The organism is Amycolatopsis sp. NPDC031561, from assembly GCF_055580625.1.
The window spans coordinates 57,353-110,575 of sequence record NZ_JBVILA010000026.1 but is presented as its reverse complement, the minus strand read 5'-3'; the positions used below and the strand labels follow the sequence as shown (position 1 = coordinate 110,575).

The following is a 53,223-nucleotide window of genomic DNA, read 5'->3' as shown; positions in this document are numbered from 1 at the left end:
CGCTGACCTCGCACATCCCGTCGGAGCAGGCGGCGAGGTCACCGCCGTCGGCGGGTTTCGGCGGTTCGGGTGAGTCCGGACCGCAGCCCGCCACGAGAAGGAGTGCGGCGAGGGGCGCTACAAGGCGTCGAAGCATGCCGGGCAGGGTAGGGAGGCCCACCCGGGACGGGTCCCGGCCTCAGTCCTCGATCGCCCGGCGGAAGTGCTCGGCGAGGTCGAGCCCGGCGGCTTCTTCCCTGGTGTACCAAGTGAAGGCGTCGTGTTCCTCGGGATCGAGCACGACCTCGCCCGGTTCTTCTTCGGCGAGCGCGAACACCATGGCGTGGATCCGCATCGGCCTGCCCTCGACGTCGTCCCAGCTGTGGGTGCCGCGTTCGCCGGTGACCCGCACGGTCAGCCCGGTCTCCTCGGCGAACTCGCGGACCACGGTCTCCGCCTGCCGCTCGCCCGGCTCGACGGTGCCGCCCGGCAATTCCCAATGACCGCCGAGGAAAGAACCGGGCCGCCGCCGGATGAACAGGATCTTCCCGTCGCGGATGAGCCTGCCGTAGGCCAAGTACTTGTCCTTCACCCGCGCATCTTCCCGTATCCGTGTACCCGATTCGATCGAGGACAGAAACTGTCCGCAATGCTCTTTAGCGTAGGAGTCATGGAAAACACCGAGATCCGCCCCTTCCTCCTCGACGTCCCCCAGGAGCAGCTGGACGAACTGCACGCGAAGCTCGACAGCGCGCGCTGGCCGGCTCCGCTCCCCGGCGACGGCTGGGACACCGGGGTCCCGGTCGCCTGGCTGCGCGGACTCGCCGAATACTGGCGCGACGGCTACGACTGGCGCGCCGCCGAACGCGAGATCAACCGGTTCCCGCAGTTCACGACGGAGATCGACGGGCAGAACATCCACTTCCTGCACGTCCGCTCGCCCGAAGCCGGCGCGACACCGCTGATCCTCACGCACGGCTGGCCGGGTTCGGTGGTGGAGTTCCTGGACGTCATCGGCCCGCTCACGGACCCGAAGGCGCACGGCGGCGAGAGCCGGGACGCGTTCCATCTCGTGATCCCGTCGCTGCCCGGCTTCGGTTTCTCGGGCCCTGTCTCGGATTCCGGCTGGACGATGCCGCGGATCGGCCGGGCCTGGGCCGAGCTGATGCGCAGGCTCGGCTACGAACGCTACGGCGTGCAGGGCGGCGACCTCGGCGCTTCCGTGTCGCCGGAGGTGGGCCGGGTCGCGCCGGACAAGGTGATCGGAGTGCACGTCAACGGCGGGCTGACGCCGATGCCCCCGATGTCGTTGCCGGAAGAGGAACTCGCCTCGCTCACCGACATCGAACGCGATCGGATCAAGCGGATCGAGGCCTTCATGCAGGAGGAGTTCGGGTACATCTCGATCCAGTCGACGCGGCCACAGACCTTGGGCTACGGGCTGATCGACTCCCCGGTCGCGCAGCTGGCCTGGATCATGGACAAGTTCCGCGAGTGGACGCATCCGCGCCCGACGCTGCCGGAGGAGATCATCGGCAGGGACCGGTTGCTGACCAACGTCATGTTCACCTGGCTCACCGGCACGGCCGCTTCGTCCGCGTACGTCGGGTACGCGCAGGCGGAAACCTGGGGAGCGGTCGAGAAGAACTCCGGCGTGCCGACGGCGGCGCTGATCTTCGCGCACGACGTCGGGATCCGGCGGTACTCGGAGGACGCGCACACGATCGTGCGGTGGACCGACGTCGATCGCGGCGGGCACTTCGCGGCGCTGGAGGAGCCCGAGATCCTGGTCGCGGACGTGCGGGAGTTCTTCCGGTCGCTCAAATGACGATTACGGCCGCTTCCCCGAGGAAACGGCCGTAATCGTCCACTTCGGATTCCAGTCCGGTGACGGCGGACCGCGAAAGCGTGGCGAAGGGTTCGATGACGACCTTCGTCCGCTTCGCGCTCCGTTCGGCGTGCCAGGTTCCGGCGATCCGGCCGTCGACGAGCACGGTGGGCGCGATCATCCCGCCGCCGGAGTTGACGCGCTTCGCATCGGCCGGGTCGAGCAGCAGATCGCGGTCGCGGTAGCCCAGCAGATACGTGTCGAAGGCGCCGAGCAGGCGCGGGGGACACGGGGGAGCGGTCAGATCGGTCTCCGCGAGGGCGAAGCCACTGCCGGAGGGCACGAGATCCAGCGCGCCGAAAGCCTCGCGGCAGAGCCCGAGCGGGAACCCGGACCAGGCGCCGAAGTCCTCGGCCGTCGCGATGCCGTACGCGGTCAGGTACCGGCGGGCGAGTTCCGCCCGCGGGTCGTCCGGGGTGTCGTCCTCGGTGATCCACTCGTCGAGGAGCACGTACGTCGGTTCCGATCCGGCGTCCTGGCCCCGGCAGAGCAAACCGCGGTTGGCCGCGTACGCCAGGAGGTGGGCGGGCGCCTGGGATTTCGCGTCGAGCGCGATGCCTTCGGACGCCAAGCCGTCCAGGATCTCCCGGCGGGTGAGTGCCTTGCCCCGCAAGAGATCCTGGAGGTGTTTCAGCGCGCGCTCGCAGAGTTCGCCGGTGAGGCCCAGTTGCGTTCGGCGTCCCTGGCCGGACTGGGCGTTGCGCGGGCCGAACAGCCGGTTCAGCCAGCGGAGATCCGCCGCCGGGACCAGGTGGAGCGTCTTGCGCATCAGCCAGGTGCGCGCCACTTCGCGGGACGCGTCGACGTCCGGCGCGATCAGGCCCCGGCTGCGGGCCCGGACCGCGAGCCTGGCGGCGGGACTCGACTGCGCTTGGATGGCGGCGAGGGACCGGGTCACGGCGAGCAGGTCGCCGGCGGGGGAATCGAGCCGTTGCGCGCGGGCGCGGACGGCGCGGATGTCGTTGTCGGACAGCGTCACCCGCTGACGATCTCATGAGCGTGCGCCGGTTCTGTGTGCACGACCGCTTCCGCGAGCCGCGGCAGCACTTGGCGCAGGCGTCGCTCGACGTGATGGGCGAGGTGATACGCCTCGGTGACGGTGAGTTCCGCCCCGACCGAAACCGCCAGCTCCGCGCGCAGGCTGTGGCCGATCCAGCGCATCCGCAGATCCCTCGTGCCGAGGACGCCGGGCACCTCGGCGGCCGCGCGTTCGGCGCGATCGACGTCGGCGGGGTCGACGGCGTCCATCAGGCGGCGGAAGACCTCCCTGGCGGCGTCACGCAGGACGAACAGGATCGCGACCGTGATGGCGAGGCCGATGATCGGGTCGGCCAGCGGGAAACCGAAGGCGACCCCGATGGCGCCGAGCACGACCGCGAGTGACGTGAAGCCGTCCGTCCGCGCGTGCAGCCCGTCGGCGACCAGCGCGGCGGACCCGATCTCGCGGCCGACGGTGATCCGGTACCTGGCCACGAGTTCGTTGCCCGCGAAGCCGATGATCCCCGCCGCGGCGACCACCCACAGATGCCGGACCGGACGCGGGTCGAGCAGTCGCTCGATCGACTCGTACCCGGCGAGGAAGGCCGAGGCGGCGATGAGCAGGACGACGAGCACACCGGCGAGGTCTTCGGCCCGCCCGAGCCCGTAGGTGTAGCGGCGGGTGGCCGCGCGGCGGCCGAGCAGGAAGGCGATGCCGAGCGGGACCGCGGTCAGCGCGTCGGCGAAGTTGTGGATCGTGTCGCCGAGCAACGCCACCGAACCGGTGACCAGCACGAGCGCGAGCTGGGCGACGGCGGTGACGAACAGGGCGGCGAACGACCAGATCAGCGTCCGGACACCACGTTTGCTGGTCTCCAGCGCGGTGTCGACGCGGTCGGCGCTGTCGTGGCTGTGCGGGGTCAGCAGATGGCGGAGACGGCTCTTCCCCGGCTTGTGGCCATGACTGTGTCCGTGCCCGGTCATTTCCCCGCCTCACTGTCATGTTATCTGCGCAGTCATGCAGATACGCAGGTAGAAGGGTAACGGGTATCCTCCGGGGATGCACGAGTCGGTTCCGGATTTCGAGATGCCCACCGAGGAACAGGTCCACCTGGCCGCGGAGACGTTCCGGCTGCTCGCCGATCCGACTCGGATCAAGGTCCTCTGGGCGCTTCTGCAGGGCGAGTCCTCGGTCGCCTGTCTCGCGGAACTGGCGGGCGCGGCGCCGACGGCGGTCAGCCAGCATCTCGCGAAACTGCGGCTCGCCGGGCTGGTCAAGGGGCGTCGCGAGGGGACGTTCGTCTACTACTCGGCGGCCAACGACCACGTCCGCGGGCTGCTCGCGCAGGCGTTGTTCCACGCCGATCACATCGACCGCGACATCCCCGCGCTGCATTCGGCGGGGAAACCCCACCGGCCGGCGGCGCGCTGAATCCGGCTACGGTGGGGTCGTGACCCAGTCCTCGTACCCGGCCGCCCTGCGGTGGCTGTTGTTGTGCGTGGTGGCGCTGGGACTGGTCGGCATGCATCACGTCATCGCCGAGACCGGTCACGGCGCGGGGCACTCCGCCGTCGCGATGGCGGATCCCTGTTGCGAGGACACGCCTTCGCACGACGACGGTGGACACAGTGGACTGCACCTGTGTCTCGCGGTGCTCGCCGCGGCCGTGCTGATGATCGTCACCTGGCTGCTCGTCCGAAGTGGACGGACCAGGGTGACGTGGAGTTCGCGGCAGGGTGGCGGTTCGGCGCCTGGGCGTGATCCGCCGCGCTGGAGACCGGTTCTCCGGCGATTGTCCTTCCTCTGCGTGCTGCGGGTGTGACAGGCGAGCACGTCTCGCCCTGCCCGACACTTACTTTGAGGAAGAAACCATGACCAGCGGGAAACTGGTCGGGGCGGCGCTCGCCGCCCTGGCCTCCTTCGTCGTGCTCACCGGATGCGCCAGTTCCGACACCGCCTCCAATGGGCACGCCATGTCCACGATGAACGTGCCGAACCCGCAGCAGGCGGGGCACAACGAGGCCGACGTCGCCTTCGCGCAAGGGATGATCCCGCACCACGAACAGGCGCTCGCGATGGCGAAACTCGTCGACGGACGTACTCGCAACGCGAAGGTCGTCGATCTCGCCGCGAGGATCCAGAAGGCGCAGGACCCGGAGATCCAGCAGTTGAACGGATTGCTGAAAGGCTGGGGAGCGACGCCTTCGGGCGGGCACTCCGGGCACGGCATGATGGCCGATGACGATCTGGCGAAACTCGGCAAAGCCAAGGACGCAGCCTTCGACAAGCAGTGGCTGGAAATGATGGTCAAGCATCACGAGGGTGCGCTCGCGATGGCGAAGACCGCGCTGCAGCAGGGCAGCGACGTCGAGGTCAAAGCCTTGGCACAGAAGGTGATCGACGGTCAGCAGGCCGAGATCACCGAGATGCGGGCACTGCTCGGCTGAGTAAGACGGTGGCGCGGGTCAGCCGGCCCGCGCCACCGCCGCCCGGAAGTGCGCGCACTGGGTGAAATCCTCGTGCTCGCACCCGAGGGCACAGTCGATGATCGCGAGCGAAGCCTGCGCGGCCGCGATGCGTCGCGTGAGTTCTTCCTTGTGACGCCTGAGAACCTCGTCCCGCGCTCCGGGCTCCTGAAACATCTCGCGGATGCCGTCGAGGCTGAGTCCCGCCTCCTTCGAGCGCACGATGACCGCTATCCGGGACAAATCGGCGTCGTCATATCGACGCCTGTCGCCGTCCCGCGCGGGCTTGAGGAGGCCGACGGATTCCCAATGGCGCAGGACATGCGTCGCCAGGCCGAAGCGCTCCGCGACCTCGCCGACGCTCAAGGTGCTTGACTTCATGTCGTCATTAAGTCGGACGATCACGGCTATGTCCATGCTGCAGCGGCTCGATGCCGCCGATGCCCTGCCGGGAGCCGCCGAACTGCGGGCCCGGACCTACGAACTGCTCCGGCTCGAGCCCGGCTCCGCGGTGATCGACGTCGGCTGCGGCGCCGGACTGGCCGTGTCCGAGCTGTCTTCGCGAGGATTCCGCGCCGTCGGTGTCGACCTTTCTCCCGAGATGGTCGAGGAGGCTCGACGGCGGTCTCCTGAGGGGGACTTTCGGGTCGGAGACGCTTACGCGCTGCCCGTGGACGGCGGGTTCGCGGGATACCGGGCGGACAAGGTGTTCCACGAACTGGCGGAGCCGGAGCGCGCTCTCGCGGAGGCGCGGCGGGTTCTGGTTCCGGGTGGGCGGATCGTGCTGTCCGGGCACGACTGGGAGGCGCTGGTGATCGATTCCGTTCATCCGGCGCTGACCCGGGAGATCGTGCGGGCCCGTGCTTCGGCGATCGCCGCGCCCCGGGCGGCGCGTGGGTTTCGGAGGTTGCTCGTGGGGAGCGGGTTTCGCGAGGTTTCGGTGGAAGGGGTTGTCGGATTCCTTGGCGGGGAGGCTTTTGTTCGCGGTTTGGCGGAGGTGGCTGTTGGGATGGGGGCAGTTTCCTTTGAGGAGGGGGAGATTTGGTTGGGGAAGCAGGTTTCGGGTGGGGGTTTTGTTGCGGTGCCGCAGTTCTTGGCTTGTGGGGTGCTTTGAGGAGCCGTTGCTCGGTGCTTCCGGTTCCGGAATTGTCGGTGGCCGGTTGTAGGTTCTTGATCGTGGTTACTGCTGAAGCCTTTGTGGCTCCCTTGAAGGACATTCCTGATCCTCGCACGTTGGGTGATGAGGAGTGTGTGGCGTTGGCGCAGGCTGTGTCGGCTGATATCGCACGGTTGGATGCGGTGCGGTTTCGGGCGTTGGCTCAGTTGTCTCGGCATCGTGAGGGTGCGCGGAGTGTGGTGCAGGAGGTTGCTTTCGCGTTGTCTGTTGTGGACGGTCATGCGGGTGCGATGGTCGCCGCGGCGGAGGCGTTGACCACTCGGCTGCCCCGGACTCTGGGTTTGATGGACCAGGGGAAGGTGAGTGGTTTCGGGGCGATGAAAGTCGCGGCGGCGACGGCGTGGCTATCCGACGAGGACGCTCTCGCTGCCGATGCGTTGTTGGAGGATCGGTTGCCGGGGAAGAATTCGGATCAGATCCGGAAGGCTGCGGGTCATGCGGCGATCACGGTGGACCGTGAGGGTGCGGGCAGGCGTGCCGAGCGGCATCGCGGCGGGCGCCGGTTGACGATGCGGCACGGTGAGACGGGGGTGGCGTCGATCGAGGTCGAGGACGGCCCGGTGGAGAAGGTGACCGCCGCTTATATACGGATCGACCGGGAGGCTCGGGCACTCAAGACCGGGGACGAAACCCGCACTCTGGATCAGCTCCGTGCGGATGTGGCGCTCGATTTGCTGTTGGGTGGTCGGGGTGGCAAGGCCGAACGGGCGGAAGTGTTTCTGTACATGGATTTGTTCACGTATCTGGGGGTGAAGGATGATCCTGCGGAGCTGGCGGGGCATGGGCACATTCCTGCCTCGCTGGCGCGGGAGATCGCGGCTGGGTCGGAGACGGTGCTGCGGCGGATCATCACTGATCCGTTGTCCGGGCAGGTGCTGGATTTGGGTCGGGATCGGTATCGGCCGTCGGCGGGCCAGGGTGAGTTTGTTCGGGTGCGGGATCGTGAGTGCCGAAGACCGGGATGTCACCGTCCCGCGCAGGCCTGCGATCTCGACCACTCGGTGCCATGGGAGTTCGGCGGGCATACCGATGCCTCCGACCTCATCGACCTGTGCCGTCGTGATCACCGGCTGAAGGATGAGCCTGGGTGGATCTACCGGCTCGCGGCTGATGGCACCTTGACGATCACCACGCCTACTGGGCAGTCCTATGACAGTGCGCCGCCACCGCTGCACGAACCCCGCCCGGCTGACGAACCACCGCCGTTCTGAGCCGTCGCCGCGAAACGGCTATGCCTGAGGCTTGGGTAGAGGCTCCCTTCCGGCGGCGACCCGACTCGGCACCATTGCCGAAAAGTGGCTACGGCCTGGTGGAGTATGAGCCTCCGTGGGACCGCGTGGTGGTGACTGGCGGACGTGCCATTGGTCGGTGAACCGCCGCCGTTCCGGTCGTTTGCCGCTGAGTGGCTATGTCCTGCCCTAGTAGAGCCGTCAGTCGAAGCTCCGCAGTGGCGACTGGCATTGTCACAACCCGACGCCGCACCCTGGCGACCCGGCGCCATTGCCGAGAAACGGCTACGGCCTGGTCTTGGGTGCGAGCCTCCGCGGGCCGCGTAGTGGTGGCTGGCAACCGTCTTCGGTCGCCGTTCCGGGCCGTTGCCGCTGAGTGGCTACGGCTTGGCCATGAGCGGAGCCTTCCGCGCGAAGGTGTGGAGGCGACTGGCGTCGCCACGACCCGACGCCGCACCCAACCACCCTCAACAAAGCCATCGCCAAAAAACGACCACAAGCAGCGCGACCGACAGGGCGCAAACCTCACAAGCGGGTGCCGACCACCGACATGCCGAGCACCAGTTCGTTCGCCGGGTCGCAGCCGAGGAGGTCCTCGACCAGTTCGTCGCGAAGTGCCGCGGTGAAGGTGACGTTCAGCCCGAGTGCGGTCGCCAGCAGGTACACGGTCTGGCTGAGATGTCCGACGTCCATCAGCAGCACTCGATAAGTCCGGCTCACCGGGTACTTCCACTGGTTCCGTTCGATGACGCTGGTGTAGATCAGCAGCGCGCCGGCGTTCCCGGTCCAGTGCTGGTCGCCGGCGAGCGCGACGAGTTCGTCGTCGTCGATCTTGCCGTCCAGTGGGGTGAGCCCGTGCCGGAATCCGTCGTAGTGGTAGATCCCCCGATCCAGGCCCTCGACGTTCCTCGCGTAGACGTACACCTCCGTCGGATGCCTCGCTCCGCCCGACGGGCTCGTCTTGAAGACGTTGCCGGTGGCCGGGATGTCGGGATGCGTTTCCGGCCTTGTCGGCCGGGCTGCGGTAAGGAGCGCGCTCAAATCCCTTAGCCGCAAGGGTTCTTCGCCGAACTCGCGGGTGCTTCTGCGCTGGTTCAGCGCGTCGCCGAGCCCGATCGCGTTCAGTGGTTCCGGCGAGGGTTCGGGCAGCGATATCGCTTCGTACTCGCCCGATGGCCTCACCGGAGAAGGCGGAGGACTCGCCTTCGCCTTCTCCAGCAAGGTTCTCGCGGTCGTTTCGCTGGTCGTGAACTCGGTCTCACGCAAGGACCGGGTGCCGAAGTGAAACGCCCGCGCGGACGTTCCCCAAGGACCCCAATCCCGAAGGATCTCTTCTTCTCGCTGCTGACGGGAAGAACCTTTGACCACCAGCACGTCGTACCGGATCATCGCCCGCGCGATTCGCACGAGTCTTTCCCCGGTCTCGGGGTTTTCGCCCGCTTCGCGGATCGATTCCGGTTCTCGCCAAGAACTGAACCATCGCAGGACGCGTTCGGTTCCTTCGGCGAGTTTGAGCTGGCGGTGCCCCAGGTGGTCGTCCCAGACGACGTCACCATCGGACCAATAGAGCGTTCCGCAAGTGGAAACCCTTACCAGCATCGAATGTCTTGCGCCCCAGTCCCCAGTAATACTTACCGAATACGTCAGGTCATTCAGCGTCGCGAACGGAAAGGAGGCCCGCCGTTCGGCGGCGGCTCGAACCCGCCCCAGGTGCTCTGTGCCTTGTACTCGGCTTCAAGCTCGTACAAGAACTCGTCGTCGTCATCATCGTGCATGCGCCCGATCCTCTCCGTGAGCGGTTACTCCGGTCAAGTGAATATACCTACGCCAACAGAGTACCGGAGAGGAACGGCAAATTACGCCGAGTAATCAGCCAAGTGCTGTTTGAGTTCGTGCACCTCGGGGGACTCCGAAACGCCGAGATCGGTGTACAACCGCAAAGCGAACCGTCGATGACGTTCCGCATTCAGATGCTTACCGAGAATGTCGAAAGCAGTCGCCATCTCCTTGTGGGCGATGGGGAGCATGCTGCGATTCCCGGTCGATTCGAGCACTTCGACCGCGGTGGTGAACTGGCCGACCGCGAGTGCGGCGTCGCCGAGTTCGCGCGAATTGATCCCGAGCGCCAGAAAGCATTCCGCCTCGAGATCGGGCGATTCGTTCTCGTGTGCCAGTCTGAGTGCCTGGTCGAGTTCCGCGGCGGCTTCCGGATATCGCCTGTTCTCGGTGTGGATCAGCCCGATGCGGTGCCTGGCGCGGGCTTCGATGAGCACGCTGCCGTGGGCATGGGCGGTCTCGCGTACCCAGCCGAGGTGTTCGATCGCCTCGTCCGACTCGCCCTTGAGCCAGTGGGTGACGCCCGAATTGCCCCTCGCCCGGCACTGCATCCGGACGTCGCCGGTGGTCGAGGCCAGTTCGAACACCTCGTTGAACAGCCGGTTCGCTTCGGTGAACTCGTTGAGCCGCCACAGGGTCAGCGCGTACATGTGCAGGGCCTGGTACTCGAGGACCACGTTCCCGGTCACCCGCGCGGCGGACAGGGCGAGGGTCTCCAGCTCCCTGGCCTGGCGGTAATAGCCGCGGTTGTCGAAGTAACGCCACACCGCCGAGCAGAAGGGCACGAGGTCCGAGTAGTGCTGGTGGTTGTTCATCGCGACGGCCACCGGCAGGACGTTCTGCCACTGGGCGTCCATCCAGTGCGCGGCCTGGTCGTAGTCCGCGAAGGACTGTCCGAACTCGCTCTTCGGGACTTCGAGGCCGCCCGGCTCCTCTTCGGAATCCGGGTCGATGAAGTCCATCGCGGCCGCGACGGTGCTGCGGTAGTAGTCGAACAGCCGCCGCATCATCGCTTCACGCTGGTGTTCGGGTTCCTCCGCGAGCAGGAGTTCCCGGCCGTAGCTGCGGAGGAGGTCGTGCATCTCGTACCGGTCCATCGACGGCTGCCGCAGCAGGTTCACGTCGACGAGGCGTTCGGCGAGGCGGCGGGCCTCGCCGAGGTCCACTTCCGCCAAGGCCGCCGTCGAGTGGAGATCGAACGCGGCGCCGGGATGATGGCTCAACCGCCGGAACACCCGGCGTTCGGCTTCGGTCAAGTTCAGATAGGACACTCGGAACGCGCCCGCGACGTCGCGTTCCCCGGCGGTGAGCTCGCCGAACCGGTTCCGTTCGTCGCGCAGCTGCCGGGCGACGAAGTCGAGCGTCCAGGACGCTCGCGCCCGCAGCCGGCTCGCCGTGACGGCGAGCGCGAGCGGGAGATCGCCGCACAGGCTCGCGACCCTGTCGGCCGCGTCGGGGGATTCCCGCTTCAGCCGGGACGGCCCGACGATCCGGCCGAGCAGGTCCACCGCGTCCGCCCGGCTGAACGGCTCCAGGGAGAGCAGTTCGGCGCCGTCGAGGTCCGCGAGCCGGGTCCGGCTGGTGATCAGCACGCAACAGCTCGCCGAACCGGGCAGCAGCGGGCCGACCTGAGTGGCCCCGATGGCGTTGTCCAGCACCAGGAGCACGCGTTTGCCCGCGAGGCAGCTGCGGAACAACGCCGCGCGCTGCCCGGTCCCGGCGGGGATGTCCGAACCCTGGATGCCGAGCGACCGCAGCAGCGCCTCCAGCGCGGTCGCCGGGTCGACGGGATCACCCGCCGGCGAGAAGCCTTCGAGGTTCACGAAGAGCTGCCCGTCGGGGAACAGCGGGGCGAGCCGGTGCGCGGCGTGGACGGCCAGCGCGGTCTTGCCGACACCGGGCATGCCGTCGATCGCGATCAGCCTCGGCCCCGCCGAGGATTCGTCCTGGCCGATTTCGAGGACCGTCCGCAGTTCGGCCGCGCGACCGCCGAACGCGGGCAGGTCGGCGGGAAGCTGCGCGGGGCGGGGGAACAGCGCCTTCTGCGCGTTCGCGTCCTCGCGTCGCCCGCCGGTGTCCATTCCGGCCCGGAGCCCGCCGACGCCGTACCGGACGAGCGCGCCGTCTTCCACCAGCTCGGCGTCGGTGCGCAGGATCTGCTGGTGGAGCGCGCTCAGCTCGGCGCTCGGGTCGACGCCCAGTTCCTCGGCGAGCGCGGTCCTGGTCCGGTCGAAAGCGCGGAGCGCGTCGGCGCCGCGGCCCGCCCGGTAGAGCGCCAGCATGGTGAGGACCTGGAGGGTTTCCCGGGTGGGATGCCAGGCGGCGAGATCGAACGCCTCGCGGGCCGCCGCTTCGGTCTCGCCGAGCCGGAGCCTGGCGCCGATCAGGAGTTCACAGGCGGCGAGGCGTTCTTCGTCGAGCCGTCGAGCCGTCTGCTCGATGGCATCGCCCTCGAGACCGTCGAAGGCCGGGCCACGCCAGAGCGCGATCGCCTCCGCGAGTTTGACCGCGGCTTGGGAGAGCAGCCCGGCGGCCAGGAGTTCGGCGCCCTGGCGGTAGTCCGCTTCGAACCGGGCCGAGTCGAGCGAGGCGCTGCTGATCACGACACGGTAGGCGGAGCCGGTGGTGACCACCGCGGACCGCGCCACGCCGAGATCGTGCCGCAGTCGCGCGATCGCGTTGCTGACCTGGCGGACCGCGGTTTTCGGCGGCCTTTCCGGCCACATCGTGCCGATCAGGTACGACACCGGGACCAGCCTGCCCGCGTTGATCAGCAGGGAGGCGAGGAGGCGCTGTTCACGGCGTCCGCCCAGCCGGACGGGGACGCCGTCGACCTCGGCTTCGAGCGGGCCGAGTACGGAGAAACTGAGCTGGGATCGCTGGCCGGGGTGTCTCGGATCGCCGGCCGTCTCGGGCGATCCCGCCGATTCAGATAAACGATCGGCGGTCATATGCGACTATGTCGTCCGAGACCGTGAGCGTGCTCACGCACTACCTCCCAGTCCGTTCGCCAGGTGTCCGGCACCCTAACCCACTCCAGCCGGATCAGCGCGGGTTCGCCTTGCTGCATTCGGCCTAACAGGCGGGCGGGTTCCTGCTTCGAAACCGGTCTGATTCTACGCCCGGCAGCCCCTGAACTGCGCGGATACCAGCCAGTGGCGAGCCGATGTAATTCCGATGCAGGGCCTTGGAAAGCTGAAGACATCAGCTGGCGGATCGGCGCGACGGGGCAGCGCGCCGAACCGCGTAGGGGCTCCGCGGCGGTTGGCCTTCGTACTGGGGGTGGCCAACCGCCCTGGTAGCCCCCTTTTTGTGCTGTCCGGTGTGAGCCGGTGGTGCCGCGTTCAGCCTCTGACCAGGTGTGATCGGCCGCCATTCCGGGTATCAGCGGGGTGGAGGAGAGGAGTGCGCCCATGCGCCCGGTCTGGAGTGGTTCGCTTTCGCTCGGTCTGGTGACGGTCCCGGTCCGGCTGTACAGCGCGGTCGAGGACCACACGGTGCATTTCCGCCAGTTCCAGCGCGGCACCGAGGACCGCATCCGGTACCGCCGCGTGAACGAGCGCACCGGCAAGGAAGTCGACTACGACGACATCGTCAAGGGTTACGAGCTCGACAGTGGCGAGTACGTGGTCGTCGAATCCGACGAACTCGACGAGATCGCCCCAGGCCGGTCGAAGTCGCTCGACATCGAGAGCTTCGTCGAGCTGGACGCCATCGACCCGATGTTCTTCGACAAGACGTACTGGCTCGCGCCCGCGAAAGAGGAGTTCGAACGTCCGTACGCGCTGCTGCTCGAAGCGATGCGTTCGTCGGGCAGGGCCGGGATCGCGAAGTTCGTCATGCGCGGCCGCGAGTACCTGGCGCTCGTCCGGTCGGGTGCGGGTGTCATGGTGCTCAACACCCTGCACTTCGCCGCCGACCTGCGGGATCCCGCCGAACAGCTGCCGGACCTGCCCGCCAAGGCCAAGGCGCGCGGCAAAGAACTCGACATGGCCGTCAACCTGATCGACGCGATGAGCGACGACTGGCGGCCCGAGGAGTACCGCGACACCTACACCGATCGCGTGCGGAAGCTGATCAAGGCCAAGAAGAAGGGCAAGACCATCACGCCCGCCACCGAACCGGGTGAGCCGACGAAGGTCGTCGACCTGTTCGAGGCGCTTTCGAAGAGCGTGGAGAGCGGGAAGGCCAAGAAGAAGGACCTCTCCTCGTTGTCGAAGGCGGACCTGGACAAGCTGGCGCGGGAGCGCGACATCAAGGGACGCTCGAAGATGACGCGCGCCAAGCTGGAAAAGGCGCTCAAGGCTTCGTGAATCCCGCGAGTTCGCCCGCGATGGCCTCGATCAGCAGCCGGACGTCCTCGGCGGCCGTCGCGTGCAGCCCCTCCGAAACGATCAGCACGTCGGACGTCGTGGCGGAGACCGCGGAGTGCCCGCTCTGCCGGTTCGTCCACCGCCGAGCGTGGGCCTGACCGTCTTCGTCGGCGAAGATCACCTCGCCCGGGTTCGGATGCTCGACAGTGCCCGCGAAGGTCACGTATTTCTCGTCGCCCCGAGCGTGGCGCACTTCGAGCGAGCCGCTGATCTTCGCGACGTCGAGCACCGCGACCGGGATGGCGTAGGCGACCGAAATCGCGTTGCAGAGGTCGATCACCGGGTGGATCCGGGGGAGCACGCCCTCTTTCCGCAGCCGGCGCAGCAGGGACTCCGACGCGCAGCGGTACTGCGTCGGCTTCAGGCCCATCTTGGCGAACGCCCGGCGCCAGGCCTGGATCTCGGGGAACTCCGATTCCGGGCCGTCCGCGAGCCGTCGCGTCGCCCGCGCGATGAACTTGTCGAGGTCGACGGGCAGTTCCGGGGTGATACCGGTGGCCTGGAGTGTGCCGACGGCGAGGCCGGGGTGCTCGGCGCGGACGTCGGGATGGTGCTGGAGTCGCATACGAGACCTGTCTACTGGGTGGTGAACGCGAGTTTGGCGCCGAGCGCGGCGAAGGAACCGGCGAAGATCCGCCGCATCCAGGCGAGGACGCGCGGCCGGGAGATCACGTGGTGGCGCACGCCGGCGGCGAGGACGCCGTACAGGCTGAACACCACGAACGTCGCCAGCATGAACACCCCGCTCAGCAGCAGCATCCGGGGGACGGAACCGGGTTCGCCCGCCGGGACGAACTGGGGCAGGAACGCGAAGAAGAACAGCGTCAGCTTCGGGTTCAGGACGTTGATCAGCACGCCGGAGGTGATCGTCCGCAGCGCCGACTTGGACTCGGGATCGCCTTCGACGACGATCGCTTCCCGGTCCTTCAGCGTCGCCCACGCCATGTAGAGCAGGTAGGCCACTCCGAGGTATTTGATGATTTCGAACGCCACCGCGCTCGCGTGCAGCAGCGCCGCGAGGCCGGTGATCGCGGCGACCATGTGCGGGATGATCCCGAGGGTGCAGGCGGTCGCGGCGATGACGCTCGCGCGTCTCCCGCGGGCCAGCCCGGCGGACAAGGTGTAGACCACGCCGGTGCCGGGCGTGGCGACCACGACCAGCGTGGTGATCAGGAAGGCGATGCTCACGCCGACCACTCTGCGCGCCCTTTGGTCCGATGAACAGGACCAAAGCCGTGTCACTCCGCTGGACCAAAGGCTTGGGCGAGGCGGCCTGACGCCGTCACCGGATGGAGTGGCATGATGCACGCTCGCACGTCGACGAGGAAGGCCTTGGTTTGAGCGCGCGCACCTCCCAGGTGGACGATCTCCGGCTGGTGGCACAACCGAATGCCGTTTTGTGCTCCGAGCTCTTCGTCCGTCTCATCTTGTCGGATTGGTCCTTGCGGCCGTTGCTCGATCAGGCGAAGACCGCCGCCGCCAGACTGGTGGGCGCGCTCGTCGACGCGGCCGATCCGAAGGAGCCGCCGTTCCTGACGCTGAGATTGCGGCTGCGGTCGGACGTGCTGGTCATCGAGGTCGACCACGAGCTGGCCGGGCTCCCCGCGCCGACGCCCGCGCCCGGTGAGCGGACCGGCGTGGCGCCGGGCGAGACCGGTGGCGTGACCACCTGGTGCGAGCTGCCGCTGCCCGGTGGCCTGTCCGCCGGACAGGTGCAGTTGCCGCGGCGGGGCGACCGCCGGACCCTGGTGGACGAACCCGTTTCCGGTGAGCCCGTCGGCGCCGATCCCGAGGTCCTGGAACGGCTTTTGTCGCGGTTGAGCGGCTGGTCGGGCTGATCCTGGCGCACGGCGTGAGCGTGATCACCCGTCCGTGCGCATGACGAATCCCGATCTTGGGTTGTCCTTCCCTTGTACGGCGCACGATCCGGGCGCCACGGACGGAGGAGGACCCGATGTCGTTGGGCGACAAGATCAGCAACAAGGCCGAAGAGCTCGGCGGTAAGGCCAAGGAGACCGCCGGTGACGCCACCGGCAACGAGGACCTGCGCGCGGAAGGCCAGGCGGACCAGGCGAAGGCCGGTCTCAAGGGCGCCGTCGAAAACGTGAAGGACGCCGTCGGCGACGCCGCGGACAAGCTCCGCGACACGTTCAAGAAGTAGCGGACCCTTCCGGGCCGGGGCAGCGGATTTCCGCTCCCCGGCCCGTCTTCATCCGTGCAGGAGCACCGGCAGGCCGGTGAGCCGCGTGCCCTGGATGCCGCCGAGGAACGTCTGCCGGAGTTCGGCGTAGGGCACGGCGAGCCGGGCCCGGGGGAAGTCCGCGCGCAGGACCGTCGCCACCGCCCGCAGTTCGAGCTGCGCGAGCTGGGCGCCGACGCAGAAATGCGGACCCGCGCCGAAAGTCAGGTCCGGGCCCGGTTCCCTGGCCGGATCGGTGTTGATGCCCTGGATGTCGACGAGCACCGGGGCCCCGGCGGGAAGCCGGATCCCGGCGAGGTCGATCTCCGTGGTGGTGAACCGCCAGAGGGTGAACGGCGCGGGCGGATGCACCCGGAGGGTTTCGCGGACCAGGTGGCCCTCGGGGGTGGTGTCGCCGTCGAGGAGCCGCGCGATCAGGAAGCCGATCGACGCGTCGGTGGTCAGCTGCCCGGCGAAGATCAATCCGAACAGGTGATACCGCAGGTCGTTCTCGGACGTCCCGGGCGGGAGGTTGTCGCGCAGTTCCGTCGCGAGCCCGGTCCGGTTCGGCGTCAGTCCCGCGGCGGCGAGGTCCGCGAGCGCGGCGATGGCCTTGCCCTGCGCGCCCGGCTCGGGGTCGGACATGCGGCGGCAGGCGTCGACGGCCGCGTCGAGCAGGTGGAGCGGGATACCGAGCAGATCCAGCAGCACGGTGAGCGGGAAGCGGGTGGAGAAGCCGTCCATGAGGTCGACGGTTCCGCCGCCGAGGTTCGTCAGCAGGACACGCGCGATGTGGTGGATCCGGTCCGACTGCGCCTGGATCCGTTTGGCGCTCAGGAGTGGAGCGTGCGCTCGCCGCAGGCCGGTGTGGTCCGGGCCGTCCAGCGTGGTGAGGGACGGCTGTTCGGCGGCGGTCTGTTCGAGTCCGGTCCAGTTCTCGGGGGCCAGCGCGGGATCCTTGGCGATACGCGGGTCCGACAGGACCTCTCGGGCCAGCTTCTCGTCGGTCACGATCCACGCCTTGCCGCCCGACGGCGCGGCCACTTCGACGAGGGGACCGGCGGCGCGCAGCGCGGGGCGGACGGGGTCGGGCTCGGTGATACCGCGGGTCGTCGCGGCGAACGGGTCGGGGAGCAAGACAACTCCTTCATGAGAAAGTAGCTTCACCATGAAGGTATATTCGAGGCCGGTAGGTTGTCAAAGCACTTACTCGAGGAGGTTCGGTGGAGGATCGGGTCACGTCGTTGTTGGACGGCCTCCGGAGCTTCGGGGCGAACTACACCGAGTTCACCCGGCGTTTCGCGGACTGGCTCGGCCTGCACGCCACCGACGCCGCCGCGCTGGTCGAGATCCTCTACGCCGAAGACACCGGTTCGCCGCTTTCCCCGGCCCGCCTCGGTGAACGCATCTCGCTGACCTCCGGTGCGACCACGAACCTGCTGAACCGCCTGGAGAACCTCGGTTACGTGGTGCGGACCCGGGAGAACGCCGACCGGCGGATGGTGACCTTGCGCAGCGGACCCGACATCCAGGCGCCCGCGCGGGAGTTCTTCGGCCCGTTCAGCGCGGGGCTCGCGGCACTGGTGGCGCAGTACCCGGCGGAGGAGATCGAGCGGTTCGAGGCCTTCCTGCGGCATCTGAAGTCCACAATGGACGACGTACTCGATCAGCAAGGGATCTAGGCCCCGTTCGGGTCAGTTTCGTCACCCGACCAGTCCGTCACGCCACCGGCACCGAATCCCTTCCAGACGCCATGGAACCGCGTAGCCGGGCGTCGGGTGAGGTGGAGGCAGCTTGATGGTCGAGGGTGTGCGCACGAGTCTGCGCGAAAACGGCGGCACCGGAGCGGAGCCTGCCGAGTCGAGCCTGATGCAGCGGGTCGCGGCCGGCGACGAACAGGCGTTCGCCGATCTGTACGACGTCGTGGCGGGACCGGTGTGGGGAGTGGTGAACAGAGTCGTCCGCAACGCCACGTTCGCCGAGGAAGTGACCCAGGAGGTCCTGGTGGAGGTGTGGCGGACGGCGGCCCGGTTCAAACCGGGCAAGGGGAGCACGCTGGCCTGGGTGCTCACCATCGCGCACCGGCGGGCCGTGGACCGGGTGCGTTCGCATCAGGCCGCGCTCGACCGGGACGACCGCGCGGGCAGGCTCGATTTCCGGCGCCCGTTCGACGAGGTCGCCGAGTCGACGATCGCCAATCTGGAGCAGCAGCGGGTGCGCCAATGCCTGTCCGCGCTGACCGACCTGCAACGGGAATCGGTCGTGCTGGCTTATTACAACGGGTACACCTATCCGGAAGTCGCGGAAGTGCTCAAAACCGCGCCCGGCACGGTGAAGACCCGCATCCGCGACGGACTGATCCGGTTGCGCGACTGCTTGGGGGTGGGGCAATGACGGCGGAACTGCACACACTGACCGGGGCTTACGCCTTGGACGCCGTCCCGGAGGAGGAGGCCGCGGCGTTCAAGCGGCATCTCCGGGGCTGCTCCGCGTGCGGCCAGGAGGTCCGGGAACTCCGGGAGACCGCGGCGCGGCTCGGGGCATCGCTCGCCGTCGTGCCACCGCCGAGGCTGAGGGAATCGACCCTCACGCAGGTCTCTCAGACCCGCCAATGGCCACCGCTGGTCGCGGCCGTGCGGCGGGCCCAGCCCGCGAAGAAGCAGCCGGTGCGGATAGCCCTGTGGGGTGCCGCGGCGGCCGCAGTCGGGGCACTGGTGTTCGGCCTGGTCACCACGACCACCGAGCCGGGGGCCGATCCCGCGCAGCAGCAGCTCGCCTCGGTGAACTCCGTGCTCACCGCGCCCGACGCCTCGACGGTGAAGGGCGCTGAACGTGGGACGACCACGGTGGTGACTTCGCTGAGCCAGGGCAAGGTCGTCGTGCTGGCGGGTGATCTCCCGCCGCTGGCGCCGGGCAAGGCGTATCAGGTCTGGCTCATCGGGGCGAGCGGCGTGCATTCGGCCGGGTTGCTGGCGCAGGACGGTCCACATCGGACTCGTCCGGTCCTCGCGGATCTGCCGGGAGGGATCGACCGGGTCGGCATCACCGCGGAACCCGCCGGGGGTTCGCGGACGCCGTCCACCCCGGCCGTCGCGATGATCCCGCTCGCTTAGGAACCGGTCAGCCGCCCGCAGGCCTGCCAGAGTTCCTGGCGCTGCGCGGCGGTTTCCCGGGTCTTGCCGAGGTAGTGCGTCGGCCGCTGGACGCGGTCGTGCCAGAACATCCCGTTGTACCGGCCCGGTTCCTCGGCCGCGGCGAGCCAGACGAAGGTGTCGGCGCCCTGCTCGGGGGACCGCAGGATCGGCCGGGTCAGTTTCTGGAACGTCGGCAGGGAGGTCGCGACACCGGGGGTGTCGGCCCAGCCGGGATGGGCGCTGTGCACGGTGACCGTGGAGCCGTCCAGTTCGTCCGCCCAGAGTTCGGCGAGAACGACCTGCATCCGTTTGGTGCGCGCGTATCCGGCGGCGGGCTTGTACTCGCCCTGGAGGTACTGGAGGTCGTCGGTGCGCAGGGGCTGGCCGTACATCCCGCCCGAGCTGACCCAGATCACCCGGGCGCCGTCGGCGAACTTCGGCCGGAGCGACCCGGTGAGGAGATGCGGGCCGAGCACATGCGTGGCCAGCATGACTTCGTTGCCCTCGGCCGTTTCGGTGCGCTCGGCAGGCATCAAGCCGGCGTTGTGGATCAGGATGTCGACCTCGCCGTCGAGATTCTTGGCGTAGTCGCGCACGGACGAGATCAGGCTGACGTCGCACTGGTCGACGACGATCCGCGCGCCGGGTGCGGCCCGCTCGATCTCGGCGCGGGCGGCCTCGCCGTCACCGCGGACCGCGATCCGCACGGTCGCGCCCAGCTTCGCCAGCCCGATGGCGGTCGCCTTGCCCAGGCCCGCTTTCGCGCCGGTCACCACGGCGACCTTGCCCGCGAGCGCGTCCGGTGCCGGGTCCTCCGGCCACCACCGCCTGCGCAGGAAGTGGCCGACGCTGCTGTAGCCGAGCAGGGTCCGGTCGAGCACGGTGTCGGCGGCCCGGGTCACGGTGGACATGCGGGTACTCCTCATCGCTCGTAGTACATCTGCGCGGGAACCAGCGCCCAGACCGCTTTCCCGGTCCGCTCGGTCCGGAAACCCCATTCGAGGGAAAGCTGACCGACAAGGCGGAGACCGAAGTGGGCCGTGGCGGGGGCGGAGCGCAAGGCATCCAGCCCCGGATCATCGTCGGAGACTTCGACCAAGAAGCGGCGGACCTGCCGGACGACGCGCAACTCGCCTGGTCCGTCCGTGTGCCGGTAGGCGTTGCTCACCAGCTCGTCGACCACCAGCAGCAGGGCGCCGAGCGGTTCGTCCTTGCCCCGGCCGAAGCCCAGGTGATCGGCGACCACGGAGCGGATCCGGCGCAGTTCCGGGAGGTTTCGCAGGTCGATGGTGACTTCCGCGGCGCAGGCGATCCGGCGGCACAGCCGGTCGAGTTCCGCTTCCAGTTCCGCTTGGCCACCGTTCACCGCACCCAGCTCCCCTCACCGAACACCTCTCACAGGGGTGTTCGGTGCCGACGGCGTCGCGGACGGGTGCTAATGGATGCGGGGACCGGCCTTGGCGGAGAACCGGAATTCGATGGTCACCGGGAGTTCGCCGAGATCCAGCGCCTGGCGCAGCCGCGGCAGGCCCTCCTCGGCGATCCGCTCGCGGATGGCGGCCAGATCGCCGTCCTGCTCGGCGCTCAGCACCACGGCCAGGACCGGCGCGTCCTGGGTGCCGCCCAGCGTGGCGTGCGCGGCGTGGACGCCGGGATAGGTCGCGACCTCCGCGGCGAACGGTTCCACCGCGGTGCTCGCGGCCAGCGCGGTCTGGCCCGCGTCCTGGTCGAAGCGCCAGGTGCGGGACTTGGGTTTGCGGACGGGCTGCGCGACGAGCCAGCGCAGGGTCAGCAGTCCGACGACCACCGCGCCCCCGGCGACGGCGTACCAGGCCCAGCCGGGCGGTGTGGCCGTGCCGGGCACGAGCGTGGTGCCGGGCTGGAGCAGGGGGATCCTGCCGAAATGGGTGCCGACGGCGAACACACCGCCGGCGAGCAGCACGAGGCCCGTCAGCACCAGGAGGGTGCGGTTCAGGCGGGCGGGACGGTTGAGATCGGTCATGACGCGCTCCTGGTGGCCTTGACCCGGACACGCACGGCGGGAACGGTCGCGGGGCCGATCTGGGAGAGGCGGTGCTCGATGGCGGCGCGGACGGCGTCGGCGAGACCCGCGGTGTTCGTCCGCCCGGTGGTCACCACCGAGACGATCCCGCGCCGCTTGATCTTCAGCCTCGCCGCCGAAACACCATCCACAGTGGACGCGGCGGTGCGAAGCGTCGACCGGTAGCTGCGCCGTGAGGCACCGGAGTCCGTGCCGCCTTCCAGCGGCAGCACGGTCGGCCTGCCCGGGACGATCGCGCTCACCAGGAGCAGCAGGCCGATCAGTGCGACCACCCCACCGGCGATCGCGGGCAGTGGATCACTCCATCGGGTGTCGTGCAGCGCGGACGCGACGGCGTCGTAGCTGACCCACGGTTTCTCCCCGATGATCGTCTGGACCGCGACGGCGGCGGCCAGGACGCAGCCCGCCAGCACCACGAGGGCGACCAGCACGGCCGGGACGCTGCGGCGGGGGCGCCGTTTCATCGGACCCTCCTCGTTTCGGTTTCCCCTGAATGCAGGGCCGTGACGGTGATGTCGACCCTCGTGACGGTCAGGCCCGAGAGCGCGCCGACGCGGAGGATCAGGTGCTCCCGCGCGGTTTCGGTGGTGGCGCGGACCGAAAGCGGGTACTTCACCGACAGCCGGACGTCCAAGGTGGCCGTCGTGGCGGTGACGTTCGCGCTCACCTTGGCGCCCTGGTCGAGGTCTTCACCGCCGACCGCGATCCCGAGCACCCGGGAGGCCGCGCCGCCGATGCCGTCGAGTTCGGTGATCGCCCGTGCGGCGATCCGTTCCACGGCACCGGCGGCCACGGTCAGCCCGCCGCGCCCGTCCGTTTCCGGCGCGGCGGGTGTCATGGTCGTCATGGCGCTCAGCCCCTGTCGCGGCCGGCCAGGGCCGAGAGGTCGAGCTTGCCGTCGAGGAACCGGCCGACCAGCAGGCCGAGGACGGCGAGGACGAGCACGACGAGGAAGGCGCCGAAGCCGCCGAACGCGCCGGCCACGCCGAGCACGAGACCGGTCAACAGGCCGAGATGGGTGGCGTTCATGAACGTTCTCCTTGCTGTGGGGCGCGGACCGGCGCCGGTGGTCACTGGACGCGGCCGGATTCGGTCTGCTCGTCGGTGTCGTCGTCGCCCGGGATGTACACGTCGGACACGTTGATGTTGACCTCGACGACCTCGAGCCCGGTCATCTGCTCGACGGCGCCGATCACGTTGCGGCGCACCGACTTGGCGAGATCCGCGATCGCGACGCCGTATTCGACGACGATCTGCAGGTCGACCGCGGCCTGGCGCTCGCCGACCTCGACGGAGACACCCTGCCCGGCGGACGCGGTGGCGCCCGGGATGCGCTCGCGCAACGCGTTGAACGCCCGCACGGCGCCGCCGCCCAGCGCGTGGACGCCGGTGATCTCACGGGTCGCGAGGCCCGCGACCTTCTGCACGACGGTGTCGGCGATCGTGGTCACGCCCTGGCTGGAGACGAGCGCGCCGTTCTCGGCGGGGGCGGCGGAGTTCGAGTTCGGCTTGGCGGTGGTGGCGGTGTTCGTCATCGCGATCTCCTCGGTTCGGATTCCGTTGCCTGTGGCGGAAGTTCTTCACTTCCACACTCCATAGACCCAGCGGAGCCAAGATCGTCACGACCCGATCGTGTGGTCTGGATCTCATCGTTCCTGGGTATGTCTTTCGGTCTAGTCCTCATGGCCGACGAAGGCACGGACTTTCAGCCTGTCGAGGGTCGTGCGAGGAGGTGGCGCCGGGGTTGGATCGTCCGGTGCCCCGAAAGCAGGAGTTCCGAGTGAGCTGGAAGTGCGTGATGCTGTCCGTCGCGCTGGTCGCCGGATGTACGACGTCGCAAGGGAGCCCGGCGCCGGTGACCAAAGTGGACGAACCCGAGCACCAGGCGGCGCTGGCGTCGTTCTACCGGCAGACCCTCGACTGGCGGCCGTGCGACGCCTTCCGGTGCGCGAAGCTGACCGTGCCGTCGGATTACCGGCGACCGGACGGGCCGAAGTTCACCCTGCCGTTGATCAAAGCCGCGGCGACCAGGCCGGAGGGACGGCTCGGCACGCTCGTCGCGGGAGCGGGCGGCCCCGGCCAATCCGGGGTCGCCATGGTCAAGGACGTCGCAGGCACCTGGCCCGCCTCGGTCCGGGAACGGTTCGACCTGGTCGGCTTCGATCCCCGGGGCATCGGCGGCAGCGAACCGCGGATCCGGTGCGAAACCGAGGGCGAACCCACGTCGAAGGCGCCCGAGGGCCTGCCGTTGATCGGCGCCGCGGTCCCGAAAACGCGGCAATACGCCGAGGCGTGCCTGAAGGGGACCGGGGAGGACGTGCTGCGGCACCTGGGCACCGACGACGTCGTCAGCGACCTCGACGTCCTGCGCGTGGTCACCGGCCAGGAAAAGCTGAACTACCTCGGGTACTCCTATGGGACGCGGATCGGGCAGTTGTACGCCGCGACGGTGCCGTCCCGGACGATCCGCGCCGACGGCGCCCCGCCCATCCTGCTCGTCGGGACCACCAAGGACGCCGCGACTCCGTATGGCTGGTCCAGGCACCTGGCGGGCAGCCTCAAGTCGGCGGTGCTGCTGTCCAATGAGGACGTCGGGCACGCCGTCTACGGCAGTGGATCGTCCTGTGTGGACGAAGGTGTCAGCCGGTACCTGGTCGACTTGACGATTCCCGCCGCCCCGGCCCGCTGCGCCACCGGGTCCGTGTGATGCTGGGAGCGTGAAGATGGTCGACCGGCGGCTCGTCACCGTGCTCGCCGAGGTGCTCCTCGCCGGCTTCGTCGCGGGCGTGACGATCTTCCTCGCCGATCTGCTGCCCGCCTGGGGCTGGCCGGAAGTGTTCTACCCGTCGGCGCCGGTGCTGACCGCGGTGATCGCCTGCGCCGTCGTGCTCATGCTGGCGCGCCGCCGGTTCGCGGTGGTCGCGCTGCTCGCCGCGACGGTGCTGTTCGGGCTGTTCCCCGCCACCGGCGTCGCCCTCGCGGTCATCGCGCACACGGCGGGGACCAGGGGGCGGCGGTGGCCGCTGTTCGGCCTCGCCGCACTGCTCCCGGCCGTGGTCGTGCTGCTCACCCAGCCCGCCTTCCGCTGGCAGTACGTCCTCGTGGTGATCGCCGTCTCGACGGTGTCGTGCCTCGTCTTGCCCGCGCTGGTCGGCGCGATGCAGGCGCAGCAGTCCCGGCTGGTGGTGGCGTTGCGGGAGCGGGCGGAATCCCTCGCGGAAGCCCGTCAGGTGACCAGGGAGCGGGCGCGGCTGGAGGAACGTTCGCGCATCGCCGAGGAGATGCACGACCAGCTCGGGCACCGGCTCAGCCTCATCACGATGTTCTCGGGCGCGCTGGAGGTCGCCGCCGAGGGCAAGGATCCGGAGCTGCGGCAGGCCGCTCGGCACGTCCGGACGACGGCGAAGGTCGCGCTCGAAGAACTGCGGCAGTCCCTCGGCATCCTGCGGCCGGGCGGGGAACCGGCGGAGCCCGCGTAGGCCACCGACGCCGCCGGGACCGAGGCCGACATCGCCGATCTGGTGGCGTCGTCGCGCGATGCCGGCCTCGACGTGACGTTCGACTGGGCCGGGCCCGACCTCGACGGGGTCCGGCCGCCGGTCCGCCGGGCCGTGCACCGCGTGGTGCGGGAAGCGCTGACCAACGTCCACAAGCACGCCGCCGCCGCGTCGGTCACCGTCGTCGTCGACCACGGCCCCGAGCTGGTGAAGATCGTGGTGCGCAATGGCGCGGAGCCGGTCGAGGGGGAGCGGCTGCCCGGTACCGGCCGCGGGCTGGTCGGCCTGCGCGAACGTGTCCGTCTCCTCGGCGGCACGTTCACGGCCGGGCCGGACCCGGACGGCGGCTTCGCGGTCACGGCCGATCTACCGAAGCGGGCGGACGCGCCTCTCGCCGAAGAGGAGGCCGAGGAACCGCAGGTCGCGGACACGGAGAGACGACCGGGCCGGATCCTGTCCGGCCTGATGCTGACGACCGGACTGGCCGCCGTCGCCGCGCTGCTGCTGACGACGCTGGCCTTCGTGCCACCGCTCACGCCCGCCGACCACGAAGATCCACTCGCCAGTGTCAAGATCGGGATGACACAGGAGGAGGTCGAGGCCTGGTTCGGCCCGAACGAACCCTCGGCGCATGCCGCCGCGCGGGACCGGGAGCCGCCGGTCCCCGAGGACACCTACTGCGTTTACACCCCGGCCGACGATCCGCCCGACGCCGAAACCGCCGCGATCCTCCGGTTCTGCTTCGGCGACGGCGGACTGGTGGAGAAGACCTGGTTCGAGGTCCCCGTACCGAAAGAGACGCGATGATCCGGGTCCTGCTCGCCGACGACGAACCGCTGCTCCGCGCCGGTGCGCGGCTCCTGCTGGACCAGGCGGGCGACATCGACGTCGTGGCCGAGGCGTCCGACGGCGCGGAGGCGATCGACGTCGTCCGGCGGATGTCCGTGGACGTCGCGCTGATGGACATCAGGATGCCCAGGGTGGACGGGCTCGCCGCGGTGGAGGAGCTCGGCCGGATCGCGCCGGAGGTGCGGGTCATCATGCTCACCACGTTCGGGGACGAGGCCTACGTGGCCAGGGCCCTGCGCGCGGGAGCGGCCGGTTTCCTGCTCAAGGACACCGATCCGGCGCAACTCATCCAAGCCGTGCGGTCCGCGTCCACCGGCGACGCGGTGCTGTCGCCCCGGATCGCGAAGCAGGTCATCGACCGGTTCCGCGACACCGACGCGACCAACGCGGACACCGTCGCGCGGGCCAGGCAGCGGATCGACGCGCTGACCGCCCGCGAACGCGACGTCCTGGTGCGGGTGGGGCGGGGACTGGGCAACGCGGAGATCGCGGGGGAACTGCGGTTGTCGAGCGGAACGGTGAAGATCCACGTCAGCCACATTCTCGCGAAACTCGGCTGCGCGAACCGCGTCCAGGCCGCGATCCTCGCGCATGACGCGGGAATCCTTCGCCGCTGACCCTCGCCTTCCCGCGACTTCTCTGTTAGGAAAGGTTCCTAACTAACGGGAGGCGATGTGCGCGGACGTGGTCTGGCGGCGGCGACGGTTCTGGTGGTCCTGTGCGGTGGCTCGGGCGCCATCGCGGAGACGACGACGGCGGGATCCGGGGCGCGGGTGGCGCGCAACATCATCTACATCCAGGGCGACGGCCTCGGGCTGGGGCAGCGCGACCTGCTCCGGCTGGCACTCAAGGGCAAACGCGGCGAACTGGCGATGGACGGGCTCGCGACCACCGGTCTCGTGCGGACGTCGTCGGATGATCCCGACGAGATCGTCACCGACTCGGCCGCGGCGGCTACCGCCTTGGCGACCGGGCACAAGACGCGCAACGGCGCCGTCGGCGTGGACGTCCACGGACGTCCGCTGGAAACCATCCTCGAACGGGCGAAACGGGCAGGGAAGTCGACCGGACTGGTGACCACCGCGCAGGTGACGGGCGCCTCGCCGGCGGCGTTCGCGGCGCACGTGCCGAGCCGGGATTCGCAGAGCGACATCGCGAAGCAGTACATCGAAAGCAGCCGTCCGGACGTCCTGCTCGGCGGCGGTGAGGACTGGTGGTACCCGAAGGGGAATCCCGGTCTGTGGCCGGACAAACCGGGGGAGGAGAGCCGCAGCCCGTACGGCAACCTGGTCGAACGCGCGCAGCGAACGGGCTACACCTACGTGCGTGACGGCGACGAACTGCGGAACACGCGGGCGAACCGGATCCTCGGCCTGTTCGCGAACGAGGACATGGTCGACTACGGCCCGGACGGCGTCGGGAAGTACGCGCCGCGGGTGCCGCTCCAGCAGATGGCTCGCAAGGCACTGGACACGCTGTCGAAGAACCCGCGAGGCTTCTTCCTCTTCCTGGAGGAAGAAGGAACCGACGGGATGTCGCACGAGAACAACGCGCACGGCGTGATCGACGCCGGCCGCGCGCTCGACGCCACGATCGCCGAGGTCATGCGGTTCGTCCGCACGCACCCCGACACGCTGGTGATCATCGGCGGCGACCACGAGACCGGCGGGCTGAGCATCGAGAACTACGACGACTCCGACACCGACCCTGACCAGGACGGTCCGTTCGACGTACCCGGCTCGAAGCTCCAGTTCACTGTGGACTGGACGACGCACGACCACACCGGCGCCGACACCCCTGTCACCGCCGAAGGCCCCGGCGCCGCCCGGTTGGGTGGCACCGTCGAGAACACCGACGTCTACTGGGTGATGCGGACCGCAAGCGGGTCCTGAGCCGAAAAAAGGCCACCTCCGTCGCCGGAGGTGGCCTTTTTCTCGGGTTCGTCAGCCGATGCTCTCGACGACGGCCTCGGCCACCGCCTTCATCGTGGTCCGGCGATCCATCGCGGTGCGCTGTATCCAGCGGAACGCGTCCGGCTCGGTGAGACCCTGACGGCTCATCAACAGACCCTTGGCCCGGTCGATGACCTTGCGTGTCTCGAGCCTGTCGGTGAGCCCCGCGACCTCGGACTCGAGCGCCTGGAGCTCGGCGAACCGGCTCACGGCCAGCTCGATGGCGGGCACCAGGTCGCGTTTGGCGAACGGCTTGACCAGGTACGCCATCGTGCCCGCGTCCCTGGCCCGCTCGACGAGGTCGCGCTGACTGAACGCGGTCAGGATCACGACCGGCGCGATCCGGTCACCGGTGATCTTGGAAGCGGCCTCGATCCCGTCGAGCTTGGGCATCTTGACGTCGAGAATCACCAGGTCGGGCTTCAATTCGGTGGCCAGGTTGATGGCCTGCTCGCCATCTCCGGCCTCACCGACAACCTCGTAGCCCTCTTCGCGAAGCATCTCGACGAGGTCCAGACGGATGAGGGCCTCATCTTCGGCCACGAGCACCCGCCGCTGGGGTGCGGCGACGGCACCGTTGGCCTCGGCAGCCTGCTCGGTCACCGGGGTCCTCCTGAAGGTCGTCGGGCAGTTCGGCTCGCGGGCTGTCCGCGAACCTGAAGCCTACCGGGAACGATCCAGTCGGCGAGATGGCGTTCACCACGTCAGATAGTCGTCACACTCTCGGGCCCGGCGGAAGCGGCGCTCCCGCGATCCCGTAAAGTTCACCCCGCGACGCCCCCGTAGCCCAACTGGCAGAGGCAACGGATTCAAAACCCGTCCAGTGTGAGTTCGAATCTCACCGGGGGCACCAACAGCAACCCCACAAGTGTCGGCCGCGCGCTGAGCGGGCACGTTCTGTGTAGGCATGGCGTCGGTGATCCTTTCCGCCGAGATGGCGACTTCAGGCAGCTGGTCGGCGGGCAGCCGGATGGTGATGGTGGCCTCGTCGCCGCTGTGATTCAGTCGAGTGCCAGATGCGGCAGTCCAAGGCCTCGGTCTTGCCTCCTTCCAGTTCGTTGTAGCTTCCGCGGAGAGCCTTGGTGAAGGGGTCATCCGGGTCGCCTTGCTGGGCTTGAGCCAAGAGTGACCTCTGGCGCTGGGTGATGTCGTCGAGTTGTCGTTGGAGGCGTCCCCGTTCATTGTGGCGATCCTGAGCGGCACGGTCATCGACCGTTGAGAGATCGGCGGCGAGAATCGCCCGACGGTCCTGCCGTACATCCGACGACCGCATCCGCAGATGATCCTGCTCCGGAAGAGATTGGTGCGTGCGGTGAGCGGATGTTTGTTGGCCGAGTCGCCGTCGCGAGACTCCCGCTTCGCGTCGCGGTGCGCGTTGATCTCGTCGTACATCCACTTGGGAATAAGCGGCTCGTGAACCGGCTCCGGCGACACACCCATTTGATGGGGTCGTTGACCTTGCCGCCGCGAGAGCGAGAAGCCCGGCGATTGAAGATCTGATAGCCCGTGTACTTGGGGTTTCTCAGGATCTCGTACACACTGGTCCTGCTCCAGGCGCCTCTGGCCCGCTTCTTGCCAGGTGGAATCGGTGGCGGGTACTTGGTCAGTCCCTTCGCCGCCTTGGACGGGTTGGGATGCCGGATGGTCTTCGCCTTGTAGCCATGACACGGCTTACCGATGTTGATTACAAAAATTAAAAATTTAGTCCAGTCCTGGGGATCGCCATCGACGGCAACAGGCCTACCCGCTTGCCAGTAGAGGTCCCTCGTAACGCGGCATGCTGTGCTTGGCGTAGACCCGGACCGTCAATTCCGGCGGCTCCCATGGCCCGGGGTCGACGTTCACGACGAAAGTGTGGGCGACGATGTCAGCGGGGTGAACGACGCCGTTCGAGTCGGTGACATCGAGTCGGGTCACGCCCGTGTCGACCGCTCCGAACACTCCCGGCCGATACCCCCAGACGGCGAAACCGCGCACCGCGGTATCCATCTGGTGTCCGCGGGGTTTGACGTCGAAAAGCGTGCGGTCACCCGGCCGGAACCTGCACACCGCTTCGGCGCCCTGTTCGTTGTAGGCGAGCAGTTGCCCGGCCGACGTACCTGCCCAGAGTCGTGCGCCGCCGCGCCAGCCGGCGTATGTCACCTTTTTCGCTGACCCGGCGCCCTCTGCCTTACGGTATCGATCGGCGAAGATTTCCAGCTCCCGCAAATGCCGGTGCACCTTGCGTCGGCTGTTGTTTGGCAATTCGAACACCGGGCCCGCGCTCCTTTCGATTTACCATTACTTGAGGATGATGTGTCGAAAATCAGTCTCGGGGTTTACTTGATGTTGTGAAGGAATGTGCTTATGGTTCGGTGTGATATTGGGGTTTATGCGTATTCCGGTAATCAGGTCTTGGTATGGCGCTCTGCCCGGGCTGGCCGGTTGTGGTCTGGTCAGCGCAGTACTTTTGCTTCGGTGACGTCGTGGAGGTGGACAACGATGTCGTAGGAGCGGCCGAGTGAGATCTGGAAGGGATCGATCGGGAACTGGGTGCCGATGGAGCGGGTCGGGCGGGTGCCGTCGAGCCAGGCTCGTGCGGATGCCGGTGCGGTGCGGGCGTCGAAGTAGAAGTCGTCGTAGCGGACCTTGTCCAGCGTGGCCTCGTTGGAATCCTTCTCCGGGGCGCCGACCTTGAACTTCTGCCACGGGCTGCCGTTGTTCCTGGACAGGAACGAGCCTTCGTTGAAGCTCATTCCGATGGTGACGTAGTGCTTGCCGTACATCTCGCGGAGGAAGTCGCCCTGCACCTTGGGATACAACTCGGTCGCGGGGGTTACCTTGGCGACGTGGCCGTTGTGGGCGGACACCAGCACCTTGCCGCCGGTGCGTCGCTGCCACCAGGCCACGTTGTCGGCCATGGCACGATCGCGGCCGAGCTGCATGGCCGGAATCGCGGCCGGATCGGTCACGTCGACCGCGTAGTAGCGTGCGGTCTGGGCGATCGAACGGGCGTACTGCAGGACGAGTGAGTCCATGTCCTTGATGTCACTGAGCGTCTTCAACGCCTTTTCCGCGTTGTCCGCCAAGGTTTTGCGCTCGGCGAACGGCTTTTTCAGATAGGTGGCTTCGTCGTCGATCGGACGCAGACCGGTGTACAGCCCGTTGATCTGTGCCAGCAGGTGTGGCTGCTTCCGCTGGACGTAGTCGGTGACCTTGGCGAAGAAGCTGTTCGACAGGCGGGTGCCGACGTCGTCCCCGACGAAATGGACGGGACGTCCGGGGTGCTCGCGGTTGTAGGAGCGCATCCATTCGAACAGGTGCAGAAATTCCTCACGTTCCCACGGTGAGCCTTCCATGGCGGTCTTGGTGAGCGCGCGGATGTCGCCCTTGCCCGTCAGAAGGTATTCGTTGATGGCGAGGCCCTCCGGCCAGCCTTGCTCCAGCGCGAAACCGGTGAACCCTTTCTCTTCCACCAGGTAACGGAAAACGCGTTCTTTCATGGTGAAGAACTCGTGGGAGCCGTGGGTCGCCTCACCGAGTCCGACGATCTTGGCGTCGGCGACCATCTCGCCGAGCGCGCGCAGGTCGGCGTTGTGGCGCCCCGGCTCGGTCGAGCGCAGCGGATGGGAGACGCGCTGCAGCGCGTTGACCGTGTTCTGCCGGCCGTTCTCTGGCGCCGCGTGTGCGGCGACCGGGGCGAGTGCCGCCACTGCGGTGAGGGCGGCGGTCGCCATCAGGACTCGACGTCCGAATCGGATGGTGCTCATGATGTTTCTCCTTCGAGCTTCGGTGTGACAGGAAAATTCAGGCGTCTTGATCAAGGACGCGTTCCGCAGACGGCGACGTCGGCGACCTTGAAGACATCGGCCGACCCGTTCTGCTCTGGCACGATCTGGTTGACGGTGACGTTCACCGCGCGTCCGTCGGTGGTGACGCCGCCGCGCGTGCGGAACCCGGGGATGCTGCCACCGTGGCCCCACAGATCCTTGCCGCAGGAGGTGAGGTTGCGGATGAGCCCGAGACCGTATCCGCCCGGGTGCTCGGCCGACGCCACGGTGCGTTTCATCTCGGCCAGCTGCGCCGACGGGACCACGCGGCCCGCCATCAGCGCGGTGAAGAACCGATTGAGGTCCTCGCCGGTGCTGATCATCGCGCCCGCGGCACCTCCCCAGGACGGGTCCTGATCGGTGTAGTCGACGAGCGCGCCTGCCTCGGTCGTTTCGTAGCCGCGCGGGTGTGGTCCCTTGATCCCGGTGTCGCCCGGGCGCGGGAAATAGGTGTTCTGCAGCCGCAACGGCGTGAGGATCCGCCGGGTGATCTCGCCGCTGACCGGGTTGCCGGTGACCTTGTCGACGAGCAGGCCCGCCAAGACGTAGTTCGTGTTCGAATATGCCCAGCCGGTACCGGGCGCGAAGTCGGGTTTGAGCGTCATCGCCGCCTTGATCAGTTCCCCGGCTTCGACGGACTTCCACCGGTTGGCGTAGATGTCCGTCACCCGCACGTAGTCGGGCAGGCCGCTGGTGTGCTGCAGGAGCTGCCGAACGGAGATTCGAGTGCCGTCGTTGCCCTCGCCCCGGACGACGCCGGGCAGGTATCGCTCGATCGGAGCGTCGAGGTCGACCTTCCCCTCCGCCACCAGCTGGAGCACCACCGCGGCCACGAACGTCTTGGTGTTGCTGCCGATCCGGATTCGCGACTCACGCGGGAACGGCTTCCCGGTGCGGAGATCACCGGCGCCGCGGGCCACTTCCCGGCTCCTGCCCCGCTCGGTGACCACGACCTGCCCGCCCGGTGGCGAGCCGTCCGCGACGAGCTGATCGAGCGCCCTCTCGATCTGCTGCCTGCCGGCGAACCCGGGCGGATCCGCGGCCGTGGCCACCGCCGGGACGCCGACGGCGATGCTCGTCACCGCGACGGTGGTGGCGACGGCCCGCCCCACAATGTTCGAACGCAAGGAAACCTCCAGTGATCGGGTGGCTTTACCACCACGAACACTGGCAGCGAGAAGGCGCTAAACGCGTCGCCATGAGGTCTGAACCGCACACTCCCGGCGGGGTAAGGGGAAACCCTGAGAAGGCTCATCCCGGCAGATGACGTGCGGTCGCGGGCGAGGGAACTGGGTCAGTGACCGGCAGGCTTGCCGGGCACCACCAGGCCACTCTCGTAGGCGGCCACCACCGCTTGGGCGCGGCTGGACAGCCGCAGCTTGCCCATGATCCTCTTGACGTGGGTTTTCACGGTCGTCTCGCTGAGAGCGAGGCGATCCGCGATTTCGGCGTTGCTCGACCCGGTGCCGATCAGCCGCAGCACCTCGGTCTCCCGCGCGGTGAGCGCACTCAGCCTGGGGTGCTCGGCGGCACGCGGGCGGTGATGCCGCGCGTAGGCCTCGATCAGGCGCCGGGTGATCTGCGGTGCGAGCAGGATGTCACCGGCCGCGATGGTCTCGATCGCGCCGATGATCCGGCCGGGCGGCGTGTCCTTGAGCAGGAATCCCGCCGCACCCGCGGCCAGTGCGGCGTAGACGTACTCGTCGAGGTCGAAAGTGGTCAGCACGATCACCTTCGGTGCCGGATCCGGAGAAGCGGCCAGGATCCGCCGAGTGGCGACGATCCCGTCCGCTTTGGGCATCCGGATGTCCATCAGGATCACGTCGGGGGCGGTGCTCGCGGCGAGCGCGATCGCCTGGTCGCCGTCGACCGCGACGCCCACGATCGTCAAGCCCGGCGCGGCGTTGCACAACGACACCAACCCGGCCCTGATGAGCGGCTGGTCGTCGGCAACCAGGACACGAATGGTCACAGCGGCAACCTGACCGTCACCGAGAACCCGCCCTCCGGCCGAGGCCCGGCCATGAGTACGCCACCATAGAGTTCGGCTCGTTCCCGCATGCCGACGATTCCCCGCCGCCCGGGTTCACCGGCCGAGCGGTGGCCGGATGAGCCGGATCCGTCGTCGGTCACGTTCAGCGTCAGCATCGTCGTCCCGTAGTCCAAGGTCAGCCGGGCGGTCGATCCACCCGCGTGTTTGAGCACATTGGTCAACGACTCCTGCGCGACCCGGTACGCGCACAGGTCCGGCCCGGCGGGCAACGGGCTCGCGGCCCCGGTGACCTCGTACTCGAGCTCGAGACCTGTGTCCCGGACACGGGCGACCAGCGCGTCGAGATCGGCCAAACCGGGTTGTGGCGCGTAGTCGGTGTCCTGCTCGTCGGTCCGCAGCACGTCGAGCAACCGCCGCATCTCTCCAAGCGCCTCACGGGCCGCTCCGCCGATGTCGGTCAGCGCCTGCCTGGCCGTGTCCCGGTCGGAGTCGAACACGTACTCGGCCACCCCCGCCTGCAACGACACGACGGACATGTGATGCGCGACGACATCGTGCAACTCGCGGGCGATCCGCCTGCGCTCGTCGACCACCGCCTGCCGTGCCTGCTCGGCCCTGCGGGCCCAGTTGCGTGTGCTCTCACCCAGCGCCCACGCGGCCATCAGTTGCAGCATCACCATGCCGACCTCGGACCACGGCACACTGACGGGCACGATGACGTAGTCGACGGCGAGCACCGCGACACCGATCAGCCAGCCGACCGCCGCGATCCGCCGAGGCCGGTACATGGCGACGCTGAAGACACCGACGAGCACACCGATCCCCGAGGTCTTCGAGTCACCGTAACCGAGCAGCGCCGACCCCGTATAAGCGAGACCGGACACCACCAGGGCGGCCATCGGAGCGTTGCGGCGCACCGCGATAGGTGCCGCGGACAAGCCTGCCAGCACCGAAGCGAGCAACGGCGCGGCCGGATCGACCCCGGTCACCATCAGGACGACGAGCACGCCGGCGAGAAGCGTGTCGACCAGCATTCACCAACTCTAGATGGCCCCGGCTACCCCCGGCGGGAACGGGGCGTGCGCGCCTTGGCCGGGTCGGTCAGTCCCGCAGGCCCATCGATGATCTGGTCCCAGCCGCTCAGCCAGACTCCGCAGGAGGACAGCCAATCGTCGGCGACGAAGTGGATCGTGCCGGAGGCGAGGCTGAGGCACCGCGGTCCGCAGGGTCTGGTTTGGACGGTCACGGGTGGAAACGGATCGATGGGTCCTGTTCAAGTCTGTGTTCGGTGTGACGAGTTTCTATTCCATGCCAGGGAAAGAAGGCGCGCACGAGAAGGGCGGCGTCGAGGGCGAGGGTGACTGGTCCCGGCGTCGCTGGTTCGTGCCGGTCCCGAAGATCGCCGACATTTCCGGTCTGGCCGGCATCAACGACAAGCTCGCCGCAGCTGATCTGGCCGAAGACGCCCGCCACATTGGCCACCGCACCAGCGCGATCGGGGAGGACTTCGCCCTCGAGGCGCCGCTGCCGGCGGCGTTGCCGGTGGACGAGTTCGACATCGCTCTGGACCACGACACCCCGGGTCGGCCGTTACGCCAGGATCACCGTCCGGCAGGCGCTCTACTCGGTGCCCGCCCGGCTGAACGGGCAGACGGTCCGGGCCAAGCATCAACCACCGTGACATCCGGCCAGGACATCGGTCAGTCGAGGCTTTCGATGATGCGGAAGTCGCGTTCGAAGCCATCGGGGAGTTCGGCCAGCGCCTTCTGGTAGGCCGCACTCTCGTATGCGGCGACCGCCTGTTCGAAGCTGTCGAACTCGATCAGGACGACGCGCTCGGCGATTCCGGCTTCGTGTGCGACGACCCGGCTGCCGATGCTGGCGAGCACCCGCCCGCCTGCGGCCTTAACGGCCACACCGGCCAGACCGTTGTAGACCTCAAGCCCCTCAGGGTCTGTGATGGTGGGGTAGACGCTGACCCAGTAGCCCTTGGGCATGGAACCTCCGGTGTTGGGACGAGTGAATCTGACTTACGGGTCGAGTCGTTTCGAAATCAGAAACGCTGAGTGGATGCTAGTGTTTCGAATAACGAAACACAAGGAGGGTCATGCCGACACCGCGCCCAGGAACACCGGTTCGTGGATCGACGACCGGCCGTCCCGTCATGGCCGCGATGGACCTGTTCGGCCGTCGGTGGGCGCTGCGAGTTCTCTGGGAACTGCGTGCGGGTCCGCTCGGCGCCCGCGCGCTGCTGGCGCGGTGTGAAGGCCTGTCGTCCAGCGTCCTCTACCAGCGGCTTCGCGAACTCGCATCGAGCGGGATCATCACCTCCTCGGCCGATGGCTACGAGCTGACTCGGCTGGGGGCAGCGCTCCGTGATGCCCTCCGTCCGTTCGACGAATGGGCGATCACCTGGGCGCAGGAGCAAGAACGCAACGATCACGAGCCCACGCAGACGTGAAGATCACGCCCGACCAGGTGGAGCGGGTGATCTGACGGACGCCGACTCGGGACAGGGGCTCACGCGGCCTGTGAAACCCCTCGGTCGCTGTCTCGTCGCCGCGCAGAGGTCCGGGACGATGTCCATTCCTCGGCCTGCAGCTGGCGCACGATCTCGGCGATGTCGAGCGCGTTATGGAATATCACCGCATTGGACAGCAGCGCGTTGAACTCCGCGGTCTTCTCCTGCTCGACGGGGTCGTCGTCGGCGATCACCCCGCCGTTGCCGAAGCCGACCCACTGGGAGAACCGGCTGAACGACTCGACCTTGTTGGTCGCGGCGGTCACCCGCCGGCGCAGCAGCAGCGTGGAGGAGATCGCGCCCTCCCGCACGGAGACAGCCACCTCCATCAGGTGGCGGAACTGCGACGCGATCAGGTCCCAGTCAATGACATGTCGTCACCAGCGAGCACCCCGCCCGACCAGCTGAAACACCCGAACGAGGTGGGGCCAAATCAGAGTGCCGCTCCTACGCCGACGACGGCAGGTGGGGCCACATCAAGATGTCGACCTGAGGTTCCCCCCCCCCCCGTTCGCCGGACACGGTGGGGTTGCCCCTAGACGACGGACTCGGGTTTGTGGAGTTAATGGCTTGTCGTCTGGGAGGCTGTCGATCATGCCGAAGGCCTATCCCGCTGAGTTCCGGGCTCGGGCGGTCGCTCTGGTCAGGGCTGGTCCGGGCTGGCAAGTCGGTCCGGGAGACCGCGCGTGAGCTCGAGATCAGCGAGTCCTGCCTGAACAAGGCCGCCTCGAATCTGGGGATCACGGCTGCGGCTGTTCCAGTGCTCGACGCCAACCGAAGACCTGTGGCGGCATTGAGTATCGGGGCTTATCGCGACCGATTCGCCGGAGCACACCCGGTTCTCGGTCCGCCGCATGGCACGGTTGCTGGGCGTGTCGACGTCGGGCTACTACGCGCAGGTGTTGCCTCCAGCGACGGCGATGGGTTCGCACGTTTGATCTCTGGTCGGCCTTCGGCTCTGGGAAGCCGATCAGCTGTTCGCCGCGCGGTGATTGAGGTACTCGATGCTGCATCCGTCCAGTCGCTGTGCGGCGTCCGTCGCGTGGGCCGAGCAGAGCGATCCGGTCACGCCGTCGAGATCGGTGGCGATCGCCGCGGCCGGTTCGGTGCAAGGGGTGTGCAGCCGGTCGTAATTCCAGGCGTTGGCGCAACCTGTTGCCGTGCACCAGGCCCGGTCTCCGAGCGAGTGCAAAGTGACGCCGTGGACAGGACAGATGCCCCAGGGGACGTCGCATAGATGGGGGTCTCGGGATACCCGGACGCGGGTCAGGTACTCGGCGGTCCGGGCGATCTCGCCGGTGTATCCGGCCAGGTCATCGGTGGCCTTGTTCATCGGCTGGGCGAGGCGTTGTAAGTGCCCGTCGTCCGCGGCCTCCAGGCGGGCAGCCACTTCCGCGGTCCGCTCGGCGAGAGCGTCGGCGTCGGCGGCCAAGGCCCGTAGTTCGGCTGGAACGGGTTCCTGCGTCGTCGGCTCAGGCATCGTTGTCCTCGTTGGTGCGGTGAAACAGAAGTGCTACGGAGATAGGAGGCCTTCGGTTCGAACGACGAGAGACTCAGAACCAGTGAGCGCGGCCGCCCACCTTGCGTCCCGTGCCGCCGAGGATCGCGAGAACCACGCCCACGACGGCGAGTACGGCGCCGATGGTGGTGAGCACGGGAATGCCGACGATCAGGCCGATCACGAGAATGATGACTCCGAGCACGATCATGGTGACTCACTTTCCTGGGGCGGCTGGAAGGAATCCGCCGCACGATGGGGACTGGTGTTCGGGTTGCCCACGCCGGAGCCATGTCAAACACCGGCCTCTCCCGGTTTTCTTCCATGCTCGGAAGTTTTGATGCTCTGTGGGAACCGGCATACCGCATCCCAGAGATTTGTTTCACAGGGAAGCCAGTGTGCCCGTCCGGCTCTCGGTGAATCCGCCGCTCAGTGTCGGTCAGTCGCCGCGGCGACTGACCGACACCACTTCGTTGGACCCGCTCTTTCACCCGAACAGCGCGTTCCGGGGCCGTGATTTCCGGAAAACTTGAGTCCATGACGCGCAGCGGAACATCGACTGTCGGGGTGGAGGAAGAGTACCTGGTCGTCGACCCGCGGAGCCGTGAGCTGCGGCCAGCGGCCGCCGCGGTGATAGACGGCGCCGCGGGCCGGCTTGGCGGGCGTGTCGGCACGGAGCTGACCAGGTTTCAGCTGGAGGCCAGGACCGAGCCGCACACCGGCATCGACGGCCTCGGCGAACAGATTCGGGACATGCGTGCGGTCGTCGCGGGCGCCGCGGCCGGTCACGGGTTGTGCGTGGTCTCGTCCGGCAGCCCGGTGCTCGGTGACCCGGTCCCGCCGCCGATCACCGACGGCCACCGCTACACAGCCAGCGCCAACCACTTCCGGGCGTTGGACGACGAGCAGGTGGTGTGCGCCTGCCACGTCCACATCGGAATGGCCGACCGGGCGTTGGCACTGCGGGTCAGCAACCATCTGCGGCCTTGGCTTCCGGCTCTGGTCGCGCTCTCGGCCAACTCGCCCTACTGGGCCGGCCGCGACACCGGCTACGCGAGCTGGCGCACCATGGCCTGGGCTCGGTGGCCCGCCGCCGGACCGCCTCCGTACTTCCGGTCGCCTGACCATTTCGACGATCTGGTCGGCACACTGTTGGAGGCGGGTGTGATCATGGACCGTGCCGGTATCTATTGGGATGTGCGTCCCTCGAGCCACCTGCCGACGGTGGAAATCCGGGTCACCGACGCGGCCACCACGGTAGGCGAGACCCAGCTGTTCACCGCACTGATCCGCGCCTTGGCGGACACCGCCCTGGCCGACATCGCCGCCGGAGCAGCGGATCCCGATCCCGACCCGCACACGCTGCGTGCGGCCCACTGGCGTGCCGCCCGCGACGGTCTCGGTGGCCATGCCGTGCACCCGCGCACCGGACGCCTTCTGCCCGCGTCGACGCTGGCCGCCGAGCTGCTGGACCACGTCATGGCGGCCGTCCACCGCAACGGAGATCACCGGCTCGTCGAAACCGAATGGCGGCGGTTGATCGACAGTGGCACCGGAGCCGATCGCCAACGCGCCGCCCACCGCGGCCGGGGTCGGCTCAACGACGTCGTCGACCACCTCGCCTTCGCCTACCGCAGGTAGTGAAATGGGTGCCGAACTTCGAGGGAAGGGCGTAAAGTGCCGGGCTCTTCTGGCTTTGCCGCCTGACAGGCGCTGGCTCACAATTGAGTCGACAGCCAGATCGCCATCCACAACAGGCATCCCAGCGCTCCGCCAACGCCGAGGGCAAGCAGCATTCGCCGCACGGCGGCGATGTCGCCTGCTCTTCCCTTGAATCACCACTTATGGTGAGCTACTCGTGCGAAATCCCGCTGGTTGTCGAGGTGGAAGCGCCGGTCGCCTCACACAGTGGATGGCCTTGGACGGCGCCGAAAGCCTTCGGGCCGACGAGAAGGACCGTAGGCGTGTGGTGCGAAAACCGAGGGCCTTCGAGCGTTCGGGTCCGGCGGCGCGCCGCGTTCCTCCGCGTTCAGCAGCGGGCCATGACGGCGCCGCGCCGGGAGCCCACCCCGGCGCGGTACAGAGCTATCAATACAGCCAGTATCCCGGGTAGCCGTGGTGGTGATGGTAATGGTGGTGGTAATGGCCGAAACAGAGCAGCAGGCAGCGTGCCTGGTCGCTCTGCTCGGCCTGCGGCGTAGCCTGCGGTGCGGCCGAGGCCATGCCCACCGCGGGGCCCGCCACCAGCAGCCCGAGTGCTACGGGCAGGGCAGCCAGTGCGGCCCGGCGCTTGGAGTTGCTCATCCGTGTTCCCCTTCTTCGCGTTACGGCACCGGTCGGTGCCATGACCCAGTATTCGCCAAGGTGTGGGGAAATGACAGGATGATCACCCGCGATTAATGCGTCCGGATGGTGACACCAATTTTCAGTCATGTTTGCGTGATGCTTAATGGCCGCTAAAACCGGCCTATCGGGGTTGACTCTAGGACGGTCGGGTGTCGTCCACGGGTTTTTGTTACCGGCCCCGCTGAGTCTTGGGAACGGCGGCGTGTCTCGCTCGGGCTGTGAACGTGAAAGGGCGAGATGGCAAGAGCATCTCTGTAGCCGTCTGGTCCGAGGAGAACCGACCCGTTACGACGGATCGGCGGTGTGCGGCCGCACCACGGCCGCCGTGAGCTCCACACGAGATTCCTGAGTTCGTGGCTAGGTGAAGCGATTTGAAACGCTGCTGTCACTGACTGCTTATCGGCAGCAGCACTGCGGGTGAAAGTAATCCTGTCGAGTATAAGGTGTCGAGGTCCAAGGGGGTGTCGATGACCTCTTTCGGCGTATTTTTCGAGACTTTCATCCGAGCTGTCGAAGGTCGGTCATCGGCTCATTCTGCCAAGGCTCCGGATCCAAACGCTGCTGACCGGCAACTGCTTCTGTGCTCGCGCGGGGCCGAGGCCGAGACCTCAGTCAACGGGCTAGTGGTTTGACGCGTCAGTATCAGGGTATTTCGGGGAACAAGCAGTCCATCGCCGACCCGGAGCCACGCCGATGATCAGTAGGCAAAAGTAGGTGGAGCGTGTCTTTTCGCCGTGATGTGGTGCTGGTCGGCGCGTCCGCCGGTGGAGTGGAAGCGCTGCGAAGCCTGGCTCGATCGCTGCCCCCGGACTTCCCGGCCGCGGTCGTGGTGGTGATGCATTTGGCGCCAGGTGTGTCGAGCGCGCTGCCGCGAATCCTGGACAGGGCCGGTCCACTCGACGCGGTGCCCGCGGAGCATGGAGCGTCTTTGACCGGCGGCACACTCCATGTCTCGCCTCCTGATCGTCATCTGCTCGTCGACGACGACGTCCTGTTGCTCAGCCGCGGGCCGACCGAGAACGGGCACCGCCCCGCGATCAACGCCACCTTCCGCTCCGCCGCGGTGAGCGTCGGCCCCCGGGCGGTCGGTGTGGTCCTGTCCGGCGTCCTCGACGACGGTGCCCTCGGTTTGCGCTCGATCGTCGACCAGGGCGGACTCGCCATGGTGCAAGATCCCACGGACGCGTTGTATCCGGGGATGCCCGAGAACGCGCTCGCCCGTGCGCCCACCGAGCACGTCTACCCTGTCGAGGTACTCGGAAAGGTACTGGACAGGGTGGTGCGGACACCGGTCGAGGACGCGGTCGTGAGCCCTGTCCCGCCGGCGCTGCTGCTCGAGGACCGGATCGCGCGCGATGGTGTCCGGCAGCGCGAAGTCACCGTCGGCGGGTCGACGCCCGCCTCCGGCTATCAGTGTCCGGACTGCCAGGGGTCTCTGCTGGAGATCGGCTCTGTGGATGGCGCGTACCGATGCCGGATCGGGCACGGCTGGACGGACGAGGCCTTGCTCGCCGCACATGACGTCGAGCTGGAGCGAGCGCTGGGGGTCGCGCTGCGCTCGCTTGACGAAAAGGTTTCCCTCGCCAAACGGATGCGGCGCCGGGCCACCGCCAAGGGGCATCCGGGCGCGAACCGGTGGTACGAGAACACTGTCCAGGAATCGTCCGCGGCCGCGGAAATGCTCCGCAAGTTCCTTCTCGCTCTCGACAGGGAGACCAAATCCGACGAATGAGCGCCGAGCCCGCTGCCCTCGTCGGCCCGCTCGAATCTCGATCGGCCACTGGCGTGCCGCCTGCGACGTAAGCATGCCGCTGTTGCGTTCCAGTCGGCGGAGCCGGAGTGAAGACGCGGCCCGGATCTGGGGCCGCAGTGGTATGCGGCAAGGTGAATCCCGGCTGCAGTCCAGGGTGGTCGCCGCTGGCCCGTCGGACTCGCGATTGAGACGACATCGACAACTACCGCGGCCACCAGAACCGAGTCGTCGAACCCGAGCAGTTCCACCACTGGTTCTACAACGACCGAGTCAACGGCGACCCCATTCACCCTGAACCCATCTTCGAACACTGGCGCGCTCTCCTGTAAAAGGCACACCTGAGGCGGTCGGGAACCGAGCTGCAGCTCTGGCCACTTCGAAGTCGAATGGTGCGGCAACGTGCGGGGGCCACCGTGTTTCCCACGGCGAGTTCGGTGGGTTTCCCCACGACGTCGTGGGGAAACCGGCGGGTATCGATCTGCGAGGTGAGGCACATGGACACACCACATGAGGTGGCCGTCGGGGTGCTGGCCGACGAAGGGCTGCCGGAACAGGTGGTCACGACGATCGCCGAAGATCTGCCGAAGGTGTTCGCCGCCAGGGTGAGCGGGGAGGCAGAGTGGCGGGTGGAGCATGAGGTGGAGCAGCTGCCGCTCAATGAAGAGGGCGACATTCCGATACGGGCGTTGGCGCAGCGCTACCGGCAGGACCGGGGCTGGGATCTGCTGGTCTTGGTCACGGATCTGCCCCGGCGGGCGGGGCGAAAGCCCGTGGTCGCGGCAGTCGACGCCGAGCACGGGGTCGCGATGATCTCGCTGCCCGCGCTCGGTGCTGTGCTGGTGCGTCGTCGGGCACGGGCGTTGCTGGTCCGTGTGGTGCGGCAGCTGGTGTCGCGGCGGCTCGGAACCGAGGGTGCCGGCGCCGGGAGGACGGCGGTGGAACGGTTGCGTGAGGCGCTGGCTCCGACACAACGGATATCCGACCGAGGTCAGTCTTCCGCGACCCACCTCGCTCTGGTCGGGTTGCGTGGCCGGCTGCGGCTGCTGGCCGGGATGGTGCGGGACAACCGTCCATGGCGGCTTGTGCCGCATCTGGCGGGTGCCACCGCGGCCGCGGCCGGGACCGCCGCGTACGGCATCATCACCAGTTCGTTCTGGAAGCTCGCGGACGCGCTGGCCCCGCCCCGGCTGGCGGCGATCACACTGGTCACCATCCTGATCATGACGATGTGGCTGATGGTGTACAACCACCTGTGGGACCGGCCTTCCGAGGTCGCCGAGCGACGCAAAGCCTTGCTGTACAACGTTTCCACGGCGACCACACTGGCGGTCGGAGTGGTGTGCATGTACGCGATCCTGTTCGTGCTCGCGCTACTCGCGGCGACCGTCCTGATCGACAGCGGCTACTTCGCGCAGACACTGGGACATCCGGTCGGTGTCGGTTCGTACCTGAACCTGGTGTGGTTGTGCACTTCGGTCGGGATCGTCGCCGGTGCGCTCGGGTCGAGCCTGGAGGATGAGGAGACCATCCGCGACGCGACTTACAGCCGCCGTGAGCGGGAACGCCAGGAACGAAACCGGCGTCGGCAGGAAGACCGGACATCCACGGACGCGCAAGGCAGTACGCGAACCTCGCCCGGCAACAAGTGACGGGCCGTGGAAATCGCCGTCATGGCGACGGTGAAATCGAGCGACGGCCTTGTCCGATGATCAAGGCCTCGCCGACTCGCTACCGATCCAAGACGTCGACAAGCTCGGCCAGACCGCTGACCGTCAGCACCGGGAGCAGCACGGGATTCGCGATGATCCTGATGTGGTCGACGTGGGTGAACAGCGCGTTGATTCCACCACTGTCGAGGTAGTCCAAGCCGCGAAGGTCGACGATGACTGTGCCGTCCTCTTGGATGTCGGCCAGGGCACGGGTGAAGTCGGCGACGTTGCTCAGGTCGATTTCACCGGTAGCGGTGAGCACCACGGCGCCGTCCTCGCGGCGGTCCGTGTCCAGCGAAAGCGGTGTACTCATCAAACGATCCTCGCGTTCAGCTCGACGGTGGTGCCGGTGACCCCGTGGTGGACGACGACATCGTCCATGAAGGCGCGCATCAGGGTCAGGCCGCGGCCCCGGTCGGGGTTTTCTGCGGGGCGCGGCGTCTTCCAGGAGCCGGAGTCGGCGACGACGAGCCGGATGCGGTCGGCTGTCGCGGTGGCCCGCAGCGAGACAGGGCCACCAGGGTCGTCGCGGTGGCCGTGTTCGATCGCGTTGGCGACCGCTTCTCCGGCGGAGACGAGAATATTCTGGATCTGGTCTCCGTCGAGCGCGCAGCGGTCGAGCCAGCGGCGCACGGCTTTCCGTACGGGTGCGAGCTGACCGGCGTCCGCGGGGAAGTCCAGCTCCAAAGGTCCCGGCACGCGAAGCACCAGGAGCGCGACGTCGTCTTCGTAGCCCCCGTCCGGAGCCAGCTGAGACATCAGCAGGCCCGCCAGCGTTTCGGTCGTGGCGTCCGGGTTTCCGGCGATGAGCTCGGCGGAACGGGAGATGCCGTCGGTGAGCGGAGCCCGTCGTCGCTCCACCAGTCCGTCGGTATAGAGCAGGAGGGTGGCACGGGGAGGAAGAAGCACTCCCGCCTCGGGGCGCGGATAGCCGGGTTTGACACCGAGCGGGATCGACTGCGCGTTCTCGAGCAGCTCGGTCGTCTGGTCGGCGCGGACGAGCACAGGCGGCGGATGCCCGGCAGTGGAATACCGAACCTCACCTGTTTCCGGGGTGAGCACCGCGCAGAAGGCGGTGGAGCAGAGGGCACCGGGCAGTCGTGCCGCGAACCGATCCAGCCCGCTGAGGGCAGCGGCGGGCTCAGGATTTTCCAGCAGCAAGGCCCGGCAGGCACTGCGCAACTGCCCCATCACGGTGGCCGCGGACAGACCGTGCCCCACGCAATCGCCCACGACCAGGCAGATCCGGCCGTCTTCGAGTTCGAACAGGTCGTACCAGTCGCCACCGACCTGAAGCGGACTGTTCGCCGGTTGGTAACGGACGGCGAACCCGCCGGGTAGCTCCTGCGGGCCGAGGATCGCGTGCTGGAGCGCCAAAGCGGCTTCGCGTTGCCGGTCGAGCTGATGTACCCGGGCGAGGCCCTGGCCTAGCCGTCCGGCCAGCACCGCCAGCAGGGTCTCGTCCTCGGCTGTGAAAGGTCTCCGCTCGGTCAGCTCGATCCAGACGACCGATACCCCGCTCGGATGCTGCAGGGCGACACCGGCCGTGCCGGCGTGGACCGAGGTCGGGCAGAGCAAGGCGGCTTCCTTGAGGCCGGTCATGGCGGCGCGGGCGCCGGGCGTGAGGTCGGTCCACGTCACCGGCTCACCTGAGCACACCAGTTCGGGAGCTCGCGAGCCGTTCCGGCCGGCGGGAAAGGTGGCCGCGACTACCCGGTGTGCTTTCCAGACCTGGCGAAGCTCGTCCATCGCGGACGCCAGCGCCTCGGCGACGGTGTCGGACTGGGCGAGCTGCTCGTTGAGGGCGGCCAGAGCGGTCTGCCTCTGCACGGCGTAGTGGTCGGAAGTGACGTCGCGGAACGTGCCGACGGTGACACGGCGGCCCGTCTCGGGATCTTCGACGTGGGTGAACGTGACGGTGACCCACAGGCGGTGCCCGTCGCGATGGGTGAGAGGAACAGTGCAGCTGCCCCGCGGGTCGCCCTGCACCAGATCGAACGCCTCGATGAGCAGCCTGTTGGCGTCAGGATCGCCGTCCGCTGCCGGCCACCATGGATGCGGGACCGGGTACGGCAGGTTCTCTGGACCGTAGCCGAGGATTTCGGAGAAAGTGGCGTTGATTTCGGTGACCGCGCCGGTCTCGTCGCAGACGAAGAACGCCTCCTGCAATGAATCGATCAGCGCGGTGCGCCACCGGGCGTGATGCGTGCGCAGGCGGGTCAGTTCCACGTTCGCCTGGACCCTGGCCAGGAATTCGGCCGAGGCGAACGGCTTGACGAGGTAGTCGTCGGCCCCGGCGCGCAAGCCTTCGACCGAAGCCTCCTGTCCGGCTCGCGCGGACAGGAGCAAGACCGGCACGGCGGCCGTCCGAGGATCCGCGCGCAGGATGTCGACAAGGGCGAGGCCGTCGAGGGCGGGCATCATGACGTCGCTGACGACCAGGTCCGGAGGATCGGCGCGGATGGCGGTCAGTGCGGCCTCGCCGTCCCCGACGACATCTACGGTGTATCCGGCTTTCTTCAGCAACCGGGCCAGGTACTCGCGCATGTCGGCGTTGTCGTCGGCGACCAGCACCCGCGTCGGAGTCAGGAGCGGGGCGCCTGGTTCCTTCGGCGACGCGGTGTCTTGGAGGTCCTTCGGCTGCCAGCGCAGCGCCTCTTCCACGTACTGACTGGTCACGGCCTCGCGGTCGCTTCCGGGCTCGGTGATGGCATCGGCGGGTAGATGGGCGGAGCCGAACGGGAGCCGGATGGTGAAGGAAGTGCCCACACCTTCGTCGCTTTCGGCGGTGATGGTACCGCCGTGCAGTTCGACCAGCTCTCGGGCCAAGGCCAGCCCGATCCCGCTGCCTTCGTGTGATCGGGCGCGGATGTTTTCGATGCGGTGGAAGCGTTCGAACAGCCGGGGCATCTCGGTGGCGGGCACGCCGACCCCGGTATCGGTGACGGTGACCACCGCGTGCGACCCGTCCCGCCGGACCGCGACGGTGATCGATCCCTCGAAGGTGAACTTGACAGCGTTGCTGAGGAGGTTGAAGACCACCTTTTCCCACAGGCCGAGGTCCAGGTGGACCGGCTCGCCGAGGCCTGGACAGTCCACGGTGTACCGCAGGCCCACCCGGTCGACGGCGGACCGGAAGACACTGGCGAGGTCGGCGGTGACGACCGAGAGGTCGAGGGGTGCGAAACGGCCCTCCATCCGGCCCGCCTCGATCCGGGAGAAGTCGAGCAGGGTGTTCACCAGTTTGCTCAACCGCAAGCCGTTGCGGTGCGCTACATCCAGTTCCTCCCTGGTCCGCTCGTCCCAACCGGTCTCGCGGCCGCGAAGCTCCTGGATCGGGCCCATGATGAGCGTGAGCGGGGTGCGGAATTCGTGACTGATGTTGGAGAAGAAGGCTGTCTTGGCCCGATCCAACTCGGCCAGCTCTTCCGCACGCCGCTGCTGGGCCTGGTAGCTGCGGGCGCTGGCGATACCGGCGGCGACGTGTGCGGCCACGAGCTCGATGAAGCCGCGATAGGCCTCGTCGAGCTCGCGATAACGGTTGAGTCCCGCGACCAGGAACCCGTACGGGACTCCGCCCTGTTGCCGCAGCGGGACGGCGAGCGCCTGAAGGGGAGGGGCGGGCCAGTCCCCGGACGGTGGTCGCGGCGAGTCTCCGAGATCTACCAGGGCCGGTCTGCCCTCGGCCAGTTCACGCTCCGGCCACGACGGTGAGAAGGCCGGATCACCGTCGACGCCGGACGAACCCGCCAGGCGCGCGCGACCGTCCTCGAACAGGTAGGTGAGGGTGAACGGCAGATCACGCAGGTTGCGGCCGAGCTGGTGGCCGGCGAAGGCGAGCACTTGCTCGTCCGTGACGATCACGCTGGGGTCGGATCCCAGATCACGCAGGGTCGCCATCCGGCGTTCACCGATGACCTTGACGGTGTCTTCGTTGACGACGCACAACATGCCGACCACCTCGCCGTCGTCGTCGCGCAGCGGGCTGTAGGAGAAGGTGTGGTGGCTCTCCTCCAAATACCCGGACCGTTCGACGAACAGCAGGAGCGCCTCGTCCCAGGTGGCCTTGCCGGTGGACAGGACGGATTCGATCCGTGGGCCGATGTCGTCCCAGATCTCCTTCCAGACCTCGCTCGCTCTCCTGCCGAGCGCCCAGGGGTACTTGCTTCCGAGAGTGTTGTGGCGGTAGGCGGAGTTGCAGAAGAAGGTCAGTTCCGGGCCCCAGGCCATCCACATGGAGAATCGAGAGGACAGCAGGATGTTCGTCGCGGTCTGCAGGCTCTGCGGCCAGCCGGAGGGCGGGCCGAGTGGGGTGCTCGCCCAGTCCACTGCGGCGAGATCCCGGCCGATCTCGGGATCCGCGGCGAAGACATCGGTGCGACGGGGATCTGCCGTCGACAAGACTTCGGCGTCGTCAAGAGGCACACGAACCCTTTCCAGTCCACACTTTCCGCAGGTGGACAAGCCTAACGCCGCGGAACTCACCCGGCATGCCGTTCTTCGTTTTCGCTCTACGTCGTCACGGGCGCTGCGCCGTGATCTTCGCGACGAAGCCGTTACCCAAACATTTCCAGCCCGACCCCTCCCAGCTGCCGTTGATCATGTACAGCTTGCCGGGCGGGACGTAGTAGGCATCCACGTCCAGCCACCAGGCGGAGGCGCTGTTCGCCGGCACCGACCCGACGGGTGCGTACCCCTTGCAGTCCGGCCAGGCCGCCCGATTACCGGCGACCTTGATCGGCACATTCAGTTGATTGACCACGCGGCCGCAGTCGCGAGCGTTACTCCAGCACGTCTCCCAGTCGGCCGCCGACTGGGAAGGCTGACCGGCAGCGTCGGCGGCGGTGGCCTCGGACACCGAAGTACCCAGTGCGACCGTGGCCGTCACGGTCATCACGGCCATCGTGACGAGGCGCCGGCGGCGGTCCCTGAACGTGTTCCTGGGCATGATCGATCACTCCTGTTCGGATGCGTGGTACTGCGAGGAGATCTCGCAGTACCAGCCCACACCCGGTGTGACCTGCGGTGGCGCCCATCTGGACGGTTCTGGACATCCTGAAACATCCCTGGACGATCTTGTGTCAGACTGGTCACCCACTGTTACCGAGGGGTATGTGATGGACGACGCCGACCCGGCCAGAATTCACAGCCTGGACGACCTCAAGCAAGAATTCGACCTCCTTCGCCGGGCCGGAGGTCGTCGGCTGGGCAAGCATCAGCTCTCCCTGCAGGACTTGGTGAAACGGGTGAAGGAGCAGCGTGATGAGCGGGAGGTGCCGCGCAGCACGCTCGACAACTACCTCAGCGGCCGCACCCTCGCCCCGCACGAGGTCTACGAGGCCATTCTGCGGGCGCTGGGGGTGGACTCCGCCGCGCTGGGGCCGTGGGCGGATGCCTGGGATCGGCTGGACGACGCCAGATACCCGGCAACCGGCGACGACCCGGAACCGGCCGCCACGCCGCCTGCCTCGGCCCGGGCATCTCGCCGGAAACATGTAGTGATCGGGGCACTGGCGGGAGCCGCTGTGGTCACGGCCGGCACGGTCGCGATCACCGGCTTCCTCGGCGCCGACTCGACGGCCGCCGGCGAATGCCCAGGACCGCAGAAGATCTGCCTCTGGTCAGGGGACGTGAACGATCCCTCGAACAGGTACGGGCCGATTCCCCCGTCCTGGAGCCTCACCGACTCCAGAATCCCGTTCGCGGGTGCCCTTGCCGGTTTGAACAACAGCAACCAGAACCAGAGACTCTGGTCAGACATCGACCTTCAAGGGCAATGCACCGGGTTGTTCCGCGTTTGGTATGCGGGCGAACGCTTCACGAACCACCCGTGGGCTGTCCGGTGCGTCAACCACACCTGATCGGTGCTGGGTACTTCGTTTGGCCCCCGAGGTGATCACCGCGATACGCACGACAGCACGTTTTCGTACAAAGCCCGGTGTGCGAGGGCGATCTCCCGTCGCTGCAGCCTGCGTCGGCTGGGAACGGCCTGCCAACTCGGCCGTTTGTGAAAGGCGTATCGGACGGTGTCGGCCAGCCCTTCGGCGTCGAGGTCGGTCGGGGCGCCCAGCGACGAATAGAGCGCCGCAACCCGTCCCGCTGCTTCCCGGCACGTCGAGCCGACCACGATCCGATCCGGATGGAGGAAGTCCCGGACGGCGGTGCCTTCCCTGAGGAACTCGGGATTGGACACCACGGTCACGTCGTCACGGCGCAGGAGCGACGTCAAGCGGGTCGCGGTGCCGACCGGGACGGTGGACTTGGTCACCACGGTGCAGCCGGGCGCAAGTACTTCGCTGATCTGCTTCGCCACTGACTCGAGGATGCCGAGATCGGCGAGGCCGCCCGCGCCCATCGGAGTCGGCACGCACAGGAACACCATCTCCGCGTGCCGCAGAAAGCCGGTGAACGCGGAACCGAATCTCTCGGCACCCTTGGCAGACCTGCGAACACACCTGACTCGGGAACACGCCGACTTCGCCGACCGGCTCGAAGCGATCACCGCGCACACGCACCAGGTGCGGCAGCACGCCGTGGACAACCGTCACGAGCGTGACGTCCCGTCGTGAACCTTCCCCGCCGCTCGACCACCTCGGCTCCGCTCTGTCCACAGCTTCGGCGAGGTGATGCGATCGGTGCGATCCTGGCGGTATGACCGATCGGCCAGGGCCATGACGAGAACTGGAGCGGATCCGGGGAGGCCGGAGCCGGGCGCGGGTCATTCCCGGGTCGCGTTGGGTACCGGGCCACTTCGAGAACGGCTGCGGGCCCAGCGTGGCCGGTCGGTCGATCCGGACGGAGTGTGGGAGGGGCCGATCAGGATCCGGCTGTCTGGGCACGCGGATGGCTGAGCTGGATCGCACGCCTGACGGGCACTTTGTGGTGATCGATGGCAGGCGTTGGCGGGCCACTGATCCGGAGGTCCCGGAGGAAGCGGCGGCTCGGTTGCGCAGTCTGCTGATGCGGGCTCGCCGGGATGTGGGTGCGGCCCGCCGTGCTCAGGACGTCGAAGCGGAGCGGGACGCCCGGGCGCGGGTGCACACCGCCAAGGTCGCTTTGGGCGAGCGCGGTACTCCTTGGTGGGATCAGGATTCCGCGGAGCGGCGGCAACGGTGGCGACACGGCCTGGACCTCTTGAGCTGAACCCTCTCGCCGTCGCGATCTCACGGCCCGACGTAGCGGATCGGGGAAGTCGATGCCCGGCCGGGCAACCGTCAGGGCCGTGTTTCGTCGAAGTACCTCGAAATCGGGGTCGCACTACCTGAACTGGCGGGATGGGGGTCACACGATGGGGTCGTGACGATCTTCTCGGGGAGGGGTCTTAGTGGTGTGGAAGCGAAGATGGAACACCGAGAGCTTCCGGCGAGACCACAGGAACCGATCCGAGGAGACGTCATGACGAATTCGACCGCTACCAAGGCGCCCAGCCAGTCGAGCGCAGTCGAGAAGACCGGCACGGGTGCTCTGGAGTCGAGCAAGGGGGCGACCACCATCGCCGACACGGTGGTGGCGAAGGTCGCGGGCTTGGCCACCCGCGAGATCTCCGGGGTCTACGACCTGGGTGGTGGCGCGGCCCGGGCGTTCAGCGCGATCCGTGAGCGCATCCCCGGTGCCACCGCGTCGGCCAGCCAGGGGGTGTCGGTCGAGGTCGGCGAGAAGCAGGCCGCGGTCGATCTGCAGATTCTCGTCGAGTACGGCGTGTCCATCGCCGACCTGTCGCGCGCGGTGCGCAGGAACGTCATCGGCGCGGTCGAGCAGATCACCGGCCTCGAGGTGGTCGAGGTCAACATCAACGTCTCCGACGTGCACATCCCGGGTGACGACGAGGACGAGGACACCAAGACCGACACCGGCCGCGTCCAGTGAGCCTCGGCGTCGAGATCGACGCCGACCGCATCGCCACCGCTGTGCAGGCCCAGCCCCGGATCGCGGGTCTGCACAGCGGCCGGTTCGGCGAGATCGCCACCCTCCTGCGCGGACGCCGGATCCCGGGCATCCGGGTCCGCGACGACGAGATCACCATCGGTGTCATCGGCCGCTACCCGGCGACCGCCGTCGAAATCAGCGACGACGTCCGCACCGCCGTGGGGCAGGTCGATCGCCCGATCCATGTGCGGATCGGCGATATCGCCTCTCCGGCCGGTGCCACGGTCGAGGATCCGGACACGATCGCCCTTGCCAAGGAGAACCAGTGAATTCCACGCATCTCGGTCTGCTCACCGGTCTCGCCCTCGGCCTCGCGGCCGCCTTCGGCGGGTTCGGCGCCTTCCTGGTCGTCCTGGCCCTCGGCGCCCTCGGGTTGCTGGTCGGCCGTGTCGTCGACGGCAAGCTCGACTTGTCGCAGCTCACCGGCCGTGACAGGGGCTGATCTCCATGACCGCCACCCTGCCGAGCCCGGCGCCCAGGACGGCTCCCGCCGCTTCCGGCGACCGGGGCGTCCTCACCATTTCCGACAGCACCGTGGAACGGATCGCGGCTCACGCGGTGACCGAGGTCGACGGCGTCGGTGGCGCCGCGAGCCGCGTGCTCGGTGTCGCCGTCGGTGGTGAAGACCTCGACAACAGCGCCAAGGTCACCGCGAAGGTCGACGGCGGGACCGCCACCCTCGACGTGAGGATCTCCATCAGCTATCCGATGTCAGTGTCTCGCACCACCGAGAACGCCCGCCGACATCTGATGCGCCGTGTCGAAGAGTTCACCGGGCTCACCGTGTCGCACGTGGACATCACCGTCACCGCGCTGCACACCGCCACCGCCGAGACCAGGAGGGTCCAGTGAAACGCCGCCCCCGTCGCAGCATCCCCGCGACCCTCACCGCGATCGTCCTGCTCGCCGCCTGCGCCCTCGTCGCGGTCATCGCGATCCAGATGCTTCTCGGTGAAACTCCTTGGATTCGCTACGACACCGTCGCCGGTGCCCTGCACGACATGCGCTGGAGCGACGTCGTGACGGCCATCGCCGGTGGCGTCGCGGTGTTGCTCGGGTTGATCCTGGTCTTGGCGGCGATCCTGCCGGGCAAGCCCACCGTCCTGCCGCTGCGGGGCGATCCGGACTCCGGTGCCTCGCGTCGCAGCTACCGTTCCACCCTGCACGCCGCGGCCTCCACAGTGGACGGTGTGTCCGGCGCGACGGTGAGACTCAAACCCCGCACCGTCACCGCGAAGGTGAGTACCGGGCGGACGACCATCGATGGCCTCGCCGACGCCGTTCGTGGTGCGGTCGAACACCGGCTCGACCAGATCGACCCCGTCCTCCGCCCGACCGTCAAGGTCAAGGTTCGTGCCGCCAGGAGCGCGTCATGACCAACCTCAATCGCCCCGCACGCCTCAACCGCACCGTGCTCGCCCTGTTCGGGCTTGTCCTGATCGCGGCAGGCGCTTTCGCGCTGCTGACCCATTTCGGCACCGTCACCGTCTTGCGCCCCGAATCCGCGTTGGTGGCCGGAACCTCGCAGCCGCCTACCTGGACGCTCTACGTCACCGCAGCGGCCGCCGTCGTGCTGGGCCTGCTCTTGCTGCGATGGCTCATCGCGCAGCTGACCCGCAAACCCAAGACTCACACCTGGCACTTCGAGGCCGACCCCGCCGCCGGTCGCACCGAACTGGCCGCGAGCACCGCGATCGAACCGTTCGTCACCGAGGTGACGACCTATCCCGGCGTCCACGCCGCACACGCCACACTCGCCGGGACCCGCGACACACCGGCCGTGGTGCTGGTGATCAGCGCCGAGCAGGACGGCGATCTCACCGAGATCCGCCATCGGATCGACACCGACGGCCTCCCTCGGCTGCGTCGAGCACTCGATCTCGACGTCCTGCCGGCGACCGTCGAGTTCCGCTTTTCCACCAAGACGGGAGCTCGCGCGAGGTAGGGCGCGAGCACCTGTCCACGATCGATCATGAGGTGAAGAAATGCTCTGGACCATTCTGGGTTGGATCCTGTTCGGACTGATCGCCGGTTTCATCGCGCGAGCTCTGGTTCCGGGCAAGGACGAC

66 protein-coding genes and 1 tRNA gene (1 of these 67 running past the window's edge) are annotated in these 53,223 nt (G+C 68.0%); 33 read left to right on the top strand and 34 right to left on the bottom strand.

Features of this window, described 5'->3' with window-relative positions:
- Positions 1-178: 178 nt before the first annotated feature.
- Positions 179-571: an NUDIX hydrolase gene (locus ACZ5IK_RS36700; protein ID WP_465491867.1), complete on the bottom strand. Its 393-nt coding sequence runs from the start codon at positions 569-571 to the stop codon at positions 179-181.
- A 78-nt stretch (positions 572-649) separates the two neighbouring features.
- On the opposite strand from ACZ5IK_RS36700, the gene ACZ5IK_RS36695 reads away from it, so the two are divergent.
- Positions 650-1,807 (top strand): epoxide hydrolase family protein, encoded by a 1,158-nt coding sequence (locus ACZ5IK_RS36695; protein ID WP_465491866.1) that lies wholly within the window; start codon positions 650-652, stop codon positions 1,805-1,807.
- Here the strand turns inward: ACZ5IK_RS36695 and ACZ5IK_RS36690 are convergent.
- Together ACZ5IK_RS36690 and ACZ5IK_RS36685 are read right to left on the bottom strand one after the other, a co-directional pair.
- Entirely contained in the window at positions 1,800-2,846 is a 1,047-nt protein-coding gene (locus tag ACZ5IK_RS36690; protein WP_465491865.1) for a winged helix DNA-binding domain-containing protein, read from the bottom strand. The two genes, ACZ5IK_RS36695 and ACZ5IK_RS36690, sit on opposite strands and share 8 nt — an antisense overlap.
- Positions 2,843-3,829, bottom strand: a complete 987-nt coding sequence (locus ACZ5IK_RS36685) for a cation diffusion facilitator family transporter (protein ID WP_465491864.1) — start codon at positions 3,827-3,829, stop codon at positions 2,843-2,845. The genes ACZ5IK_RS36690 and ACZ5IK_RS36685 overlap by 4 nt, the downstream gene beginning before the upstream one ends.
- Positions 3,830-3,905: 76 nt before the next feature.
- Between ACZ5IK_RS36685 and ACZ5IK_RS36680 the strand changes: the two genes are divergently transcribed.
- The 3 genes from ACZ5IK_RS36680 to ACZ5IK_RS36670 are packed head-to-tail and all read left to right on the top strand — an operon-like array spanning position 3,906 to position 5,293.
- On the top strand, positions 3,906-4,277 hold the full coding sequence (locus ACZ5IK_RS36680; protein WP_007030039.1) for an ArsR/SmtB family transcription factor: 372 nt from the start codon (positions 3,906-3,908) through the stop codon (positions 4,275-4,277).
- A gap of 19 nt (positions 4,278-4,296) precedes the next feature.
- Complete coding sequence (locus ACZ5IK_RS36675; RefSeq protein WP_465491863.1) at positions 4,297-4,668, top strand: DUF6153 family protein; 372 nt, start codon at positions 4,297-4,299, stop codon at positions 4,666-4,668.
- A 49-nt stretch (positions 4,669-4,717) separates the two neighbouring features.
- Positions 4,718-5,293, top strand: coding sequence for a DUF305 domain-containing protein (locus tag ACZ5IK_RS36670; RefSeq protein WP_465491862.1), 576 nt, complete (start codon positions 4,718-4,720; stop codon positions 5,291-5,293).
- Positions 5,294-5,311: 18 nt separating this feature from the next.
- On the opposite strand, the gene ACZ5IK_RS36665 is transcribed toward ACZ5IK_RS36670, so the two are convergent.
- Positions 5,312-5,728, bottom strand: coding sequence for a helix-turn-helix domain-containing protein (locus ACZ5IK_RS36665; RefSeq protein ID WP_465491861.1), 417 nt, complete (start codon positions 5,726-5,728; stop codon positions 5,312-5,314).
- Here ACZ5IK_RS36665 and ACZ5IK_RS36660 point away from each other — a divergent pair.
- Complete coding sequence (locus ACZ5IK_RS36660) at positions 5,727-6,425, top strand: methyltransferase domain-containing protein (protein WP_465491860.1); 699 nt, start codon at positions 5,727-5,729, stop codon at positions 6,423-6,425. The genes ACZ5IK_RS36665 and ACZ5IK_RS36660 overlap by 2 nt on opposite strands.
- A gap of 83 nt (positions 6,426-6,508) precedes the next feature.
- Positions 6,509-7,699 (top strand): HNH endonuclease signature motif containing protein, encoded by a 1,191-nt coding sequence (locus tag ACZ5IK_RS36655; protein ID WP_465491893.1) that lies wholly within the window; start codon positions 6,509-6,511, stop codon positions 7,697-7,699.
- A gap of 543 nt (positions 7,700-8,242) precedes the next feature.
- On the opposite strand, the gene ACZ5IK_RS36650 is transcribed toward ACZ5IK_RS36655, so the two are convergent.
- The 3 genes from ACZ5IK_RS36650 to ACZ5IK_RS36640 all read right to left on the bottom strand — a co-directional run bounded on the left by ACZ5IK_RS36650 (position 8,243) and on the right by ACZ5IK_RS36640 (position 12,504).
- Positions 8,243-9,316: a SagB/ThcOx family dehydrogenase gene (locus ACZ5IK_RS36650; protein WP_465491859.1), complete on the bottom strand. Its 1,074-nt coding sequence runs from the start codon at positions 9,314-9,316 to the stop codon at positions 8,243-8,245.
- Positions 9,317-9,369: 53 nt separating this feature from the next.
- Positions 9,370-9,492, bottom strand: a complete 123-nt coding sequence (locus ACZ5IK_RS36645) for a hypothetical protein (RefSeq protein ID WP_465491858.1) — start codon at positions 9,490-9,492, stop codon at positions 9,370-9,372.
- A gap of 81 nt (positions 9,493-9,573) precedes the next feature.
- Positions 9,574-12,504, bottom strand: a complete 2,931-nt coding sequence (locus ACZ5IK_RS36640; protein ID WP_465491857.1) for an AfsR/SARP family transcriptional regulator — start codon at positions 12,502-12,504, stop codon at positions 9,574-9,576.
- A 462-nt stretch (positions 12,505-12,966) separates the two neighbouring features.
- Between ACZ5IK_RS36640 and ku the strand changes: the two genes are divergently transcribed.
- Positions 12,967-13,866, top strand: a complete 900-nt coding sequence (ku, locus tag ACZ5IK_RS36635) for a non-homologous end joining protein Ku (RefSeq protein WP_101609333.1) — start codon at positions 12,967-12,969, stop codon at positions 13,864-13,866.
- On the opposite strand, the gene ACZ5IK_RS36630 is transcribed toward ku, so the two are convergent.
- Together ACZ5IK_RS36630 and ACZ5IK_RS36625 are read right to left on the bottom strand one after the other, a co-directional pair.
- Positions 13,853-14,491: a B3/B4 domain-containing protein gene (locus ACZ5IK_RS36630; protein ID WP_465491856.1), complete on the bottom strand. Its 639-nt coding sequence runs from the start codon at positions 14,489-14,491 to the stop codon at positions 13,853-13,855. The genes ku and ACZ5IK_RS36630 overlap by 14 nt on opposite strands.
- An 11-nt stretch (positions 14,492-14,502) precedes the next feature.
- Positions 14,503-15,114 (bottom strand): LysE family translocator, encoded by a 612-nt coding sequence (locus tag ACZ5IK_RS36625; protein WP_465491855.1) that lies wholly within the window; start codon positions 15,112-15,114, stop codon positions 14,503-14,505.
- A 149-nt stretch (positions 15,115-15,263) separates the two neighbouring features.
- On the opposite strand from ACZ5IK_RS36625, the gene ACZ5IK_RS36620 reads away from it, so the two are divergent.
- Both ACZ5IK_RS36620 and ACZ5IK_RS36615 read left to right on the top strand, forming a co-directional pair.
- The gene (locus ACZ5IK_RS36620) at positions 15,264-15,764 is read left to right on the top strand and encodes an ATP-binding protein (protein ID WP_410665400.1); all 501 of its coding nucleotides are present in this window, start codon (positions 15,264-15,266) and stop codon (positions 15,762-15,764) included.
- A 116-nt stretch (positions 15,765-15,880) separates the two neighbouring features.
- The gene (locus tag ACZ5IK_RS36615) at positions 15,881-16,087 is read left to right on the top strand and encodes a CsbD family protein (protein WP_101609329.1); all 207 of its coding nucleotides are present in this window, start codon (positions 15,881-15,883) and stop codon (positions 16,085-16,087) included.
- Positions 16,088-16,135: 48 nt separating this feature from the next.
- Here ACZ5IK_RS36615 and ACZ5IK_RS36610 read toward each other — a convergent pair whose 3' ends face one another.
- Entirely contained in the window at positions 16,136-17,242 is a 1,107-nt protein-coding gene (locus ACZ5IK_RS36610) for a cytochrome P450 (protein WP_465491854.1), read from the bottom strand.
- 86 nt (positions 17,243-17,328) lie between these two features.
- Here ACZ5IK_RS36610 and ACZ5IK_RS36605 point away from each other — a divergent pair, with 86 nt between their 5' ends.
- The 3 genes from ACZ5IK_RS36605 (at position 17,329) to ACZ5IK_RS36595 (ending at position 19,218) form a co-directional block, all read left to right on the top strand.
- The gene (locus ACZ5IK_RS36605) at positions 17,329-17,787 is read left to right on the top strand and encodes a MarR family winged helix-turn-helix transcriptional regulator (protein WP_465491853.1); all 459 of its coding nucleotides are present in this window, start codon (positions 17,329-17,331) and stop codon (positions 17,785-17,787) included.
- 115 nt (positions 17,788-17,902) lie between these two features.
- Positions 17,903-18,499: an ECF RNA polymerase sigma factor SigK gene (sigK, locus tag ACZ5IK_RS36600; protein WP_465491852.1), complete on the top strand. Its 597-nt coding sequence runs from the start codon at positions 17,903-17,905 to the stop codon at positions 18,497-18,499.
- The gene (locus tag ACZ5IK_RS36595) at positions 18,496-19,218 is read left to right on the top strand and encodes an anti-sigma factor (RefSeq protein ID WP_465491851.1); all 723 of its coding nucleotides are present in this window, start codon (positions 18,496-18,498) and stop codon (positions 19,216-19,218) included. Before sigK ends, ACZ5IK_RS36595 begins: the two co-directional genes overlap by 4 nt.
- Here the strand turns inward: ACZ5IK_RS36595 and ACZ5IK_RS36590 are convergent.
- The 7 genes from ACZ5IK_RS36590 to ACZ5IK_RS36560 all read right to left on the bottom strand — a co-directional run bounded on the left by ACZ5IK_RS36590 (position 19,215) and on the right by ACZ5IK_RS36560 (position 22,836).
- Positions 19,215-20,150, bottom strand: coding sequence for an SDR family NAD(P)-dependent oxidoreductase (locus tag ACZ5IK_RS36590; RefSeq protein ID WP_465491850.1), 936 nt, complete (start codon positions 20,148-20,150; stop codon positions 19,215-19,217). The two genes, ACZ5IK_RS36595 and ACZ5IK_RS36590, sit on opposite strands and share 4 nt — an antisense overlap.
- An 11-nt stretch (positions 20,151-20,161) precedes the next feature.
- A complete protein-coding gene (locus tag ACZ5IK_RS36585) occupies positions 20,162-20,605 on the bottom strand; it encodes an ATP-binding protein (protein WP_465491849.1) in 444 nt (147 codons plus the stop codon).
- Positions 20,606-20,674: 69 nt separating this feature from the next.
- The gene (locus ACZ5IK_RS36580; protein WP_465491848.1) at positions 20,675-21,241 is read right to left on the bottom strand and encodes an alkaline shock response membrane anchor protein AmaP; all 567 of its coding nucleotides are present in this window, start codon (positions 21,239-21,241) and stop codon (positions 20,675-20,677) included.
- Entirely contained in the window at positions 21,238-21,765 is a 528-nt protein-coding gene (locus ACZ5IK_RS36575; protein ID WP_465491847.1) for a DUF6286 domain-containing protein, read from the bottom strand. Before ACZ5IK_RS36575 ends, ACZ5IK_RS36580 begins: the two co-directional genes overlap by 4 nt.
- On the bottom strand, positions 21,762-22,148 hold the full coding sequence (locus ACZ5IK_RS36570; protein WP_465491846.1) for an Asp23/Gls24 family envelope stress response protein: 387 nt from the start codon (positions 22,146-22,148) through the stop codon (positions 21,762-21,764). Before ACZ5IK_RS36570 ends, ACZ5IK_RS36575 begins: the two co-directional genes overlap by 4 nt.
- A gap of 5 nt (positions 22,149-22,153) precedes the next feature.
- Positions 22,154-22,330 (bottom strand): hypothetical protein, encoded by a 177-nt coding sequence (locus ACZ5IK_RS36565; RefSeq protein ID WP_005154991.1) that lies wholly within the window; start codon positions 22,328-22,330, stop codon positions 22,154-22,156.
- Between the two features lie 41 nt (positions 22,331-22,371).
- A complete protein-coding gene (locus tag ACZ5IK_RS36560) occupies positions 22,372-22,836 on the bottom strand; it encodes an Asp23/Gls24 family envelope stress response protein (RefSeq protein WP_465491845.1) in 465 nt (154 codons plus the stop codon).
- Between the two features lie 245 nt (positions 22,837-23,081).
- On the opposite strand from ACZ5IK_RS36560, the gene ACZ5IK_RS36555 reads away from it, so the two are divergent.
- Genes ACZ5IK_RS36555 through ACZ5IK_RS36535 form a run of 5 tightly spaced genes read left to right on the top strand, consistent with a single transcriptional unit; the run spans position 23,082 to position 27,539 of the window.
- Positions 23,082-24,008 (top strand): alpha/beta hydrolase, encoded by a 927-nt coding sequence (locus ACZ5IK_RS36555; RefSeq protein ID WP_465491844.1) that lies wholly within the window; start codon positions 23,082-23,084, stop codon positions 24,006-24,008.
- Between the two features lie 16 nt (positions 24,009-24,024).
- Positions 24,025-24,780 (top strand): sensor histidine kinase, encoded by a 756-nt coding sequence (locus ACZ5IK_RS36550; RefSeq protein WP_465491892.1) that lies wholly within the window; start codon positions 24,025-24,027, stop codon positions 24,778-24,780.
- Positions 24,781-24,822: 42 nt separating this feature from the next.
- Positions 24,823-25,605, top strand: coding sequence for an ATP-binding protein (locus ACZ5IK_RS36545; RefSeq protein WP_465491843.1), 783 nt, complete (start codon positions 24,823-24,825; stop codon positions 25,603-25,605).
- Positions 25,602-26,264: a response regulator gene (locus ACZ5IK_RS36540; protein ID WP_465491842.1), complete on the top strand. Its 663-nt coding sequence runs from the start codon at positions 25,602-25,604 to the stop codon at positions 26,262-26,264. The genes ACZ5IK_RS36545 and ACZ5IK_RS36540 overlap by 4 nt, the downstream gene beginning before the upstream one ends.
- Before the next feature lie 57 nt (positions 26,265-26,321).
- The gene (locus tag ACZ5IK_RS36535; protein WP_465491841.1) at positions 26,322-27,539 is read left to right on the top strand and encodes an alkaline phosphatase; all 1,218 of its coding nucleotides are present in this window, start codon (positions 26,322-26,324) and stop codon (positions 27,537-27,539) included.
- 51 nt (positions 27,540-27,590) lie between these two features.
- On the opposite strand, the gene ACZ5IK_RS36530 is transcribed toward ACZ5IK_RS36535, so the two are convergent.
- A complete protein-coding gene (locus ACZ5IK_RS36530; protein WP_005157321.1) occupies positions 27,591-28,202 on the bottom strand; it encodes an ANTAR domain-containing response regulator in 612 nt (203 codons plus the stop codon).
- Between the two features lie 173 nt (positions 28,203-28,375).
- On the opposite strand from ACZ5IK_RS36530, the gene ACZ5IK_RS36525 reads away from it, so the two are divergent.
- A tRNA-Leu gene (locus ACZ5IK_RS36525) sits at positions 28,376-28,452 on the top strand.
- A gap of 352 nt (positions 28,453-28,804) precedes the next feature.
- Here the strand turns inward: ACZ5IK_RS36525 and ACZ5IK_RS36520 are convergent.
- From ACZ5IK_RS36520 to ACZ5IK_RS36490, 7 genes are all read right to left on the bottom strand, one after another.
- Positions 28,805-29,137 carry a hypothetical protein gene (locus ACZ5IK_RS36520; protein ID WP_465491840.1) on the bottom strand — a complete coding sequence of 111 codons (333 nt, stop codon included), beginning with the start codon at positions 29,135-29,137 and terminating at the stop codon, positions 28,805-28,807.
- Between the two features lie 202 nt (positions 29,138-29,339).
- Positions 29,340-29,852 carry a hypothetical protein gene (locus tag ACZ5IK_RS36515; RefSeq protein WP_465491839.1) on the bottom strand — a complete coding sequence of 171 codons (513 nt, stop codon included), beginning with the start codon at positions 29,850-29,852 and terminating at the stop codon, positions 29,340-29,342.
- A 182-nt stretch (positions 29,853-30,034) separates the two neighbouring features.
- Positions 30,035-31,348 (bottom strand): erythromycin esterase family protein, encoded by a 1,314-nt coding sequence (locus tag ACZ5IK_RS36510; RefSeq protein ID WP_465491838.1) that lies wholly within the window; start codon positions 31,346-31,348, stop codon positions 30,035-30,037.
- Positions 31,349-31,398: 50 nt separating this feature from the next.
- The gene (locus tag ACZ5IK_RS36505; RefSeq protein ID WP_465491837.1) at positions 31,399-32,535 is read right to left on the bottom strand and encodes a serine hydrolase domain-containing protein; all 1,137 of its coding nucleotides are present in this window, start codon (positions 32,533-32,535) and stop codon (positions 31,399-31,401) included.
- 167 nt (positions 32,536-32,702) lie between these two features.
- On the bottom strand, positions 32,703-33,380 hold the full coding sequence (locus ACZ5IK_RS36500; RefSeq protein WP_465491836.1) for a response regulator transcription factor: 678 nt from the start codon (positions 33,378-33,380) through the stop codon (positions 32,703-32,705).
- Positions 33,377-34,435, bottom strand: coding sequence for a sensor histidine kinase (locus ACZ5IK_RS36495; protein ID WP_465491835.1), 1,059 nt, complete (start codon positions 34,433-34,435; stop codon positions 33,377-33,379). The genes ACZ5IK_RS36500 and ACZ5IK_RS36495 overlap by 4 nt, the downstream gene beginning before the upstream one ends.
- 23 nt (positions 34,436-34,458) lie before the next feature.
- A complete protein-coding gene (locus ACZ5IK_RS36490; protein WP_465491834.1) occupies positions 34,459-34,647 on the bottom strand; it encodes a hypothetical protein in 189 nt (62 codons plus the stop codon).
- Between the two features lie 2 nt (positions 34,648-34,649).
- Here ACZ5IK_RS36490 and ACZ5IK_RS36485 point away from each other — a divergent pair, with 2 nt between their 5' ends.
- Positions 34,650-35,174: a hypothetical protein gene (locus tag ACZ5IK_RS36485; RefSeq protein ID WP_465491833.1), complete on the top strand. Its 525-nt coding sequence runs from the start codon at positions 34,650-34,652 to the stop codon at positions 35,172-35,174.
- Here the strand turns inward: ACZ5IK_RS36485 and ACZ5IK_RS36480 are convergent.
- Positions 35,102-35,398 (bottom strand): DUF1330 domain-containing protein, encoded by a 297-nt coding sequence (locus ACZ5IK_RS36480; protein ID WP_465491832.1) that lies wholly within the window; start codon positions 35,396-35,398, stop codon positions 35,102-35,104. The genes ACZ5IK_RS36485 and ACZ5IK_RS36480 overlap by 73 nt on opposite strands.
- A gap of 110 nt (positions 35,399-35,508) precedes the next feature.
- On the opposite strand from ACZ5IK_RS36480, the gene ACZ5IK_RS36475 reads away from it, so the two are divergent.
- A complete protein-coding gene (locus ACZ5IK_RS36475) occupies positions 35,509-35,862 on the top strand; it encodes a winged helix-turn-helix transcriptional regulator (RefSeq protein ID WP_465491831.1) in 354 nt (117 codons plus the stop codon).
- A 59-nt stretch (positions 35,863-35,921) separates the two neighbouring features.
- Here the strand turns inward: ACZ5IK_RS36475 and ACZ5IK_RS36470 are convergent, their stop codons facing one another.
- From ACZ5IK_RS36470 to ACZ5IK_RS36460, 3 genes are all read right to left on the bottom strand, one after another.
- Complete coding sequence (locus ACZ5IK_RS36470; protein ID WP_465491830.1) at positions 35,922-36,251, bottom strand: Tn3 family transposase; 330 nt, start codon at positions 36,249-36,251, stop codon at positions 35,922-35,924.
- Between the two features lie 641 nt (positions 36,252-36,892).
- On the bottom strand, positions 36,893-37,402 hold the full coding sequence (locus tag ACZ5IK_RS36465) for a hypothetical protein (RefSeq protein ID WP_465491829.1): 510 nt from the start codon (positions 37,400-37,402) through the stop codon (positions 36,893-36,895).
- 73 nt (positions 37,403-37,475) lie between these two features.
- Positions 37,476-37,631, bottom strand: coding sequence for a hypothetical protein (locus ACZ5IK_RS36460; RefSeq protein WP_101607226.1), 156 nt, complete (start codon positions 37,629-37,631; stop codon positions 37,476-37,478).
- A gap of 326 nt (positions 37,632-37,957) precedes the next feature.
- Between ACZ5IK_RS36460 and ACZ5IK_RS36455 the strand changes: the two genes are divergently transcribed.
- Complete coding sequence (locus ACZ5IK_RS36455; protein WP_465491828.1) at positions 37,958-39,061, top strand: carboxylate-amine ligase; 1,104 nt, start codon at positions 37,958-37,960, stop codon at positions 39,059-39,061.
- A 447-nt stretch (positions 39,062-39,508) separates the two neighbouring features.
- Here the strand turns inward: ACZ5IK_RS36455 and ACZ5IK_RS36450 are convergent, their stop codons facing one another.
- Positions 39,509-39,724 carry a hypothetical protein gene (locus tag ACZ5IK_RS36450; protein ID WP_465491827.1) on the bottom strand — a complete coding sequence of 72 codons (216 nt, stop codon included), beginning with the start codon at positions 39,722-39,724 and terminating at the stop codon, positions 39,509-39,511.
- Positions 39,725-40,487: 763 nt separating this feature from the next.
- Here ACZ5IK_RS36450 and ACZ5IK_RS36445 point away from each other — a divergent pair.
- Together ACZ5IK_RS36445 and ACZ5IK_RS36440 are read left to right on the top strand one after the other, a co-directional pair.
- Complete coding sequence (locus ACZ5IK_RS36445; protein WP_465491826.1) at positions 40,488-41,498, top strand: chemotaxis protein CheB; 1,011 nt, start codon at positions 40,488-40,490, stop codon at positions 41,496-41,498.
- A gap of 515 nt (positions 41,499-42,013) precedes the next feature.
- The gene (locus ACZ5IK_RS36440; protein ID WP_465491825.1) at positions 42,014-43,168 is read left to right on the top strand and encodes a hypothetical protein; all 1,155 of its coding nucleotides are present in this window, start codon (positions 42,014-42,016) and stop codon (positions 43,166-43,168) included.
- A gap of 79 nt (positions 43,169-43,247) precedes the next feature.
- Here ACZ5IK_RS36440 and ACZ5IK_RS36435 read toward each other — a convergent pair whose 3' ends face one another.
- The 3 genes from ACZ5IK_RS36435 to ACZ5IK_RS36425 form a co-directional block, all read right to left on the bottom strand.
- The gene (locus tag ACZ5IK_RS36435) at positions 43,248-43,541 is read right to left on the bottom strand and encodes an STAS domain-containing protein (RefSeq protein ID WP_465491824.1); all 294 of its coding nucleotides are present in this window, start codon (positions 43,539-43,541) and stop codon (positions 43,248-43,250) included.
- Entirely contained in the window at positions 43,541-47,653 is a 4,113-nt protein-coding gene (locus tag ACZ5IK_RS36430) for a SpoIIE family protein phosphatase (RefSeq protein WP_465491823.1), read from the bottom strand. Before ACZ5IK_RS36430 ends, ACZ5IK_RS36435 begins: the two co-directional genes overlap by 1 nt.
- Positions 47,654-47,747: 94 nt before the next feature.
- Entirely contained in the window at positions 47,748-48,122 is a 375-nt protein-coding gene (locus ACZ5IK_RS36425) for a hypothetical protein (RefSeq protein ID WP_465491822.1), read from the bottom strand.
- Here ACZ5IK_RS36425 and ACZ5IK_RS36420 point away from each other — a divergent pair.
- Entirely contained in the window at positions 48,106-49,089 is a 984-nt protein-coding gene (locus tag ACZ5IK_RS36420; protein WP_465491821.1) for a hypothetical protein, read from the top strand. The genes ACZ5IK_RS36425 and ACZ5IK_RS36420 overlap by 17 nt on opposite strands.
- 35 nt (positions 49,090-49,124) lie before the next feature.
- Here the strand turns inward: ACZ5IK_RS36420 and ACZ5IK_RS36415 are convergent, their stop codons facing one another.
- Positions 49,125-49,610 carry a hypothetical protein gene (locus tag ACZ5IK_RS36415; RefSeq protein WP_465491820.1) on the bottom strand — a complete coding sequence of 162 codons (486 nt, stop codon included), beginning with the start codon at positions 49,608-49,610 and terminating at the stop codon, positions 49,125-49,127.
- Between the two features lie 22 nt (positions 49,611-49,632).
- Here ACZ5IK_RS36415 and ACZ5IK_RS36410 point away from each other — a divergent pair, with 22 nt between their 5' ends.
- The 9 genes from ACZ5IK_RS36410 to ACZ5IK_RS36370 form a co-directional block, all read left to right on the top strand.
- Positions 49,633-49,797, top strand: a complete 165-nt coding sequence (locus tag ACZ5IK_RS36410) for a hypothetical protein (RefSeq protein ID WP_465491819.1) — start codon at positions 49,633-49,635, stop codon at positions 49,795-49,797.
- A 274-nt stretch (positions 49,798-50,071) separates the two neighbouring features.
- A complete protein-coding gene (locus tag ACZ5IK_RS36405) occupies positions 50,072-50,371 on the top strand; it encodes a hypothetical protein (protein WP_465491818.1) in 300 nt (99 codons plus the stop codon).
- Positions 50,372-50,623: 252 nt separating this feature from the next.
- Positions 50,624-51,094 (top strand): Asp23/Gls24 family envelope stress response protein, encoded by a 471-nt coding sequence (locus tag ACZ5IK_RS36400; protein WP_410599678.1) that lies wholly within the window; start codon positions 50,624-50,626, stop codon positions 51,092-51,094.
- Positions 51,091-51,423 (top strand): hypothetical protein, encoded by a 333-nt coding sequence (locus ACZ5IK_RS36395; RefSeq protein ID WP_465491817.1) that lies wholly within the window; start codon positions 51,091-51,093, stop codon positions 51,421-51,423. The genes ACZ5IK_RS36400 and ACZ5IK_RS36395 overlap by 4 nt, the downstream gene beginning before the upstream one ends.
- Complete coding sequence (locus tag ACZ5IK_RS36390; protein WP_410599676.1) at positions 51,420-51,596, top strand: hypothetical protein; 177 nt, start codon at positions 51,420-51,422, stop codon at positions 51,594-51,596. The genes ACZ5IK_RS36395 and ACZ5IK_RS36390 overlap by 4 nt, the downstream gene beginning before the upstream one ends.
- 5 nt (positions 51,597-51,601) lie before the next feature.
- A complete protein-coding gene (locus ACZ5IK_RS36385; protein ID WP_465491816.1) occupies positions 51,602-52,006 on the top strand; it encodes an Asp23/Gls24 family envelope stress response protein in 405 nt (134 codons plus the stop codon).
- Positions 52,003-52,530 carry a DUF6286 domain-containing protein gene (locus tag ACZ5IK_RS36380; protein WP_465491815.1) on the top strand — a complete coding sequence of 176 codons (528 nt, stop codon included), beginning with the start codon at positions 52,003-52,005 and terminating at the stop codon, positions 52,528-52,530. The genes ACZ5IK_RS36385 and ACZ5IK_RS36380 overlap by 4 nt, the downstream gene beginning before the upstream one ends.
- A complete protein-coding gene (locus ACZ5IK_RS36375; protein WP_465491814.1) occupies positions 52,527-53,099 on the top strand; it encodes an Asp23/Gls24 family envelope stress response protein in 573 nt (190 codons plus the stop codon). The genes ACZ5IK_RS36380 and ACZ5IK_RS36375 overlap by 4 nt, the downstream gene beginning before the upstream one ends.
- A gap of 40 nt (positions 53,100-53,139) precedes the next feature.
- A protein-coding gene (locus ACZ5IK_RS36370; RefSeq protein ID WP_465491813.1) for a GlsB/YeaQ/YmgE family stress response membrane protein crosses the window boundary here: on the top strand, positions 53,140-53,223 show its 5' end (the start). 189 nt of this gene lie beyond the right edge of the window; only the first 84 of its 273 coding nucleotides appear in the window; it begins with the start codon at positions 53,140-53,142; its stop codon lies beyond the right edge, outside the window.

Excerpts from the sequence above, each read along its gene's own strand:
- ku (WP_101609333.1), top strand. The coding sequence starts at position 12,967 with ATGCGCCCGGTCTGGAGTGGTTCGCTTTCGCTCGGTCTGGTGACGGTC.
- ACZ5IK_RS36450 (WP_465491827.1), bottom strand. The coding sequence starts at position 39,724 with ATGAGCAACTCCAAGCGCCGGGCCGCACTGGCTGCCCTGCCCGTAGCA.
- ACZ5IK_RS36480 (WP_465491832.1), bottom strand. The coding sequence starts at position 35,398 with ATGCCCAAGGGCTACTGGGTCAGCGTCTACCCCACCATCACAGACCCT.
- ACZ5IK_RS36455 (WP_465491828.1), top strand. The coding sequence starts at position 37,958 with ATGACGCGCAGCGGAACATCGACTGTCGGGGTGGAGGAAGAGTACCTG.
- ACZ5IK_RS36575 (WP_465491847.1), bottom strand. The coding sequence starts at position 21,765 with ATGAAACGGCGCCCCCGCCGCAGCGTCCCGGCCGTGCTGGTCGCCCTC.
- ACZ5IK_RS36570 (WP_465491846.1), bottom strand. The coding sequence starts at position 22,148 with ATGACGACCATGACACCCGCCGCGCCGGAAACGGACGGGCGCGGCGGG.
- ACZ5IK_RS36385 (WP_465491816.1), top strand. The coding sequence starts at position 51,602 with ATGACCGCCACCCTGCCGAGCCCGGCGCCCAGGACGGCTCCCGCCGCT.
- ACZ5IK_RS36650 (WP_465491859.1), bottom strand. The coding sequence starts at position 9,316 with ATGCTGGTAAGGGTTTCCACTTGCGGAACGCTCTATTGGTCCGATGGT.
- ACZ5IK_RS36405 (WP_465491818.1), top strand. The coding sequence starts at position 50,072 with ATGGCTGAGCTGGATCGCACGCCTGACGGGCACTTTGTGGTGATCGAT.
- ACZ5IK_RS36645 (WP_465491858.1), bottom strand. The coding sequence starts at position 9,492 with ATGCACGATGATGACGACGACGAGTTCTTGTACGAGCTTGAAGCCGAG.
- ACZ5IK_RS36440 (WP_465491825.1), top strand. The coding sequence starts at position 42,014 with ATGGACACACCACATGAGGTGGCCGTCGGGGTGCTGGCCGACGAAGGG.
- ACZ5IK_RS36470 (WP_465491830.1), bottom strand. The coding sequence starts at position 36,251 with ATGGAGGTGGCTGTCTCCGTGCGGGAGGGCGCGATCTCCTCCACGCTG.
- ACZ5IK_RS36580 (WP_465491848.1), bottom strand. The coding sequence starts at position 21,241 with ATGACCGATCTCAACCGTCCCGCCCGCCTGAACCGCACCCTCCTGGTG.
- ACZ5IK_RS36615 (WP_101609329.1), top strand. The coding sequence starts at position 15,881 with ATGTCGTTGGGCGACAAGATCAGCAACAAGGCCGAAGAGCTCGGCGGT.
- ACZ5IK_RS36670 (WP_465491862.1), top strand. The coding sequence starts at position 4,718 with ATGACCAGCGGGAAACTGGTCGGGGCGGCGCTCGCCGCCCTGGCCTCC.
- ACZ5IK_RS36425 (WP_465491822.1), bottom strand. The coding sequence starts at position 48,122 with ATGACCGTGACGGCCACGGTCGCACTGGGTACTTCGGTGTCCGAGGCC.
- ACZ5IK_RS36665 (WP_465491861.1), bottom strand. The coding sequence starts at position 5,728 with ATGGACATAGCCGTGATCGTCCGACTTAATGACGACATGAAGTCAAGC.
- ACZ5IK_RS36375 (WP_465491814.1), top strand. The coding sequence starts at position 52,527 with ATGACCAACCTCAATCGCCCCGCACGCCTCAACCGCACCGTGCTCGCC.
- ACZ5IK_RS36565 (WP_005154991.1), bottom strand. The coding sequence starts at position 22,330 with ATGAACGCCACCCATCTCGGCCTGTTGACCGGTCTCGTGCTCGGCGTG.
- ACZ5IK_RS36540 (WP_465491842.1), top strand. The coding sequence starts at position 25,602 with ATGATCCGGGTCCTGCTCGCCGACGACGAACCGCTGCTCCGCGCCGGT.
- ACZ5IK_RS36595 (WP_465491851.1), top strand. The coding sequence starts at position 18,496 with ATGACGGCGGAACTGCACACACTGACCGGGGCTTACGCCTTGGACGCC.
- ACZ5IK_RS36630 (WP_465491856.1), bottom strand. The coding sequence starts at position 14,491 with ATGCGACTCCAGCACCATCCCGACGTCCGCGCCGAGCACCCCGGCCTC.
- ACZ5IK_RS36475 (WP_465491831.1), top strand. The coding sequence starts at position 35,509 with ATGCCGACACCGCGCCCAGGAACACCGGTTCGTGGATCGACGACCGGC.
- ACZ5IK_RS36495 (WP_465491835.1), bottom strand. The coding sequence starts at position 34,435 with ATGCTGGTCGACACGCTTCTCGCCGGCGTGCTCGTCGTCCTGATGGTG.
- ACZ5IK_RS36460 (WP_101607226.1), bottom strand. The coding sequence starts at position 37,631 with ATGATCGTGCTCGGAGTCATCATTCTCGTGATCGGCCTGATCGTCGGC.
- ACZ5IK_RS36560 (WP_465491845.1), bottom strand. The coding sequence starts at position 22,836 with ATGACGAACACCGCCACCACCGCCAAGCCGAACTCGAACTCCGCCGCC.
- ACZ5IK_RS36640 (WP_465491857.1), bottom strand. The coding sequence starts at position 12,504 with ATGACCGCCGATCGTTTATCTGAATCGGCGGGATCGCCCGAGACGGCC.
- ACZ5IK_RS36465 (WP_465491829.1), bottom strand. The coding sequence starts at position 37,402 with ATGCCTGAGCCGACGACGCAGGAACCCGTTCCAGCCGAACTACGGGCC.
- ACZ5IK_RS36400 (WP_410599678.1), top strand. The coding sequence starts at position 50,624 with ATGACGAATTCGACCGCTACCAAGGCGCCCAGCCAGTCGAGCGCAGTC.
- ACZ5IK_RS36590 (WP_465491850.1), bottom strand. The coding sequence starts at position 20,150 with ATGTCCACCGTGACCCGGGCCGCCGACACCGTGCTCGACCGGACCCTG.
- ACZ5IK_RS36660 (WP_465491860.1), top strand. The coding sequence starts at position 5,727 with ATGCTGCAGCGGCTCGATGCCGCCGATGCCCTGCCGGGAGCCGCCGAA.
- ACZ5IK_RS36435 (WP_465491824.1), bottom strand. The coding sequence starts at position 43,541 with ATGAGTACACCGCTTTCGCTGGACACGGACCGCCGCGAGGACGGCGCC.
- ACZ5IK_RS36550 (WP_465491892.1), top strand. The coding sequence starts at position 24,025 with ATGGTCGACCGGCGGCTCGTCACCGTGCTCGCCGAGGTGCTCCTCGCC.
- ACZ5IK_RS36680 (WP_007030039.1), top strand. The coding sequence starts at position 3,906 with ATGCACGAGTCGGTTCCGGATTTCGAGATGCCCACCGAGGAACAGGTC.
- sigK (WP_465491852.1), top strand. The coding sequence starts at position 17,903 with ATGGTCGAGGGTGTGCGCACGAGTCTGCGCGAAAACGGCGGCACCGGA.
- ACZ5IK_RS36695 (WP_465491866.1), top strand. The coding sequence starts at position 650 with ATGGAAAACACCGAGATCCGCCCCTTCCTCCTCGACGTCCCCCAGGAG.
- ACZ5IK_RS36510 (WP_465491838.1), bottom strand. The coding sequence starts at position 31,348 with ATGAGCACCATCCGATTCGGACGTCGAGTCCTGATGGCGACCGCCGCC.
- ACZ5IK_RS36685 (WP_465491864.1), bottom strand. The coding sequence starts at position 3,829 with ATGACCGGGCACGGACACAGTCATGGCCACAAGCCGGGGAAGAGCCGT.
- ACZ5IK_RS36415 (WP_465491820.1), bottom strand. The coding sequence starts at position 49,610 with ATGGTGTTCCTGTGCGTGCCGACTCCGATGGGCGCGGGCGGCCTCGCC.